This window comes from Glutamicibacter sp. BSL13, from assembly GCF_052928425.1.
The window spans coordinates 1-51636 of sequence record NZ_JAVGCZ010000018.1; the positions used below are offsets into that span (position 1 = coordinate 1).

General features: G+C 64.6%; 44 protein-coding genes, 3 tRNA genes and 1 pseudogene. 31 read left to right on the forward strand and 17 right to left on the reverse strand.

What is annotated here, in order from left to right; genetic code table 11:
* The 4 genes from RCJ92_RS05200 to RCJ92_RS05215 all read left to right on the forward strand — a co-directional run.
* The coding region (locus tag RCJ92_RS05200) for a DUF3566 domain-containing protein (protein ID WP_446753937.1) at window positions 1-482 on the forward strand (482 nt) is incomplete at its 5' end.
* A gap of 121 nt (window positions 483-603) precedes the next feature.
* Window positions 604-677: transfer RNA gene (locus RCJ92_RS05205), tRNA-Ile, on the forward strand.
* Window positions 678-707: 30 nt separating this feature from the next.
* Window positions 708-827 (forward strand): DLW-39 family protein, encoded by a 120-nt coding sequence (locus tag RCJ92_RS05210; RefSeq protein ID WP_212743898.1) that lies wholly within the window; start codon window positions 708-710, stop codon window positions 825-827.
* A 7-nt stretch (window positions 828-834) separates the two neighbouring features.
* A tRNA-Ala gene (locus tag RCJ92_RS05215) sits at window positions 835-910 on the forward strand.
* A gap of 81 nt (window positions 911-991) precedes the next feature.
* Here the strand turns inward: RCJ92_RS05215 and RCJ92_RS05220 are convergent.
* A complete protein-coding gene (locus RCJ92_RS05220) occupies window positions 992-2137 on the reverse strand; it encodes a glycosyltransferase family 4 protein (protein WP_343832198.1) in 1146 nt (381 codons plus the stop codon).
* A gap of 98 nt (window positions 2138-2235) precedes the next feature.
* Here RCJ92_RS05220 and RCJ92_RS05225 point away from each other — a divergent pair, with 98 nt between their 5' ends.
* Window positions 2236-3228 (forward strand): bile acid:sodium symporter family protein, encoded by a 993-nt coding sequence (locus RCJ92_RS05225; protein WP_446753938.1) that lies wholly within the window; start codon window positions 2236-2238, stop codon window positions 3226-3228.
* An 84-nt stretch (window positions 3229-3312) separates the two neighbouring features.
* The gene (locus RCJ92_RS05230) at window positions 3313-4200 is read left to right on the forward strand and encodes a DMT family transporter (RefSeq protein WP_343832194.1); all 888 of its coding nucleotides are present in this window, start codon (window positions 3313-3315) and stop codon (window positions 4198-4200) included.
* A gap of 60 nt (window positions 4201-4260) precedes the next feature.
* Here the strand turns inward: RCJ92_RS05230 and RCJ92_RS05235 are convergent, their stop codons facing one another.
* Window positions 4261-4467, reverse strand: a complete 207-nt coding sequence (locus tag RCJ92_RS05235; protein ID WP_054820821.1) for a hypothetical protein — start codon at window positions 4465-4467, stop codon at window positions 4261-4263.
* A 182-nt stretch (window positions 4468-4649) separates the two neighbouring features.
* On the opposite strand from RCJ92_RS05235, the gene RCJ92_RS05240 reads away from it, so the two are divergent.
* Both RCJ92_RS05240 and RCJ92_RS05245 read left to right on the forward strand, forming a co-directional pair.
* Window positions 4650-5195, forward strand: coding sequence for a peptidylprolyl isomerase (locus RCJ92_RS05240; RefSeq protein WP_446753939.1), 546 nt, complete (start codon window positions 4650-4652; stop codon window positions 5193-5195).
* A gap of 348 nt (window positions 5196-5543) precedes the next feature.
* On the forward strand, window positions 5544-6167 hold the full coding sequence (locus RCJ92_RS05245) for a rhomboid family intramembrane serine protease (RefSeq protein ID WP_391503117.1): 624 nt from the start codon (window positions 5544-5546) through the stop codon (window positions 6165-6167).
* 570 nt (window positions 6168-6737) lie between these two features.
* Here RCJ92_RS05245 and RCJ92_RS05250 read toward each other — a convergent pair.
* A complete protein-coding gene (locus tag RCJ92_RS05250) occupies window positions 6738-7349 on the reverse strand; it encodes a LysE/ArgO family amino acid transporter (protein WP_446753940.1) in 612 nt (203 codons plus the stop codon).
* Between the two features lie 71 nt (window positions 7350-7420).
* On the opposite strand from RCJ92_RS05250, the gene RCJ92_RS05255 reads away from it, so the two are divergent.
* Window positions 7421-8305, forward strand: a complete 885-nt coding sequence (locus RCJ92_RS05255; RefSeq protein WP_343832189.1) for an ArgP/LysG family DNA-binding transcriptional regulator — start codon at window positions 7421-7423, stop codon at window positions 8303-8305.
* Between the two features lie 37 nt (window positions 8306-8342).
* On the opposite strand, the gene RCJ92_RS05260 is transcribed toward RCJ92_RS05255, so the two are convergent.
* Entirely contained in the window at window positions 8343-8594 is a 252-nt protein-coding gene (locus RCJ92_RS05260) for a cell division protein CrgA (protein ID WP_446753958.1), read from the reverse strand.
* Window positions 8595-8801: 207 nt separating this feature from the next.
* Here RCJ92_RS05260 and RCJ92_RS05265 point away from each other — a divergent pair, with 207 nt between their 5' ends.
* Together RCJ92_RS05265 and RCJ92_RS05270 are read left to right on the forward strand one after the other, a co-directional pair.
* On the forward strand, window positions 8802-9566 hold the full coding sequence (locus RCJ92_RS05265) for a class E sortase (protein WP_446753941.1): 765 nt from the start codon (window positions 8802-8804) through the stop codon (window positions 9564-9566).
* Between the two features lie 173 nt (window positions 9567-9739).
* Entirely contained in the window at window positions 9740-10381 is a 642-nt protein-coding gene (locus RCJ92_RS05270; protein ID WP_343832185.1) for an anthranilate synthase component II, read from the forward strand.
* Between the two features lie 28 nt (window positions 10382-10409).
* Here RCJ92_RS05270 and pknB read toward each other — a convergent pair whose 3' ends face one another.
* The 7 genes from pknB to RCJ92_RS05305 are packed head-to-tail and all read right to left on the reverse strand — an operon-like array spanning window position 10410 to window position 19626.
* Complete coding sequence (gene pknB, locus RCJ92_RS05275) at window positions 10410-12260, reverse strand: Stk1 family PASTA domain-containing Ser/Thr kinase (RefSeq protein WP_446753942.1); 1851 nt, start codon at window positions 12258-12260, stop codon at window positions 10410-10412.
* Entirely contained in the window at window positions 12260-14080 is a 1821-nt protein-coding gene (locus tag RCJ92_RS05280; RefSeq protein WP_446753943.1) for a protein kinase domain-containing protein, read from the reverse strand. The genes pknB and RCJ92_RS05280 overlap by 1 nt, the downstream gene beginning before the upstream one ends.
* Entirely contained in the window at window positions 14077-15528 is a 1452-nt protein-coding gene (locus tag RCJ92_RS05285; RefSeq protein WP_346922434.1) for a penicillin-binding transpeptidase domain-containing protein, read from the reverse strand. Before RCJ92_RS05285 ends, RCJ92_RS05280 begins: the two co-directional genes overlap by 4 nt.
* The gene (locus RCJ92_RS05290; protein ID WP_054821388.1) at window positions 15528-16913 is read right to left on the reverse strand and encodes an FtsW/RodA/SpoVE family cell cycle protein; all 1386 of its coding nucleotides are present in this window, start codon (window positions 16911-16913) and stop codon (window positions 15528-15530) included. Before RCJ92_RS05290 ends, RCJ92_RS05285 begins: the two co-directional genes overlap by 1 nt.
* Complete coding sequence (locus RCJ92_RS05295; RefSeq protein ID WP_343832177.1) at window positions 16910-18307, reverse strand: PP2C family protein-serine/threonine phosphatase; 1398 nt, start codon at window positions 18305-18307, stop codon at window positions 16910-16912. The genes RCJ92_RS05290 and RCJ92_RS05295 overlap by 4 nt, the downstream gene beginning before the upstream one ends.
* 3 nt (window positions 18308-18310) lie before the next feature.
* Window positions 18311-18790, reverse strand: a complete 480-nt coding sequence (locus RCJ92_RS05300; RefSeq protein WP_446753944.1) for an FHA domain-containing protein FhaB/FipA — start codon at window positions 18788-18790, stop codon at window positions 18311-18313.
* Window positions 18787-19626, reverse strand: coding sequence for a DUF3662 and FHA domain-containing protein (locus tag RCJ92_RS05305; protein ID WP_360028959.1), 840 nt, complete (start codon window positions 19624-19626; stop codon window positions 18787-18789). The genes RCJ92_RS05300 and RCJ92_RS05305 overlap by 4 nt, the downstream gene beginning before the upstream one ends.
* Before the next feature lie 268 nt (window positions 19627-19894).
* Here RCJ92_RS05305 and RCJ92_RS05310 point away from each other — a divergent pair.
* The 7 genes from RCJ92_RS05310 to RCJ92_RS05340 all read left to right on the forward strand — a co-directional run bounded on the left by RCJ92_RS05310 (window position 19895) and on the right by RCJ92_RS05340 (window position 31158).
* A tRNA-Leu gene (locus RCJ92_RS05310) sits at window positions 19895-19978 on the forward strand.
* 1379 nt (window positions 19979-21357) lie between these two features.
* Window positions 21358-25380 (forward strand): DUF7927 domain-containing protein, encoded by a 4023-nt coding sequence (locus RCJ92_RS05315; protein ID WP_446753945.1) that lies wholly within the window; start codon window positions 21358-21360, stop codon window positions 25378-25380.
* Window positions 25381-25441: 61 nt separating this feature from the next.
* A complete protein-coding gene (locus RCJ92_RS05320; RefSeq protein WP_446753946.1) occupies window positions 25442-26893 on the forward strand; it encodes a SpaH/EbpB family LPXTG-anchored major pilin in 1452 nt (483 codons plus the stop codon).
* 106 nt (window positions 26894-26999) lie between these two features.
* Entirely contained in the window at window positions 27000-27977 is a 978-nt protein-coding gene (locus RCJ92_RS05325; protein WP_446753947.1) for a class C sortase, read from the forward strand.
* Complete coding sequence (locus RCJ92_RS05330) at window positions 27974-29530, forward strand: SpaH/EbpB family LPXTG-anchored major pilin (RefSeq protein WP_446753948.1); 1557 nt, start codon at window positions 27974-27976, stop codon at window positions 29528-29530. The genes RCJ92_RS05325 and RCJ92_RS05330 overlap by 4 nt, the downstream gene beginning before the upstream one ends.
* The gene (locus RCJ92_RS05335; RefSeq protein ID WP_446753949.1) at window positions 29527-30459 is read left to right on the forward strand and encodes a class C sortase; all 933 of its coding nucleotides are present in this window, start codon (window positions 29527-29529) and stop codon (window positions 30457-30459) included. Before RCJ92_RS05330 ends, RCJ92_RS05335 begins: the two co-directional genes overlap by 4 nt.
* A 195-nt stretch (window positions 30460-30654) precedes the next feature.
* Complete coding sequence (locus RCJ92_RS05340) at window positions 30655-31158, forward strand: metallophosphoesterase family protein (protein WP_446753950.1); 504 nt, start codon at window positions 30655-30657, stop codon at window positions 31156-31158.
* 47 nt (window positions 31159-31205) lie between these two features.
* Here the strand turns inward: RCJ92_RS05340 and RCJ92_RS05345 are convergent, their stop codons facing one another.
* Both RCJ92_RS05345 and RCJ92_RS05350 read right to left on the reverse strand, forming a co-directional pair.
* Window positions 31206-32273: an ABC transporter ATP-binding protein gene (locus RCJ92_RS05345; RefSeq protein WP_138173192.1), complete on the reverse strand. Its 1068-nt coding sequence runs from the start codon at window positions 32271-32273 to the stop codon at window positions 31206-31208.
* A gap of 114 nt (window positions 32274-32387) precedes the next feature.
* Entirely contained in the window at window positions 32388-33431 is a 1044-nt protein-coding gene (locus RCJ92_RS05350) for a LacI family DNA-binding transcriptional regulator (RefSeq protein WP_346922991.1), read from the reverse strand.
* Window positions 33432-33597: 166 nt separating this feature from the next.
* Between RCJ92_RS05350 and uriH the strand changes: the two genes are divergently transcribed.
* The 12 genes from uriH (at window position 33598) to RCJ92_RS05410 (ending at window position 43721) form a co-directional block, all read left to right on the forward strand.
* On the forward strand, window positions 33598-34593 hold the full coding sequence (gene uriH / locus RCJ92_RS05355) for a uridine-preferring nucleoside hydrolase UriH (protein ID WP_138173190.1): 996 nt from the start codon (window positions 33598-33600) through the stop codon (window positions 34591-34593).
* Window positions 34594-34604: 11 nt separating this feature from the next.
* Window positions 34605-36011 carry a uridine transporter UriT gene (uriT, locus tag RCJ92_RS05360; protein WP_360028990.1) on the forward strand — a complete coding sequence of 469 codons (1407 nt, stop codon included), beginning with the start codon at window positions 34605-34607 and terminating at the stop codon, window positions 36009-36011.
* Window positions 36008-36964 carry a ribokinase gene (locus RCJ92_RS05365; protein WP_446753951.1) on the forward strand — a complete coding sequence of 319 codons (957 nt, stop codon included), beginning with the start codon at window positions 36008-36010 and terminating at the stop codon, window positions 36962-36964. Before uriT ends, RCJ92_RS05365 begins: the two co-directional genes overlap by 4 nt.
* A 216-nt stretch (window positions 36965-37180) precedes the next feature.
* The gene (locus RCJ92_RS05370) at window positions 37181-37588 is read left to right on the forward strand and encodes a four-helix bundle copper-binding protein (protein WP_138173186.1); all 408 of its coding nucleotides are present in this window, start codon (window positions 37181-37183) and stop codon (window positions 37586-37588) included.
* Window positions 37589-37799: 211 nt separating this feature from the next.
* Complete coding sequence (locus RCJ92_RS05375; protein WP_446753952.1) at window positions 37800-38498, forward strand: dienelactone hydrolase family protein; 699 nt, start codon at window positions 37800-37802, stop codon at window positions 38496-38498.
* A gap of 91 nt (window positions 38499-38589) precedes the next feature.
* On the forward strand, window positions 38590-39021 hold the full coding sequence (locus RCJ92_RS05380) for a universal stress protein (RefSeq protein ID WP_138173182.1): 432 nt from the start codon (window positions 38590-38592) through the stop codon (window positions 39019-39021).
* A 62-nt stretch (window positions 39022-39083) separates the two neighbouring features.
* Complete coding sequence (locus tag RCJ92_RS05385; protein ID WP_346922646.1) at window positions 39084-39773, forward strand: LysR family transcriptional regulator substrate-binding protein; 690 nt, start codon at window positions 39084-39086, stop codon at window positions 39771-39773.
* A 67-nt stretch (window positions 39774-39840) separates the two neighbouring features.
* Complete coding sequence (locus tag RCJ92_RS05390; RefSeq protein WP_138173178.1) at window positions 39841-40629, forward strand: enoyl-CoA hydratase/isomerase family protein; 789 nt, start codon at window positions 39841-39843, stop codon at window positions 40627-40629.
* The gene (locus tag RCJ92_RS05395) at window positions 40626-41306 is read left to right on the forward strand and encodes an alpha/beta hydrolase (RefSeq protein WP_446753953.1); all 681 of its coding nucleotides are present in this window, start codon (window positions 40626-40628) and stop codon (window positions 41304-41306) included. The genes RCJ92_RS05390 and RCJ92_RS05395 overlap by 4 nt, the downstream gene beginning before the upstream one ends.
* Entirely contained in the window at window positions 41303-42205 is a 903-nt protein-coding gene (locus tag RCJ92_RS05400; protein WP_138173173.1) for a carbohydrate kinase family protein, read from the forward strand. The genes RCJ92_RS05395 and RCJ92_RS05400 overlap by 4 nt, the downstream gene beginning before the upstream one ends.
* Before the next feature lie 5 nt (window positions 42206-42210).
* A complete protein-coding gene (locus tag RCJ92_RS05405) occupies window positions 42211-42996 on the forward strand; it encodes a Cof-type HAD-IIB family hydrolase (protein ID WP_054821507.1) in 786 nt (261 codons plus the stop codon).
* Complete coding sequence (locus tag RCJ92_RS05410; RefSeq protein WP_446753954.1) at window positions 42993-43721, forward strand: glycerophosphodiester phosphodiesterase family protein; 729 nt, start codon at window positions 42993-42995, stop codon at window positions 43719-43721. Before RCJ92_RS05405 ends, RCJ92_RS05410 begins: the two co-directional genes overlap by 4 nt.
* Window positions 43722-43847: 126 nt before the next feature.
* Here the strand turns inward: RCJ92_RS05410 and RCJ92_RS05415 are convergent, their stop codons facing one another.
* Window positions 43848-44828, reverse strand: coding sequence for a hypothetical protein (locus RCJ92_RS05415; protein WP_446753955.1), 981 nt, complete (start codon window positions 44826-44828; stop codon window positions 43848-43850).
* Between the two features lie 89 nt (window positions 44829-44917).
* Here RCJ92_RS05415 and RCJ92_RS05420 point away from each other — a divergent pair, with 89 nt between their 5' ends.
* Window positions 44918-48115, forward strand: coding sequence for a beta-phosphoglucomutase family hydrolase (locus RCJ92_RS05420; RefSeq protein WP_446753956.1), 3198 nt, complete (start codon window positions 44918-44920; stop codon window positions 48113-48115).
* A gap of 10 nt (window positions 48116-48125) precedes the next feature.
* Here RCJ92_RS05420 and RCJ92_RS05425 read toward each other — a convergent pair whose 3' ends face one another.
* The 3 genes and pseudogenes from RCJ92_RS05425 to RCJ92_RS05435 form a co-directional block, all read right to left on the reverse strand.
* Window positions 48126-49532, reverse strand: coding sequence for a sugar porter family MFS transporter (locus RCJ92_RS05425; protein WP_446753959.1), 1407 nt, complete (start codon window positions 49530-49532; stop codon window positions 48126-48128).
* Between the two features lie 87 nt (window positions 49533-49619).
* A pseudogene (locus tag RCJ92_RS05430) lies at window positions 49620-50885 on the reverse strand (uracil-xanthine permease family protein); the annotation flags it as partial.
* Between the two features lie 34 nt (window positions 50886-50919).
* Window positions 50920-51636: TenA family protein (locus tag RCJ92_RS05435; RefSeq protein WP_446753957.1), on the reverse strand; the 717-nt coding region annotated here is incomplete at its 5' end.

The following is a 51636-nucleotide window of genomic DNA, read 5'->3' on the forward strand; positions in this document are numbered from 1 at the left end:
CCGCCGCCGGCCAGGCCCGCCCCGCAGGCGCCGCCCGCCCGGCAGCCGGTCGTCCCGCTCCGGCCAACGCCCGACCGGCCGGCAGCCAGGAGAAGCTGGTGCGTCCGGCTCCGAAGGCCAAGGTGCGCAAGGCCCGGCTGCTGGTGTCGAAGGTGGAGCCGTTCTCGGTGCTCAAGCTCGCCTTCCTGCTTTCGGTCGCCTTCGGCGTGGTCACCGTGGTGGCCGCGGTGGCGTTCTGGGCGGTGCTGGATCTGACCGGCACGTTCGACAGCTTCAACCAGCTGATGCGCGACGCGATCGGCGCCGACAGCGGCTTCGACCTGCGTGACGCGTTCTCGCTGGGCCAGGTCGCCTCCTACGCCACCATTCTCTCGGTGGTCAACGTGGTGGTCATTTCGGTGCTCTCGATGCTGGGCGCGGTCCTGTACAACATCGCTGCCTCGCTGGTCGGCGGCGTCGGAGTCACCCTGACCGACGACTAAACACGCACCGCAACGCGCTTTTCGAGCCCTGGAGGGATTTGTGATGGATGCCACCAGGGCTCGATTTGTGTCCGGGCCAAAACCCCGGTAATGTTTTATTTCGTTCCGAAGGGAATGGCAAGGGCGTATAGCTCAGGCGGTTAGAGCGCTTCGCTGATAACGAAGAGGTCCCAAGTTCAAGTCTTGGTACGCCCACGGAAACCTTGCCACTGGGAAAGAGGGAAAATGAAAAAGATCCTGATTCTCGGCTCGATTGCGGCCGCTGCAGCGGTTCTGATCAAGAAGGCCAAGGGTTCTTCGGAAACCAAGGAGACCTGGCAGCAGGTCACCGACAAGGTATCCTGATCCCTGCGGGGGTATGGCGCAATTGGTAGCGCATCTGCTTTGCAAGCAGAGGGTTAGGGGTTCGAGTCCCCTTACCTCCACCAGCACAGAGAATCCCATCCCACACCGGATGGGATTTTTGCTTTAACCACGCCAGGTTCCCGGCGCCTGCCAGGAGAAAACGCTCAGCGGCCCGTCAATGCGTGCTCTGCGGCGGCAACGTAGTGGCCGAGCAGCTGATCCCCGATGCGGCCCCAGGAGCGCTCCTGGACGCTTTCCAGCGCCGCCGCGGCAAACGCCGCGCGCTTGGCGTCATCATAGATCAAATCGGCCACCTGGGAACGCAGCTGCACCAGGTTCCCGGGCTGATACAGCCAGCCGTTGTGCGAGGAAGAGACCAGGTCCACCGGTCCCCCGCGTCCAACCGCCACCACCGGGACCGCACTGGCCATGGCCTCCTGGATGGTCTGGCAGAAGGTCTCCGACTGCCCCGGGTGCACGAACAGATCCAGGGAGGCCAACATCTCGGCCAGCTCGCTGCCGCGCAGGAAGCCGGGGAAAACGGCACCGGGCAACTGCTGCTGCAGGCCTTCACGCAACGGCCCGTCACCGACGATCACCAGCCGTGTGCCGGGAAGGCCAGCCAGTACCCGCAGGTCGCCGACCTGCTTCTCCGCTGCCAGGCGTCCCACGTAGCCGATGATCCGCTGCCCGCCGGGCGCCAGGCGCTGCCGCAGTTGCTCGTTTCTTCGCACCGGGGTGAATAGGGCGGTGTCCACGCCCCGGCGCCACAGCTTGACGCGTCCCACCCCCAGCTGCTGCAGCTGCGAACGGGAGAACGTGCTGGGGGCCAGGGTCAGGTCCGCCGCCAGGTGAATGGCCCGCACATGTTCCCACAACCGGGCCTCGAGCCAGGGCACGCGGTACGGACGGGCATAGGCCGGCACCTCGGTCTGATAGACCGCCACGGTGGGCAGGCCCAGCTCCCCCGCGGCCCGCAGTGCCCGCCAACCCAGCACGAAGGGACTGGCCAGGTGGACGACATCCGGGGCCGAGGCGTGGAACATGCGGCGCAACACCCCGACCGGGCCAGCGGCCAACCGGACACTGGGATAGCTGGCCAGGGACATGGAGGGCAGGGTGCGTACCGGAAAGCCGCAGTACTGCCCCGGAACTCCCCTCCCGCGACGCTGCCGCGCCTGGGAAGCGGCAGGGGCGATCACCTCGGCCTCGTGGCCGGTGGCCCGCAGATGCTCCAGGGTGCGCAGCACCGAATTGGTGACTCCGTTGGTGTGGGGCAGGAACGATTCGGCGACGATGCTAACCTTCACGCCACCCATCGTGGAAGGCGCATATGGCCGCTTCATGAACCGCTCGGCTCCCCCGGGTGAACTTCGCGTTCGTGCACCGCCGTGCCATGATATTGCACATGCCCACGCACGACCCATACACCGCTGATGCCGCGCAGGAAAACGAAACCCGCAGTGCACGCACCGCGGTACTGCTCTTTCCCGCCTTGATCCTGCTTGGCGGGCTGACCGGCATGCTGATGCCCGCAGCCTTCCAGCCGCTGTCCCCGTTGATTAATCCGCTGCTGATGGTGATCATGTTCGGCATGGGACTGACCCTGACCCTGCCGGACTTCGGGATGGTGCTGCGTCACCCGCTTCCGGTGCTGGGCGGGGTCTGCGCCCAGTTTGTCATCATGCCGCTGGTGGGTTGGGCCATCGCCGCGCTGCTGGGCCTGGATCCCGCGCTGGCCGCCGGCGTCATCCTGGTCGGCTGTGCCCCCGGCGGCACCGCCTCCAATGTCGTTACCTACCTGGCACGCGGGAATGTGGCACTGTCCGTGGCCATGACCAGTATCTCCACCCTGCTGGCACCACTGCTCACTCCCCTGCTCACGCTGTGGCTGGCCGGGCAGTACCTGCCGGTGGCTGCCGGGTCGATGGCCGGCACCGTAGTTCAAATTGTGCTGATTCCGGTCCTGCTGGGCCTGGTCATCCGGTTGCTGTTCAACCGGGCAGTGGAAGCCGTCCTCAAGGCCCTGCCCTGGGTTTCCGTACTGGCGATCGCGTTCGTGGTCACCATCATCGTTGCCGGCAGTGCCCAGACCATTTTGCAGGCCGGACTGCTGGTGCTGGTTGCAGTGATCCTGCACAACGCGGCAGGACTGCTGCTGGGTTATGGAGTCGGAGCCGCACTACGGTTGCCCGAGGGGTCCAAGCGCACCGTATCCATCGAAGTGGGAATGCAGAACTCGGGATTGGCCGCCGGATTGGCAACCCAGTACTTCTCCCCTGAAGCCGCTCTTCCAGGCGCGGTGTTCTCCGTCTGGCACAACCTCTCAGGAGCCCTCGTGGCCGCGTTCTGGCGACGCCGGCGCCAGAACGCGGAGGCAGCAGGCGCATCCAAGAACTAGCCGGCCACAGGCGATTACAGCGCCTTGCGGCAACATAGGACTCGCGAGGCGGCCAACAGCGGGGTGGAAATGTAGCCTTGGTTGGTGACCATCCTTCTTGTGATCGTAGGCGTCCTGGGAGTCTCCGCCTCCGGCCCGCTGATTGCGGCGTTTCCCGGTGTTCCCGTCTTGGCGATGGCCTTGTGGCGGAACTTCGGCGCCACCGCGGTGCTGGTGGCGCCGACACTGCACCGGGACCCGACCTCGTTTCGCCGCATGGGTCGACGCGAATGGGCCTTTTGTTCCATCGCCGGAGTCTGCTTGGCTTTGCACTTCGTCTGCTTCATGTACGCAGTGCGCATGACCTCGGTGGCGGCCGCAACGGCCTTGGTCTGCATCCAGGGTGTCTGGATTGTGGTGTTCCAACGGTTGCGGGGAGTTAGCTACACCCGCATGGTGTTCCTGGGAATTGCGCTGTCCATCACCGGCGTCGTGATCATCACCGGTTTTGATCTTGGGCACGGGCGTGAGGCCATTCTCGGTGACCTTCTGGCTATCCTCGGAGGAATGCTTGCAGGAGCATATACCCTAGCGGGATCGGTGGCGCGGCGGACAATGTCAACCGGTGCCTACGCATCGGTCTGCTATGCCGTGACCTCCCTGGTACTGCTGGCGATTTGCCTCCTGGCCGGGGAGCAGATCTGGGGTTTTGACGCCTGGGGATGGTTTGGCATCGTCGCACTCACCGTGTGTTCGCAGCTTCTGGGTCATACGGCCCTAAACCATTTGCTGAGCATCCTCGGTCCACTGACGGTCTCGACTCTCATTTTGCTCGAGATCCCCGGGGCGGCATTCATCGCGGCCCTGATGATCGGCCAGCTCGTGCCCGCCGGAACCATCCTGGGCCTGATCGTGATCCTCGGCGGCCTAGTTCTGGTGGTCCGCGGACAAGCCAAGCCCGAGCCACCCACTGTGCCCCTCGAATCACCGTAAAAGTAGCCAAGCACGTGCATTCCCTTAAAGGAATACACGTGCTTGGCTTGGTCTTTTTTGTTATTCGGATGCCAGCTTGCGAATGTCTTCGGTCTCGGCTTCCGTGGACTTTGCCACCGGAGACTGCGGCTCAGTCGAAGGGGCCGGCATTTGCCAGGGGTCTTCAATCGGCTTCGACGCCTTCCACACCGCTACTAACGCGGCGACGGCCGCGGCGAGCACACCGATCATCATGAACTTGCCGAACCCGAACTTCTTCTTTTCCATGTGAACTCCTTTAGCTAGGCCACGCGCCGGCCCAATGGAAGACCTTCGACTCATCCAGCCTATGCACTTTCTCCCTGACGCACCATGCGAGAATCGCCAGACCACGCCTTTACCGCGTTTTTCACTCAACGCGTACAGGTGTCTTTGGCAGTCGCCGGTCTCAACGTGGGAGAATAAGGAGCATGACCGCAATTGCAACGCATAAAGCCACAATCCACACCAATAAGGGCGACATCGTCGTCAACCTCTTTGGCAACCACGCCCCGAAGACCGTGAAGAACTTCCTGGGACTGTCCACCGGTGAGCAGGAATGGGTGCATCCCGAAACTGGCGACAAGAAGACCGATACCCCGCTGTACAACGGCACGATCTTCCACCGCATCATTTCTGACTTCATGATTCAGGGCGGCGATCCGCTGGGCCAGGGCTTTGGCGGCCCCGGCTACCAGTTTGATGACGAGATCAACCCTGAGCTGGACTTCAACGCGCCCTACAAGCTGGCCATGGCGAACGCCGGCATTCGTATGGGTCGTGGAACCAACGGATCCCAGTTCTTCATCACCACCGTTCCCACCACCTGGCTGCAGGGCAAGCACACCATCTTCGGTGAGGTTGTTGACGAGGACTCGCGCAAGATCGTCGACTCGCTGAACGCAGTGGCCACCGACGGGCGTGACAAGCCGCTTGAGGATGTCGTCATCGATTCGATCGATATCGAGACCCTCTAGGATCTTCGCGTCATTGACGCCGCGGGCTCCGGTCGCCATTGAAGTGGCGGTCGGAGCCCATACCTTTAACGTCCCCGCCGCTTCCCCAACACTAAATATCTGAGGAACACCCCCATGTCCTACGGGCAAGTCTCACCGGAATCAACGCAGGTACCGACGTGCTACCGGCATCCAGACCAGATCTCCTACGTGTCCTGCCATCGATGTGGGCGACCAGTATGCCCACGGTGCCAGGTCTCTGCCCCGGTGGGGGTGCAATGCATTGAGTGTGTCCGCAACGCCAACAGGGCCATACCCAGTGCGAAGACCGAGTTTGGTGGGACCGCCCGCTCGAGTGCAAAACCGGTGTTGACCTACACCCTGATCGGCGTGAATTTGCTGATGTATGTCCTGCAATGGGTCATCCCCAATTTCACGCAGCAAATTGTGCTCGTCGGCGCACTGGCTTACTGGGAGCCCTGGCGTGTACTGACCAGCGCTTTCGCCCACTCGCAGGGGTCTTTGCTGCATATCGCCATGAATATGTACGGCGTGTATATCTGCGGGGTGCTGCTGGAACCGCGTCTTGGACGCGTGCGCTTTGGCTGGCTCTATTTCCTCTCGGCCTTGGGTGGTTCTCTGGGCGTCTTGCTTCTCAGTGACCCGTACACTGCGACATTGGGTGCATCGGGAGCGCTCTCGGGTTTGTTCCTGGCCTTGTTTGTGGTTTTCCGTACCAACCGGACCGCGTTGCGCCAAATGGGCATTGTCCTACTGCTAAATGTCGTTATGGGCTTCGTGGTGCCCGGGATCTCCTGGCAAGGCCACCTAGGCGGAGCAGTGCTTGGCCTAGCTGCCGCAGCGTCCATCGTACTTATCCCCAAGGGATCCCAGCGGACGACCTTGCAATTTGTTCTGCTCGGTATTCTCAGCGTGGTGGTAACGGGCATGCTCTATCTGGCAGCGGTGGCCGTTCGTTTTCCACTGGCCTAGTTCGAACACTACTCCAGCGCCTTATCCACACTGCTTATCCACACTGTTAATAACTTACACACATGTAATTCCCGAGCCGAACCGGGTTGTTAGATACCGTGGATCCCCTTGTTGCCGGGGCTGGAGGGCCGACGTTCAACTATTTTACACAGGAATCTCCACACCTGTGGATAACTTTTAAACAGGGCCTGTAGATTCACGTTTTCCGAGCATGGGCGCATTCGGGGCGGCTGATTCGAATTTTTAAACGACTCAAGGCTGACATGTACTTATGTGGATTCCTGGTGACTCAAAGTGCTCGTATCCACAGCGGTAATCCACACTGTTAATAACTTACAGGCGTGTAATTCCTCTCCCTCCACCTCCCGGGATCCCTGGGTTTTCGCTTCTTTTGGGGGCGGCGCCGACGGACTTCTCCCCAGCTGTGGATAACTTTGTGAACAAGTTGTCGCGAAAGATTCCCACAGGTGCTGTGGATAGATGTGGAGAGCTGTTGATAACTGCGCGATCAAATCGCCCGCCTATTAGGCAAGGAGGATGTCGCCGGCGGCTCGGGGCGGGATTTTCCGCCTAGAACAGGGGGAGGATCAGGCGGATCGCAAAGTAGAGCATGAACAGGCAGATGAACCCGTCGAGCAATTGCCAAGCGCGTGGCTTGGCGAAGAAGCGCGCCAAATAACGCGAACCAACACCCAGGGCCGTGAACCAGACCAAGCTGGCGACGATGGCACCAGCACCAAACTGCCAACGGGCACCGGCAAATGAGTTGCCGATAGAACCTAAGAGCAGAACAGTATCAACGTAGACGTGAGGGTTGAGCCAGGTGAGGGCGAGGGTGGTCAGCGCCACTCTCCATGCCGAGGATTCGCTGGGGGAGTTCTTGGTAGCCATGCTCGTGGGAGAGAGCGCGCGGCGTAGCGCGAAGAGGGCATAGAGTGCCAGAAAAAGTGCTCCACCTATGCGTGCCGCACTCATGATCCATTCCGCGCGCTCTATCAGGGCACCCAGGCCGGCAATACCCGCAGAGATCAGGACAATGTCCGAGAGCATGCAGATGATGATCGCCACCCAAACGTGCTGACGAGTGATTCCCTGGCGCAGGATGAAGGCATTTTGGGCGCCGATCGCGACGATGAGCGACAGTCCGGTGCCGAAGCCCAACAGGGCAGGTGTAGCAAGCATGTAGCAACAGTAGAAAAACCTCATAACTGTTGTCGAACTTAAAAGTCTTAGGACACTTTAGAGTTGCTAATGTGAACTTCGATTTTGAGCAGCTGGAGACTCTCCTGGCGGTCATCGAGGCTGGCAGCTTCGATGGCGCCGCCATTGACCTGGGGATCAGCGCTTCGGCGGTGAGTCAGCGCATGAAGGCCCTGGAGAAACGGGCCGGGACCATTCTCGTGTTGCGTAGTAAGCCGGTGCGGCCCACGGAGCCCGGTGTCACGGTGCTGCGCTACGCGCGCCAGATCGTCTCCCTGGGCAGAGAGCTGAACACGCATCTGGGGGAAGGGGAGCATGCGGAAACGCCCCAACGGATCACCATTGGCGTCAATGCCGATTCCCTGGCAACTTGGTTCATCGACGTTCTGCGGGAACTGGGTCGGCGCGAGGACCTCATTTGTGATTTGCGCAGGGGAGATGAGCACCGTAACGCGGAACTGCTGAGGAAGGGCGAGGTCAGTGGGGTGGTGACGACCAGCGCCGATGCGGTGCAAGGATGCGCGGTGCAAAAGTTGGGAACCATGCGCTACTGGGCGGTGGCATCAACGGAATTCATTGCCCGCCGGGACGGGATGGCGCCACGTGACTGGCTGGCGGTGGCCCCGGTGGTGATCTTTGACCGCGACGATCCGCTGCAAGCCCAGCTGCGTGGGCGAGTGACCGGACAGTCAACGTGGGACGGAGTGGCGACGCACTATGTCCCGGACTCGTGGCGTTACGCTACGGCAATTGAGGCAGGTATGGGCTGGGGGATGCTGCCGGAACTGCAGCTGCGGCAGCTGCCTGAGCTGCACCGTCTTGACGATGCATGGAGCATTGAGGTGCCGCTGTACTGGCAACGGTGGTCCATGGGTTCGCGGGCACTGGACAGTTTCGGTCGGATTCTGATGTCCGCGGCACAGGCCGCCGGGCTTTAGGCTGTCTACGCTGCGGACCACAGCGGTGTTGCGGAAACTATTTCCAATTTGTGGTCATGAAGAAGCCGATCATGGCAATGCCAAAACCGATCACGATGTTCCAGCCACCAATGTTGGGGATGGGGAAGAGCGTCTGCGAAATGTAGTACACCATGACCCAGACCAGGCCAAGGAGCATCAGCCCGAACATTACCGGCTTGTACCAAACCGGATTCGGGCTCTCAGCGCTGCGCGCCGCGCGCTCCGCGGCGGCCTGGGGATTCTTCGTGCGACGCTTCGATTCCGGCAATGTATAGCTCCCTAGCTTCATCAGCTCATTGTATTAAACAGGACTCGCCACGGCGTTCCCGGTAGTCTTAGGAACGAAGTATCACCGACAAGACGATCCATACTTCGCGTAGCTTCCATACTAGCCGTTGCGCCGCTTCCCGCGGGGGCTAACTGGCTATGATGCGAACAACTTTGCTCCAAGTATCCCGTGCTAAGGACCGCCCCTTTGAACCGAACGCTTGCCCGGCCCGGACGCCGAACCGACCGCCGTCCCGTCAGCGTGGGTAATCGTCTGCTCGGGTTTTTCGGGGAACTGCTGATCACCCTCGGAATTGTGTTGATGCTCTTCGTTGTGTGGGAATTATGGTGGACGAATATTGACTCGGCCCACGCGCAGAAGCAGGCCACCGGTGAGCTGGTGCAAAGCCTGGGCGAAGTGAACATCCCCGAGACGGTGGATGAAAAGGACTACGGACCGGCCCCCGTTACGGAGATCGCCGATGCAGAGACCTTCGGAATCATGTATTTTCCGCAGTTTGGCCGAAATGGAACGCATCATCCGGTCACCAATGGAGTGGGCAGCGATGTGATCGACAGCGTGGGCATCGGCCACTATCCCACGACCCAGAAGCCGGGGGAGCAGGGCAACTTCGCGGTCGCGGCCCACCGCCAGACGCACGGACAGGTTTTCTGGGACATCGACAAGCTCGGAGAAGGCGACAAGGTCTACCTGCAGACCAAGCAGGGGTACTACACCTACACCTGGCGCAAAACCGAGATCGTCCCGCCCAGCGCCGGGGAAGTGCTGTTGCCGGTGCCCCACGGGTACGGAGCCGAACCGACCACCTCGATCCTGACCATGACCAGCTGCCATCCGCCGTTCACCACCCGTGAACGCATCATCGCCTACTCCGAACTGACCAGCTGGCGACCGCTGGAGGCGGGGCCTCCCGAGGAGATCCGGGACCTGGTCAAGGACGCCACGAGCTAGGGGTAGGAAATGTATTCATGGATTTTTCGTAATTTGCCCGGACCGCTGTGGTTTCGCGTCATCCAGGCACTGATTCTGATTGCCGCAGTCGTACTATTACTGATGGTGTATGTTTTCCCGTGGCTGAGCCAGTTCAGCCCCTTTACCGAGTCGACGATTGGTTTGAGGATACTGTGAGTGCGACAAAGATCCTGGTGATCGACAACTACGACAGCTTTGTCTACACCCTCGTCGGATACCTGCAGGAGCTGGGGGCGCAGACCACGGTCATCCGCAACGACGACCGGGACCTTTCCGGGGCCATTGCGCTGGCCCAGGAGCATGACGGGGTGCTCATCTCGCCTGGGCCGGGGGACCCGACCGGCGCCGGGGTCAGCATTGACCTGATCAAATGGTGCGGCGAGCACAACAAGCCGATGCTTGGGGTCTGCCTGGGGCATCAGGCCCTCGCCGAGGCCTACGGTGGCACGGTGACCCACGCCGAACAGCTGATGCACGGCAAGACCTCGCTGGTGCGTCATGCTGAGCATCCGGTCTTCGCGCAGGTGGCCAACCCGTTCACGGCAACCCGCTACCACTCACTGGCCGCGGTGCGCTCCACGATCCCGCAGGAACTGGAAATCATCTGCGAAACCGAGGACGGGGTAGTGATGGGTCTGGCGCACCGCACCGCGCCGCTTTGGGGGCTGCAGTACCACCCGGAATCGGTGCTGACCCAGGATGGCTACCTAATGCTGGGCAACTGGCTGCAGTTTGTGGGGCTCGAGGGAGCCGCTGCCAAAGCCGCCGGACTCAGCCCGCTCTTCTCCGCGTAGCCTCCCGCCCGGGGCGGGAGACAGGGAGCTAGTCCTCCTTGGCCGAGGGCGAAGGGCTCTCGCTGGGGGATTCGCTGGACTCATCCGATTCATCCGGCGACGGGCTGGAAGACGCGGCCGCCCGGGCGATGGTCAGCTGGATGGTGCTGCCCTGTTCCACATCCTCGTTCGGGCCGGAGGACTGCTCGAGCACGGTGTCGACGGCTTCGCTGCTCTGCTCATAGGTGTACTGCACCTTCAGGCCGAGGTCATCGGCCTCGAGCTTCGCCTTGGCGTCATCCAGGCTGGACCCGGTGACATCCGGGACGGTGACCTTGCCGGTGGACAGGATCAGGTCTACCTGCGAGCCGACCTTGACCTTGGAACCCATTTCCGGGCTGGTCTGCACCACCCAGTCGGTGGGGATGCTTGGATGGTTGGCCCTGGTGACTTCGCCGACTTCCAGCCCGGCTTCACGCAGTGCCTCGCGCGCGGCGACCTCGGTCTGGTTTGCCAGTGAATCGGGGATGGTGCGCTGTTCAGAGCCGTCGGAGATGTACAGGCGCACCAGGCTTTCCTTGGGCACCGAGGCACCGCTCTTCGGGTCGGTGCGCACCACCAGGTCCTCGTCGACGGCGTCGCTGTATTCGTGCTCCACCTGCACGTTCAGGTTCAGCGCGGTCAGCTGGGCGGTGGCTTCCTCCTCGGAGAGCTTTTCCACGTTCGGGATGCCCACCGGGGCGTTGCGCTCCTGGTCCAGCTGGATCATCCGGTAGACCATGAAGCCGGCGACGATGACCGCGATCGCGGCAATGATGGAGATCAGCCAGAACATGCCGCGGTTGGACTTGGGCCGCCGGGTCGCGTCGTGCAGCTGCTGGCGGCTGGCGAACACCGGGTGCTCGTCGGTGGGCGGACGGGTGGCGGACGCATCGTATGCGGCGGCCTCGGCGTCCATCGTCTGGGTCGGCTCCTGGTAGAGGGCGACCGTGGGCTGGGTGCTGGTGGCCAGCTGCGGGTCCTGGTAGGGGATGCCGTGCAACGCATCGTCCAGGGCCCGGGACAGGTCCGCGGCCGAGTCGAAACGGTCGTCGCGTTCCTTGGCCAGCGCCTTGAGCACCACGGCATCGTAGATCTGTGGAACGTCCGGGTTTGCCTCGCTGGGCGGCACCGGGTCCTCGCCGACGTGCTGGTACGCCACCGATACCGGGGAGTCCCCGGTGAAGGGTGGCTCGTGCACCAGCAGTTCGTAGAGCAGGCAGCCGGCGGAGTAGATGTCGGTGCGGTGGTCCACGATCTCCCCGCGTGCCTGCTCCGGGGAGAGGTACTGGGCGGTGCCCACCACCGCGGCGGTCTGGGTCATCGTGGCGGAGGAGTCGTTCGCGGCCCGGGCGATGCCGAAGTCCATGAGCTTGACGTGCCCGTCGTCGGTGACCATGACGTTGGCCGGCTTGATGTCCCGGTGCACCACGTGGTTCGCGTGCGAGTGCTCCAGCGCCTGGCAGACCCCGTGCATCACGTCCACGGCGAACTCGGGTTCGATCCGCTCTTCCTTCAGCATTTGGCGCAGCGTGCGCCCGGTGACGTACTCCATCACGATGTAGGGCAGCTCATCGGGCCGGGTGTCCCCGGCCGGGATGACCCCGGTGTCGTAGACGCCCACGATGTTCGGGTGGCTGAGCCCGGCCACCGCCTTGGCCTCACGCTCAAAGCGCACCACCACCATCGAATCGCGCGCCATGTCCGGGCGCAGCAGCTTGATGGCGACCTTCCGGGAAAGCAGCCGGTCCATGCCCAGGTACACGTCCGCCATCCCGCCGCGCCCGATCAGCGACTGCAGCTCATAGCGCCCAGCCACCAGGTCGGGCACGCCCGGCGGAAGCACTGACTGTTCGTTCATCAGTTATCTTCCGTGGCCGATGCGGTGGGCGAGGAGGAGGGGGCGGCGGCAGGGGAGGAGGTCTCGGCCGGTGCCGAGGAGGTGGCTTCGGTCGGCTCGGGGCTGGGCTCCGGGCCGGAGGAGATGACCAGGCTGACCTTGCTCCCCGGGGCCTGGCTGCTACCGGCGGCCGGGCTCTGGCTCAGCACGGTGCCGGCCCGCTCATCGCTGGCACGCTCGGTCACCGAGCCGACCGACAGGCCGGCCTGGTTCAGCTGCGACCTGGCGGCACTGGAGGACTGGCCGACCACGCCGGGCACCTCCACGGTTTCCGGGGCAATGGCGTAGGTGACCCGCACGGTCGAGCCCGCATTGACGGTGCCCATCGGGGAAATGTCGGTGACGTTGCCCGGATCCTCGTCCTGCATGGGCCGAGCCACCGCGTCCACCTTCAGGCCCAGGTCCCGCAGCTGCGCGGTGACCGCATCAATGTGCTGGCCGAGCAAGGCGTTGCTGACCTGCACGGTCTTCGGCGACTGCGCATCCTCGGAAGGGGAGCTGGCGGCGGTGGTGCTCTGCGTCGGCTCGGTGGTTTCCTCGCTCGGCTCGCTGCTGGTCTCGCTCGCGCTCACCGTGGGGGAGACGCTGGACTCATCATCGTCGCTGGCGCCGGTGAACATCGGCATCAGCCAGGCGCCCAGGGCGATCAGCACCGCCAGGACGATGACCACGATCAGCGGGACCAGCCACGGGGCGCGCTTCCTCTCCTCCTGGTCGTGGGCGTCCTCGTTGTCCGCCAGCCCATCGGAGTCGAAGTCCTGGTAGCTGGAAGAGGCCTGCAGCGACTGGGTGGCCGCCGGGGTGACCGGCAGGGCGCTGGTGGCCGGGGCTGCAGCCTGCACCGTGGTGTCCTGGGTGGGCACCGCCTGGGTCTTCTCATCGTCCAGGTTCATCGCCTGGGTGGCGGTGTCCTCGATCCCGGTGCGCAGCATGCCCGGCACCGCGAGCACCGCGGTGTGCGTGTCCTCGTGGCGCAGCGCCTCGGCGGCGTCGGCCAGGGCGTTGGCGTTCTTCGGGCGGTCGGCCGGGTCCTTGGCCAGCATGGACATGATCAGCTGGCGCACCGGGGCCGGAATGGATTCGGGCAGCGGCGGGGGAGTGTCGTTGACCTGGGCCAGTGCGATGGCGATCTGGGATTCGCCGGTGAAGGGCCGGCGTCCGGCCAGCAGCTCGTAGCCGATGACGCCCAGCGCGTAGATGTCCGAGCTGCCGGTGGCGGTCTGCCCGGTGGCCTGTTCCGGGGCCAGGTACTGGGCGGTGCCCATCACCTGGCCGGTGGCGGTCAGCGGGACCTGGTCGGCCAGTCGGGCGATGCCGAAGTCGGTGATCTTCACCTTGCCCGAGGGGGTGACCAGGATGTTGCCCGGCTTCACGTCACGGTGCACCAGCCCGTGCTCGTGCGCTGCGGCCAGGGCCCGGGCGGTTTGGGCGATCAGCGACAGCGTGCGGTCCACATCCAGCTTGCGGTCCCGTTCAATGATGGTTGACAGCGGCGGGCCGGGCACCAGTTCCATGACCAGGTAGGCTGAGCCCTCTTCCTCGCCGTAGTCGAAGACGCCGGCGATGCCCGGGTGGTTCAGCAGTGCGGTGTGCCGGGCCTCCACGCGGAAACGCGTGAGGAAGCCCTCGTTGCCGGTGTACTCCTCCTTGAGGATCTTGATGGCCACCAGCCGACCCAGCACCTGGTCGCGAGCCTTCCAGACTTCGCCCATGCCACCGATCGCGATGCGGTCGGTCAGCTTGTAGCGACCTCCCAATGTAGTACCGGTAACTGGTCTCACTGGTTGAACACCGCCTCTGTCATTTGCTTCATAAGGGAAACCGCCAACCGGTGGTTCTTGTCGTAGTCAATTCTTTCAAAGGCCACCGTGATGGCCACTTCGGGGTCATCGCCCGGGGCGAAGCCGGTCACCCAGGAGTTCACCGTGCGCCCCGGCTGGTCATCCGGCACATCTGCGGTGCCGGTCTTGACCCGCAGGTCCACGCCGGGCACGTTGGCCCGCATCGCCGTGCCGGACTGCACCGGTCCCTTCATCAGTTCGGCGACCTTGTTGGCCACCTCCTTGGTGGTGGCCGTGGAGAACTCCTTCGGCTTGGTCTCCTCCAGGACCCGCAGGTCCGGGGCGATGACCTTCTTGACCAGGTTCGGCTGCATGATCACCCCGTCGTTGGCGATGCCCATGGCGACCATGTTCATCTGCAGCGGGGTGGCCTGCACGTCACGCTGGCCGATGACCGACTGGGCCAGTTCGCCGGCGCTCATGTTGGGCTTGAACTGGCTTTCGGTCACCTTCAGCGGGATATTCAGCTGTTGGTTGAAGCCGAAGCGCTCGGCCACGTCCTCGAACGGTGCGGAACCCAGCTTCTCGCTCATCTGCGCGAACGGCGTGTTGCAGCTCTGCGCGGTGATGAAGCGCAGATCCGCCTGCGTCCGGTTGGCGCAGATGCCCTCGGCGAAGTTGCTGATCTTCGCGCCCTGGATGTTCACCTGCTGCGGGTTGGGGACCGGGGTGTCCATGTCGTACTTCCCGGACTCCAGCCCGGTGACCAGATCCAGGATCTTGAAGGTCGACCCGGGGCTGAACCGGTTGCCCAGCGCCGGGTTGACGTACGGGCTCAAACCCTTGACGCCGGTCAGCTTCTTCAGGTTCTCCGAGGCGGCCTTGGTGGAATGCACCGAGAGCTTGTTCGGGTCGTAGCTGGGCTTGGAGGCCATGGCCAACACGTCGCCGGTCTTCACATCGGTGACGATGATGGTGCCGCGCAGTCCGTCGGGCAGCATGTTGAACGCCTTGTGCTGCAGCTCGTCGTCGATGGTCAGCTCCACCGATGCGCCCTCGGTGGTCTTGCCGGTGAACAGCGCGGAGAGCCGGTCAAAGAGCAGGTCGGAGCTCTTGCCGGTCAGCCAGTCGTTCAGCTCGCTTTCCAGATGCGTGGACATGTTGGCCAACGAGTAGAAGCCGGTCAGGTGCGCGTACACCTCCGGGTCGTTGTAGACGCGCTGGTAGGTGAACTGCCCGTCCTCGGTTGGCACCGACTCCGCGATCGGCTTGCCGTCCACCAAGATCGCCCCACGGGGCATGTCGAATTCACGGTACAGCTCACGCTTGTTCAGGGCGTTGCCCGCCAGCTGGTCGGCGGCGAAGAACTGGATATAGCTCAGCGCCCCGAAACAGACCAGGAACATCACCATCAGGGCAACCCAAACGCGCCGAATGGCCTGATTCACTAGCTTTTCACCGCCTTCGGATCGCTGGCACCGGGGGTGGCCACTTCATCGGTCGGGCCCACATGCCCGGTCATTGGTCTGCGTGAGTTGTGGGAGATCAGCAGCAGCAGCGCCACAATGATCCAGTTCGCCAGCAGTGAGGATCCGCCGGCCGCCATGAACGGGGTGGCCAGACCGGTGAGCGGGATCAGCCGGGTGACCCCGCCAATGATCACGATGCACTGCAGGGCCAGGGTGAAGGACAGGCCGGTGGCCAGCAGCTTGCCGAAGCTGTCTCGCGATCCCAGTGCGGCGCGCAGCCCACGGGAGACCAGCAGCAGGTAGAGCATGATGATGGCGGCCACGCCGATCAGCCCCAGCTCCTCGCCGAAGGAGGCGATGATCATGTCCGAGTTGGCCAGCGGCACCCGGTAGGGCGAACCGTTGCCCAGCCCCGTGCCGATCAGCCCGCCGTCGGCCATGCCGAACAGGCCCTCGACGATCTGCATGCTGCCGCCGGTGGCGTAGTAGATGTCCGGGTTGAACGCGTCCAGCCAGGTGGTCAGCCGTCGGGTCACGTGGCTCATGGTGGTCGCGGCGAACACGCCGCCGACCGCCACCATCAGCAGGCCGATGACCACCCAGGAGATGCGGGCGGTGGCCACGTAGATCATCACGATGAACAGGCCGAAGAACAGGATCGAGGACCCCAGGTCGCGCTGGACCACCAGCACGCCGATGGACAGGATCCAGGCGACCACCATGGGCGCCATGTCCCGCATGCGCGGCAGCTGCATGGGACCGACCTTGCGCCCGGCCATCAGGATCAGGTCGCGGTTGGAGGAGAGGTAGCCGGCGAAGAAGATCGACAGGGTGATCTTGGCCAGCTCACCGGGCTGCAGGGAGAACCCGGCCACCCGGATCCAGATCCGCGCGCCGTTGATGGTCACCCCGAGCCCGGGAATCATCGGAAGCAGCAGCAGCACAATGGATGCCAGCAGGGCGATATAGGTAAAGCGGCGCAGGTTGCGGTGATCGCGCACCGCCCACATCACCACCGCGGCGATGAGCATGGCGATGCCCGTCCACAGCAGCTGGCGGAACGATTGTTCCGTGGACTTTGCCAGGTCCAAGCGGTAGATCATGGCCAGACCCAGCGAGTTCAGGGCGATCGTGATCGGAAGTATTACCGGATCAGAATATTTGGCGAAAAGCCGCAATAGGATGTGGACCAGCAGCGCCAGGCCGCTGAGGATCCCCATCTCCAACACGAAGCCGCTGCGGTCGGTTTCCTCGGTGGCGGTCCCGATCAGGTAGAAGGCGGCGAAGCCAACTCCCAGGGCGAGCACGAGCAGGAGGAGTTCGAAATTGCGCCGGGGAACCGGTGCTGTCTGCAATTCGCTCATTGCATGATCTCCTCACAGTAGGCGGGCACGGGTTCCTGGTCATTGTTCTGGTCGTCCTTGCCCGGGGCCTGCACCGGACATTTCTGCTTGGCGGTCACCAGCAGTTCGTGCACCATCGCCTGGGCGTGGTTCAGGTCCTGCGCGTAGAGCGAGGACTCGACCCGCTGACGCGAATAGGTGGGCAGGGCCTCGAGCGGGATATTGCTGACCGACTCCACCTCGGAGAGGGAGATCGGTCCCAATTCCTGGGGCACCCCGCGGTAGATGGCCACATTGCCGTCCTTGGGAGCCACGAAATACTGGGTTTGGGTCCACAGGTAGCCCCACGCGCCGACGATCACCACCAGCACGCTCATCAGGGTCAGCAGCGCCGGCAGGAACCAGCGTCGGCGCGGGCCGTGGCTCTCGAGCGGGTCGAGCATGTCGCCCGCTTCCGGTGAACGGTGGGTGAGCAGGGCCGCGGCGCGGCGCTCACCGGTGCTCTGGGTGACCACCGGGATCTGCCCGGTCTGGGTGGCCAGGTCGGCGGCGCCCACCAGTACGTGCGGGCGCTGGGAGATCTCATGGCGGATCAGCGAGGCGCTGGCCTCGATGTCACCCTCCACGGCGATCGTCAGCTGTCCGGTGTCCGGTTCCGGTTCCCCGGAGACCGCCTGGACCGGGGGCAGGTCAGGGGTTTCGACAATGTCGAACAGGACGATGGTGACGTTGTCCGGCGCCCCGTTGTGCAGGGTCGTGGCCACCAGGTCGGCCGCGATCTCCTCCAGGTCCGCGGTGGTGCGCATCGCCTGCTCAATGATTTCGTCGGGCACCACATCGGTCAGGCCGTCGGAGCACAGCAGCCAGCGTTCACCGACCGCGGCCGGCAGCTGCTGGATGTCCAGTTCGGGGGAGGCATCCGAATCGCCAAGGACGCGCAGCAGCACGTTCTTGTGCGGGTGCACCGATGCTTCCTCGGGGCGGATTCGGCCTTCCTCGACCAGGCGCTGCACGAACGTGTGGTCCCGGCTGATCTGCTCGAACACCCCGTCCTTCAGGCGGTAGGCGCGCGAGTCGCCGATGTGCGCCAGGTGCAGCGTTTCCTCGGAGAGCAGCAGCGAGGTCACGGTGGTGCCCATGCCCGAAAGCTTCGGGTTCGCGCCCACCAGTTCGTTCAGCACCAGGTTCGCCGCCTGGATCTCATCGGGCAGCGCGTTCTGCGGATCCGGGGTGTAGCGGCGGTCCAGGTGGATCAAATCCAGCACGGTGGATGCCGAAGCCACGTCGCCACCGACGTGCCCGCCCATGCCGTCGGCCAGCACCGCCAGGTACTCGCCAACGTAGGCCGAATCATCGTTCTTTGAACGCACTCGGCCTACGTCTGACAGGGCGGCAAACTTGAGCTTCAATGCCATAGGCTAGGCCTTCAACTCCAGCACAGTCTTGCCAATGCGGATCCGCTGGCCCAATTCCACGGGCTGCGGACGCGACAGCTGGTTCTCCCCGATAAAGGTGCCGTTGGTGGATCCCAGGTCCTCCAGGAACCAGCGCGAACCCTGCGGGAAGAGCCGGGCGTGGCGACCGGAGGCGTAGTCGTCTTCCAACACGACGGTTGCATCCTGGGCGCGCCCAAAGAGGATCGGCTGGCCGTCAAGCTTGATTTCGCGGCCGGAAAGTGGGCCTTCCACCACCTGCAGGGCGGTGGCCGTCTTGCGGGCGGTCGGTTCAGGTTCAGTCAGTGTCGGGTTCTTCTTGATCGCACGGGCGCTGGGCTGGCCGGTGCGGGCGCGGGTCCCGATGACCAGGTCACGGCGCATGGCGCCCACGACGCTGAGCACCAGAAGCCACAGCAGAACCAGGAAGCCCAGGCGGAACAGGGCGAGCAGCAGGTCGTTCATGCGCGTCCCTTCTGCCCCTGGGCGATGAGTCGGAAGACAACCTTGGTCTTGCCCAGGGAAATGACCGAGCCATCGCCCACCCGGGTCTCGCCGTTGACCTTGCGGCCGTCGACGAAGGTGCCGTTGGTGGACCCCAGATCGAGTACCACGTAGTCATCTCCTCTTTGTTCGACACGGAAATGTTGCCGGGAAACGCCCGGATCATCGATCGGGATGTCGGTGGAGGCTGAACGGCCCAGCACAATCGAATGATGGTGCAGGGCATAGCGCTGGCCATCAACCTCCAGCACGGCCTGTTTGGCCACCGGTGCCGGGGCGCGTGCCGGTTCGGGGCGGGCCGCGGCCCGCGGCTGGGCGGTGGTGCGTGGCTGCTCGGCCGCCGGGGTTGCCGGAGCCGGTGCTGCGGCCGGTGTGGGGGCGGGAGCTGGATTCTTTACCGATGCGGAGGCGGCGGCGCCTGCCGCGCCTTCCTTGATGGAGGCGTTGATCTCGACTTCGCCGCGGCGGCGGTCCTCTTCGGCCACGAAGTGAATGCGGATGTTGTCCCGCACCGAGTATCCCTGGCTCATCGCGTGCTCGGCGGTGACCTTGGCCATTTCGTTGACAACCGAGGAACCCCAGGCCTTGGCGGTCTGGTAGTCATCGTTGCTCAGGTGTACGACAAAGTCGTTGGGGGCAAGGCTGCGCCCCTCGCTGATGGCCAGGATGCCCCGGTCCATTTCATTGCGCAGGGCAGTAGTCAGTTCCACCGGTTTGATCTCCGCGCTGCTGTTGCCGCGAAAGAAGCTGGTGACGACCTTCTCTAGACCACGTTCGACGTTGTCGAGAAAGCTCATTTCGAGCGCTCCTTTCTTAGATTCACGCATGTCGCAGGGCAAGTGCTTGGTTCCTGCGACCCGTGTGGCGCGGAACGTCTCTGTCGATCTTACTGTTTTCGGCTGTGGAAATGCAGGATGCCAACTGCACGCAGTCCGACGATACGGCAACGATTTGGACACCTAAAGAGTTTCAATTGTGTCGCTAACCACATTTGCCCATTTCGATTAGGAGAATCGAATCGAGTGTGTATAAGATTATTTTCGTTGCTGCGAGAGTAGCGAACAAGCGCGAGTGGCGGAATTGGTAGACGCGCTGGCTTCAGGTGCCAGTGCCCGCAAGGGCGTGGGGGTTCAAGTCCCCCCTCGCGCACAGAGAGCAAAGAACCCCTGATCCGGGAAAGCAATCCAGGATCAGGGGTTCTTTCTTGTAAGCGATCAAAAAGAACGCCGAGCCTTCTTGGTAGGGCAGCGAAGGAGCTCAGGGCGGCCCTTTGCCCGGGCTGGCTGGTGCGACTTCCATGTCGGATGCCATTGCGATCGCTAGGTAGCCTAGCTGTGTGTGTGGCTCTACGAGAATATTTTTCAGGGTCGGTCCCGAGTCTCGAGCTAGCGCCAGACGGCAACCAGCCTGTGCGCGGGACACAAATAGTCTTTAAGCTGATTGGTCAGCACCTATTGTCTTTCGCCTGAACTGCGTCGTTGTACGAACTCCACGGGCCAGCTGCCAGTAACTGCGCTCTATCCATAGATGATGACAAGCGATCTCGGGTGATGTTCAGCTCAGCCCGGCACGAGAAATGCTCGGTCCGATTCGGGGTCAGTGCTGTTGTAGCAGCTTGCAGAACCCCAATCAGCGCTCTAGTGGCATAGCACTTTCCCCCAATTATGAGGAGCAGGAGAGCCCATAAGCCGCCATGCGTCGCGAGATGCACCCAGGCCATGTGATGACGCTCAACGGCTGAAGCTTGTCGCAAGATGTGCGGCTGGTATTCGTTCTCGTCGCGTTCGGTCAACAATCGCCAACCTGAGAAACAGACTCATTTCATTCCAGCGACAGAGAGTTGCGGATCGGTGAAAGAAAGTTGAGTTGAGTTAACGTCAAGTTTTTCAAAAAACTCGCTTGTGAAGTACCAGTTTTTTACAAACACATTTCTGCATATTGGCGATGAATCACGTATATTGGGCGGGAGAAGAGCTTAAGCACAGCTTTTCTTAAGGAACCAGTGCGTTTAAGGGCGACCTCATATCGAGCTAGTCAGTAGGAAGACGGTCGCCTTTCGCTTTGATTCTCAGACGAATTGATGGCCGCAGCCCGATTGAGGAGAATTCTTGCTGAGCATCTCGAGTGCCGTGTGGTCGCGCCGAGCTCTGAGGATGCTCAGTGCTGCGCTTTGCGCATTGCTGATAATGCAGCCCATCGCCCCCAGCCTCGCCTATGCAGAGACCTCGAGCATCGTGTCAGATGGCGAGAATTCTGAGGAATCTCTTAATGGCGCCACTGGTGCTCCGAATGAATCGTTGGAGCCAAAGGCGCCCGTCACTTCGGCTCCGTCCGAAGACAGCACGTCAGAAGCAGGAGAGGAACCTGACGCAGTCCCCACGGTTGAGGAGTCTGGCGCGGGGGATGAGCCTACAGTGGAGGAACCTGACGCAGTCCCCACGGGTGAGGAGTCTGGCGCGGGGGATGAGCCTACAACGGAGGAACCTGACGCGGAGAGCGAACCGGAAGCTGCCTTAGGAATGAGCCCGTTGGCTTTGAATGGCAACGTCTGCTCATTCGCTGACGAAGGGAGCAGCGGTGCCTATGCGCAGACGTTGTGCTGGCTCGACTTCGAAGGACTTTCGACAGAGTACGAGTACGTCGACGGCAGTGCTGCAATCGAGGGGTGTTCGGGCTTTATTGTCCATACCTGTCGTGCTAAAGCCAAGTTTCAAAGCGTTATGGGTGGGAGTCAAAAGCCACAAGAGGTCAGGGCCAGCGCAACTGGTTTGGGCGAAAATGCTGCGAACAGAAACGCGCTGGCAATCGTCAGGGACAACCCGGACAGCAGTTCCACCTTCCATAACGACGGAAATGGCGGTTTCTATGGGCCTGTGTCGGACCTCGATGTCGATGTCAATCTCGGCGACGGATACCGCCTCGTCGGCAAGCTTGACGTGAACTGGACCGGAAATTCGAATGCCGCGCGCATCGCCGCTGAGTCATTTCCGACGTATGACGGCGCGTTTCTTGGCAACAGAGGCTTCTATACCGGGGTTTCGGGCCAGCCCGTCCTTCGCTCTGTGGGACAGAGGGGTGGACAGTCGACGACTACTCTGAAAAATATTCAACTGCTGAACGCCGCAGGGAATGTGGAACGAGATTTCTCGATCGTCGTTGCCGACGCTGAGTCGACTGACGCGAGTGAGCGGATTGACTGGTCTACGACCGGCGAGGGTTTCCGATGGCTCCCAAACACGCCAAACCCCTCACCACCCGCTTCAAAGACGCAGGTCATGGGAAACGCGTGCACGAACTCCAGCACCAGCGGTTTGTCTCCGGCCTGGAACTCAACTACTCCTAGTCAGAATGCGCACTGTTCGGCGAATGTGAGCTCAAACAAAACCGGTACACCGATGCTTTCCACTGCGCCCCCCGCAAATCAAAGCACGCAATTCCAGGTGACACAGAGTATGACGACGAATGAACGACAGGGCGTCGCTTTCGGAGTGATCATGGCGCGTGCCGAGACCTCCGTCGAGGTAGTCGACCGCATCGTCGATGAGAACAACACGCCAGCCGGCGGGGCAAACTTCACGACCTCGGTGCAGCGCGCCGATGGTGCGACTGTCACCTCGGCGTCAACGGGCACGACGGTTGGTGAAAATGCGAAAAGCAGCGCACGCGTGCTGCCCATCAACGCGACCACCCCGACGCAGCTGCGCTACACAAGCAAAGCGACTGGCACACACGCTGGTTCTTACACGCCGACCTGGACCTGCAGGAAAAATGACCCTGTGCGGGGAGAGGAACGATGGCCGGGGAACGGCAGTCCGACGCCCCCGGGGAGTAACGACTCGTTCACGAGACTTACTGCGGGCCAATTTCTCAGTTGCAAGGTCACTTACACTCCGCCATACCTCGAACTGAGTAAGGCTGTCGACCCCGAAACGGCGCCAGATGCACCGAGCGCGTGGACGCTCGAAGCGACGGGAGATGGGGCTGAGCCCTCGTCGGTCAGTGGCGCCGCAGCTTCCGAGGAAGTGACGAAGCGACCTGTCGCAACAGGCACCTATGAGCTCACCGAATCAGGCCCCGACAGTCCTGAATGGGAGTACGGGTACTCCTGGACCAATTTTAGCTGCGAAGCGCTCAGCGGTTCTGCAGCATTACCCGCTTCGGATGTGAGGGTACCGCGAGACAGCGACGACAACGTCGCCGACGCTGTTAGTGTCAAGATCAGCCAAGGGCAGAACCTGCGCTGTACATACACGAACACGGCCAATGAACCACAGCTCCAGGTGTCGAAATCGGCGGATCCTTCTTCGGGCGAGACGCTCGATGCGGGACAGACCGTTACCTATACCCTGAATTTTGACAATTCAGACGGTTCTGCGGCGAAAGAAATTGATTATGTCGACCATTTGCGGGACGTGCTCGATGACGCCGAATACGTAGGTAACCTCCGGTATGGCCAGTCGGCGCCGACGGTGATTCCCCCCGGGCCGCAGCCGGGAGATATCGGGATCTCCGTCGAGGAGCAGGAGATCGAGCAACCGGGGAACAGCGACCCCGATTGGAAGAGCTGGAATCCTCGACTACACATCACCGGTGAAGTACCGGCGCGAACTGCATGGACGCTGCAGTTCGACGTGACGGTGAAGCCGAACGAAGCAAACCGCGCTCAGCGGCTTGAACAGGACCCTCCGTACGCCGGATACAGGTTGCGAAACTTCCTCACTCCCGCGTCTGATGATGATGGCAACCCGATCTCGGCTCCGAGTAGCTGCGAAGCGGCGGACGATGAGCAGTCTGGCTGCACCGAACATTCAGTCGATGCTTGGACCATCGAGAAAACGTCACAACCCCAAGATGGCGCAATGATCCACTCGGGCGGCAACATCTACTACCGCGTGAAGGTCACCAATTTCGGCGGCACCGACCTTACCGGTGTGCAGGTGCACGACAATATGACCCAGACTCTTTCGGCTGCGACGCTCGACTTCAGCGCACCACCTGCCGTGACAGTGCCCTGGGGCATCAGCTACTACGCTGCCGACGGCACGCACCTACATACCGCGCAGACGTGGAAAGGCGTCAACGGCAGTGGGCAACCTACTCTCACCTTTGTGCCCGACGGGGCAACTGTGAATGGCGAAACCTGCGATCTCAGTGCAGAATTCTTCGCCGACGAGCTTGATGAAGTCCCCTCCTCCGCAGCTGGATGCTGGAACTTCGCAACCCCCGAATTTGACGTGCCAGCCCAGTATGAGGGCCAAGAGGTTGCTTACGCGGTTGTGGGCTATGCAGTGAAGGGCGGCCAGGCTGCAGCAGCAGCGCCGCCTGGCAACAGCGACACAAATGCAGGCAGCACCGCATCCAAAGAGCCCACCCAACCCAACGCCACTTGGGTGAACACGGCATCAGCCGTGGCCCGAAATACCGGGAACGATCAGAATTCAGCACGTCCCGTTTTCTGCAGCGCATCGGATGACATTCCGCCAGGGTGGCAGGATACCGAGGACTACCTTACGAATTGGGCGCCCTGCAAGGTCTTCCACTCGCTTGGGGACAGTTACTTCCATATCTGGAAGAAGGACGCGACGAACGCGCCCGGTTACGAGACCAACAACAACCTCGCCGACGCATCCTTCGTGCTGGCCGATACGGAAGAGGAAGCCCGGCAGGGTTCAGCGTCGCGATGGTTGTGCCGCATCGACAACGCACCGCTCAACGAATATCCGAACCCGACGAGTGCTGCTGCACTGGACTGGACCCCCACCGGCGCCGAAATCGTGGGCTCACAGACCGGTAACGCGAACGCGGCGTGGGACTACGAGTCGACACAGAGCGGCGTGCACTGGTGGCTCAAGCAAAGCAACACCGCCCGCGAAACTTGGAATCTGCGTAATCCAGATGCGACCCCAAAAGAGATCCTGCCGGAATGCGGCGCCTTCTTCGCAGTCGAAGGTGATGTGCCACAAGAAGGACAGGCGGTCGGTAGCTGGCGTGCTCTAGATCTACGCGGTGGGGATACCTCAGACCTTAGTGATCCGGCCAGTGCACCCAAGTCTGACTGGCGAAACACGAGTGATTTCAACGTATCGGGTGATGAAAGCACCGGGCGTCACGGAACCTACTGGCTGGTTGAAACCCGGTCACCGGAAAAATTCGAGCTGTTGTCGCAGCCAATGCGGCTCTGGGTCGCCCCCTCGTCGCCCGCGCCGACCAACCTGACTCCGGGAAACCCCGAACTCTACGAGTACCAGGGGCGCCTGTCGCAGCCGGTGCTCGGCCAGACCGCGACACCACCGGCGTCAGGAGGCATGGGGGTTCCGGGGGACAGCAGCGTCGCTCTTCGCAAGCACTGTGTCAATCCATGGCAGCTGCCTGCAGACGAGCAGGTCTCCTGCGTCATGCCGACGGGATGGGCGATGCCAGTGTTCGACGTAAAACTCCCGGCACTACCACTTACGGGTGGTGACAAGCTCGGGCTGCTCATCGGGGGCGGCATTGCAGTGCTGCTCGCCGCCCTCGCGGGAGGTCTGTGGTGGCGCAAGCGCCGCGACTAGACTTCCGCTCTTTCACCGACCACTCCCAGCAGAACCACTTCAAATAAAGGGGAATCATCACATGAAGCACAACGCCAAGCGGGGCATCCTCGCAAGCGTGGGCGCGCTGGTCACAGCTGCGGCGCTCGCGCTTGGGGGATCCGTCGCCGCTACCGCAGACCCGGGCACGCCCGGCAACCCACCGGCCTCGACCGAGGTCACAATCCAAAAAACGGCGACACCACCTGGCGGTACGGTTGTCGGAACCGGCGAAGAGGCTGCTGGCCTTAACGGCATCGCGGGTTCCCAGTTCACACTGACCCTGATCCAGGGCACTGATGCCGGAGGGGATACGAGCACGCTGACCAACGAAGGTCAGCTTGCAGCGCAGGGCCGTTCCGTCAACGACAACGGAGATGTCGTTGGAGGCGAGCTCAGCTCAACCACCCACGTCTCGAATGTGACTGGCGGCGACGGCGTGGCCACGTTCACGCCCGCTGAGATCCCTGCGGGTCAGTACCTGGTTTCTGAGACACAGACGGCAGATGGAGTTACTGTCGCAGCGCCGTTCCTGCTCACCGTGCCGCTTACGGACCCCGAGGATCGAACACAGTGGCTCGATCACATTTACGTGTATCCGAAGGCGACCACCTTCAACGCGACGAAGACCGTCAACGAGGGTGGCTTCCGCAAGGCCGGTGACACGATCACGTGGTCGGTCGCGATTGACGCCCCGACGCTTTCGGCGGGACAGCTGAACAGCTACGTCATCACCGACCAACTCGCCGAAGACCTTGCACTAGAAGGCGCGCCCTCACTGAGTTTCGAGAATTCCGATACTACGTTGAGCACGCCCAATGACTGGAGCCACGAAGTTGGCGGGAACAATGAGCTCGCCATCACCTTCACGAGCGCTGGTCTCGCCAAGCTCGCCGCAGCAGGTACCAGCAGCGGTGGTGACACCGTCAACGTTCAGCTCTCCACAACCGTAGGTGAGGAAGCTGGCGCGCTGCCGACAACCATCACCAACACCGCGAACGTCGCGGTGAACGGTGATGAGGTCGATTCCACACCGGCCACCATCAATTTCGGCGAAATTGTCGTTGACAAGCAGGGTGACGACGGTCGTCTTGCCGGTGCCGCGTTCGATCTCTACGCCGTCAACCCATCGGATGACGGTGCGCAGCCGATCGCATCGGGAGTAACGACAGACTCGGGCGATCAGCTGACCTTTCCCGGGCTGCTGCGAAGCGACTTCGTTGGTGGCGGACTCATTGCGCAGGATAGCGATGAAGTGCGTTCCTTCTGGCTCGTGGAGACTCAGGCTCCCGATGGCTACCAGCTGCTTCCATCACCAATCGAGGTGAACCTGCTGGACGATCAAGAAGTCGTAACCATCGAGAACGCCTCTACCAGCGGTGGCTTTGAGCTGCCGCTCACGGGTGGCACAGGCACTGTGCTGCTCACTGTCTTCGGAGCACTCCTACTCGCGGCAGTGCTTTACGTTGCATACCGCCGACGTTCTGCTGAGTAACGCGGGGCAGAGCGCGCAGTTATCAGCCGAGTAGTGGACCTCCCTGCCGATGCAGGGAGGTCCACTTCCCCGAAGCGTTCTAGATAGAGGAAAGGAGGCGCCCGCGATGACTGACCCATTCGGAAACGACGCACCGCACGCCTCCGGAACCTCGTGCTCACCACCAGCAAGCGCACCCGCACGCAGATTCCGCACCGCCCGAAATTCGCGGAAGAAGCGTAGTTTCGCTATACCGATTCTGCTGCAGCTCATCGCTACGGTTGGGATCGCAGCCATCCTTTATCCAAGCGGTGCGAACTGGTTTGCGAAGCTGGGTTATGAGGATGAATTCTCGGCGTATGTCGAATCCATTGAAACCACCCCCGACGCAGAACTTGAAGCCAAGCTCACGGCGGCCCGGGAGTACAACGCAAACCTGCATGGCGCGGTGCTACAAGACCCGTACACGGATGGATCGAGCGACGCAGATCAAACGCTCGCCAATGATCCGGCTTATGAGGCTTATAAAGACATGCTTTCGCTTGCCGACAACAGCACCGCGCCCATGGGGCAGGTTGTCTTACCCGAAGCTGACATCAACCTTCCCTTGTACCCCGGAACGGAAGACGAGACTATCTCGAAAGGCGTCGGCCATTTGTATGGCTCCTCACTGCCGATCGGGGGACCGTCGACCCACTCGGTGCTCACAAGCCACTCAGGTCTGGTGAATGCGTCGCTTTTTACCCGCCTCGAAGATGCGAAGGTCGGCAACGTATTCAGCATCGCCGCCTTTGGTGAAACTCGTTACTACGAAGTGGATAACATCCAGACGATCTTGCCCCACGAAACTGAGAACCTCGGCATTGTCGAAGGGGAGGACCGAGTCACGCTGTTCACCTGCACTCCCACCGGCGTGAACAGTCATCGTCTACTTGTTCAGGGCATCCGTGTTGATAATCCGAAGTCTGTAGGGCACGGGATCACCGGTGAGATGCCCTCCGCGGGCTTCCCCTGGTGGGCGTTGATCTTCATCGCTGGATCCGCCGCAACCGCCTACCTACTTTTCGTCCCGCCGCGGCGTACAGCGACGGAGGACTTACGTTGATATTGAAGGATCCCACGACCACCGGCATCGGCTCGACACGAGCGGTGACCGCCTTATGCGCGCTCCTTGCTGCACTGCTGATCGGCACCATCCTGGCTCCAGCTCCCGCCGCGCAAGCCGCGCTGCCGAGTGGGCCATTCACAATCCAAGTGCACAAGTATGAACAACCCGAGCAGTTCGGTGACTCCGCACCAGGGGTTCAGCTCGATCCTGGGGCCTTACCTTCGACCGACCCGGTTGCAGGCGCTACCTTCACTGCAAAACGCGTGCCTGACATCGACCTCGCCACGGACAGGGGACAGCGCAACGCCGAAGGGCTTACTCCGAAGGAAGCAGCGCAACGCGTTGCTTTTGAACCGGTCGCACAAACCGCCACGACCGACGGCAGCGGGAACGCTACGCTTGGTGATTTGCCGATGGGTCTCTACCTAGTCGAAGAGAGCGTCGTGCCCCCGGGATACATCGGTGCCGCACCCTTCCTCGTGGCGTTGCCCCTCACGAATCCCGACACCAACAGCGGATGGCTCAGCACGGTGCATGTCTATCCAAAGAATGCTGCGGTCGGAGTGGCTCTCTCTCCATTAGACGAGGCGGCCGTGACCTTTGGCGACGTGGTGCGGTGGCAAGTTACTTCAGATATTCCAAGAGTGGAGGAGCTCGGAAGCTACTCCGTGCGTAACCTGCTCGCCGAAGGGACTCACTTGCACGGGAGCTTCGAAGAGATCGGGGTCCGCATGGCAGGAACGAAAGCAGACGCGTTGCAGGCTGGCATCGACTATCGCATTGCCGAGGCAACCGATGCAGGTCGGCGCTGGGGGTTCGATGTCGAGTTCACCCGAGCGGGTTTGCGTAAGCTCGAACACCATGCCGGCGACCGTCTGATCATTTTCTACGACACCCGTGTCGAGGGGAACGGCGAATTCACGAACGAGGCCATCCTGCGAAGCGCCGGGTTGCCAGATCGGGTGAGCGACACCGCGGGGACCAAGTGGGGCCCGCTTGAGATTCTCGTTCGTGAGCGAGGCAATGAAAAGAACCTGATTCCCGGAGCCAAATTTGAACTGTACCTTACACCGGAAGACGCACTAAGCGGCAGCAACCCGGTAGAGGTCAATGAGGCAACCGAGTGGACCACAGACGCTCAAGGCCGCATTGCCATCAACGGCTTACGGTTCTCCGGCTTCGTCAATGGACTCGAGCGCGACGCAATCGATCCACTTTTCCGCGAATACTACGTGAAGCTCACACAGGTCCCGAACGGTTGGCTCGGTACGTCGAATCCAATCGCATTGGTTGTTCTGTCGGCGACTAATGCTGAGGTCGCGATCGTGGAACTTTGGCAGGATGGCAACGGGGACAATGAAGGCGGAGACAACGAGAACTCTGACCAGGACGAACTCCCGAATACCGGTTCACAAATCGGAGGCGCGTTGCTTCTTGGAGCGCTTCTTCTTGCAGGAGGAATCGCCCTCGTGCGCCGGCGCCAGGGAATAAACAGCGAACAAGGAATCGAGACGGATGCCAGCGGTGGATCTGGAACCGAGGAATCGTGAGCAAATCTGGGCATCAGGTGGTAAAAGTTCGAACCGCTGATAACAAATCGTCACAGCCGAGGACAGCTCGGCGCAGTCGTCTGGCCATCAATGCCGTGTTGCAGGGACTAGCAATGATTGCGATCGGGATGCTCGTCTATGCTGATGCTGCCGACTGGATTTCACGCATTGGCCACAACTCCGAAATCACTGGATATGTCGAAAGTGTCGAACAGACACCGGGGGAAGAACGGCAGGCCTTACTCGATCTTGCGAACGCTTACAACGATACTCTTGAAATCGGTTCCCTGACCGATCCTTACATCACCCAAAACCCCAATGAAACTCAGCGAAGCGGCGTCTATCGGGCGTATGAAAAGCTGCTGCGGGTGAGCGGCAGTGATGCCATCGGCTCCCTGAGCTACCCCAGCCTCGATATTGGCCTGCCCGTTTACCATGGCACATCTGATGAGGTCATCTCGAAGGGCGTCGGTCATATGTATGGGACCTCAATGCCCGTCGGTGGGCCCTCGACGCATTCCGTGCTTACTGCACACTCCGGGCTACCGAGCTCAAAACTGTTCACGAACCTGCTCGATGCGCAGGTGGGGGACGAATTCTGGATCAGTGTGCTTGGCGAAGACCACTATTACCGGGTCGAAAGCACGCAAACGGTCCTGCCCGACGAGGTGGATTTCGAGATCATTGATGGCGAAGACCATGTGACCCTCTTTACCTGCGCGCCTATCGGGGTCAATAGCCATCGCTTCCTCGTCCATGCGGTGAGGATTGACGCCCCTGAATCCTCCGGCACGGTAATCAACGGCGATGGCAGGAAGCTTGGTTTTCCATGGTGGGCCGTGTGGTTTGTCGGCGGATCCGGTGTTTTTGCCTACGTGCTTTTTGCGCCTCCACGGAAGAAGAAGGTACGCCCGGCATCGGACCAATAGCGCACGGACGGATGCCGCGGTGACACCCGTGCTTCGCCGCCTGAGGTCTGGTCGCGTTCTGCCGGTAGGTTGCTTCGCCCCATCGATGAGCACGAGCTGTGTTCCCCTTCGAGGATTAGGCTCTGAACTGCGTCCCGATGAGCCGTTGGGCGCCGATGCTTGCCCCTGGCGTGCTGACGCCCGAAGATGAAAGGCATGGCCACACGACTTCTTCTGCTCGCCGACACCCACGTCCCCGCCCGGGCAAGGAAACTGCCCTCTGCGGTGCTTCAAGCCTCTGCAGCCGCCGATGCCGTGATTCATGCGGGGGACTGGATCGATCTGCCGACCTATGAACTGCTCTTTAACCGGGCCCGCCAGCTCCATGGGGTCTACGGGAACAATGACGGTCCGGATTTGCGGCAGCGGCTTCCGGAAGTCGCGCACTTCACGGTCGAGGAGCTGAAGTTCTCCCTCATCCACGAGACCGGGCCTGCCCGGCGCCGTGAGGAACGCGCGGACGCGGCGTTTGCCGGCAGCGACGTACTGGTGTTCGGGCACTCGCATATCCCCTGGGATACGGTTTCTCCCGGCGGGATGCGCCTACTCAATCCCGGTTCCCCCACGGATCGGCGCCGCCAGCCACACTGCACCATGATGAGCGTGGTGGTGACGGGGCGCCGCCTGGAGGTCGAATTGCACCGGGTGGAGCGCGACTAGGCCGGTCCTGGCCGCCGGACCCGGCGGCCAGGACCATCAGTGGGAAGTCAGGCCTGGGTCAGGCGCTGGCCCGAGGCGGTGTCGAACAGGTGGATGTGTCCGGGCTCCGGGACGATGTTGATCTTCTCGCCCCGCCGCGGCGGCTTGCGCCCATCCACCCGCATCACCACCGGGTGGTCCTTGCCCTCAAGGTGCACGCTGCCGTAAATGTAGGCGTCCGCGCCGAGTTCCTCCACCACGTCCACGTGCAGTTCGACACCCTCGCCCGGGGCTGCCCGGCGCAGATCCTCGGGACGGATGCCGAAGGTGGTGCCGCCGGAGGCTCCCGGGGCGGGGTAGGCCGTGTTGCCGAAGGCCACCTGGCCCCCGGTCTCGGTGAGCTCCAGCAGGTTCATGGACGGGGAGCCGATGAAACCGGCGACGAAGACGTTGTTGGGCCGGTCGTAGAGTTCACGCGGGGTTCCCACCTGCTGCAAGGTGCCTTCCTTCAAGACCGCCACGCGGTCTCCCATGGTCAGCGCCTCCACCTGGTCGTGGGTGACGTACACGGTGGTGACCCCGAGCCGGCGGGTCAGCGAGGAGATCTGGGTACGGGTCTGCACGCGCAGCTTCGCGTCCAGGTTCGACAGCGGCTCATCCATGAGGAACACCTGCGGTGAGCGCACAATCGCCCGACCCATGGCCACCCGCTGGCGCTGGCCGCCGGACAACGCCTTCGGCTTGCGGTCCAGGTACTGTTCCAGATCCAGCAGCTGCGCGGCCTCGCGCACCCGCCGGGCCCGTTCTTCCTTGTCCACCCCGGCGATCTTCAGGGCGAAGCCCATGTTCTCCGCCACGCTCATGTGCGGGTACAGCGCATAGTTCTGGAAGACCATGGCAATATCCCGGTCCTTGGGCGGAACGTTCGTGACGTCCCGGTCCCCGATGCGGATGGTCCCGCCGTCCACCTCCTCCAGCCCGGCCAGCATGCGCAGGGTGGTGGACTTGCCGCAGCCCGAGGGGCCGACCAGGACGAGGAATTCCCCGTCGGCGATTTCCAGGTCGATGCCGTCCACCGAGGGGACCAGTGCACCGGGATAGATACGCGTGGCTTTCTCAAAAGTCACAGATGCCATGACGACATTCCTTTCACGGGCAGGTACGTGCCCGACGATCCGTAGTGAAAGTGATATGGGTAACAGCATTCTTGCACACTTCTGCCCCGGGTTCCGGCCCGGTGTTGTTCGCCCCTAGGCTTGGGCAACGGTGGAGCCGCGCACCACCAGCTGTCCGGGCAGCACCAGATGCGAGGCATCCAGCGGTTCACCCTCGATGAGCCGGCGCAGCTGCCGGGCGGCCCCGCTGCCCAGCCCTTCGGCGTCCAGGTTGATGCTGGTCAATGGAGGATTGGTGGTGGAGGAGTAGGGAAGGTCATCGAACCCGGCCACGGCCAGCTCGTCGGGAAGCTGCAGCCCGGCCACCCGGGCCTCCTGCAGCACCCCGTAGGCGTGGGTGTCGGTGGCGCAGCCGATCGCGGTGATCCCCTGCGCCTGCCACTGCGGCCACGCGGCGGCGAAACCGGCGGCCGCCTCTCCCACGTCGATGGTGGTGGCGATCACCGCCCCCTCGGGCAGCTGCATTCCGTGTTCGTGCACGGCATGGGTGAAGGCCTGCTGGCGCTGGCGCAGGGTGGCGGTCCCGGTGTTCGCATCCAGGTACGCGACCTTGCGGTGCCCGAGTCCGGCGAAGTGTTCGACCATGTCCCGGGCCCCCTGGGCGACATCCAGGTTGACGGCCGGCACCTGCGGCGGGGCGTCGGGGGCGTCGATGGCCACCACCGGGATGGGTGAACCCAGTTCGCTCAGGAACTGCCGGTTTGGCGCATCGATGAGCAGACCCGCCGGACGCAGGCCCAGCAGCCGGCGCACCTCCGGGACGCTGGGGGACTGGCCGGGATCGGTGACCGAAAGCAGCAGCTGGTAGTCCGAACCCAGGACCTTGCGCACCCCGGCGATCAGCCGGGCGAAGAAGGGGTTGGAGATGTCCGGAGCGACCATGATGACGGTGGAGCTCACACCCCGGGCCAGGGAGCTGCCGATCCCGTCCACCACGTACCCCAGATCGCTGATGGCCTGGCGCACCTTTTGCACGTTGCGCTCGGAAACCCGTCCGCTGGCCTTGCCGTTGGCCACCAGGGAGACGGTGGCGGTGGAGACCCCGGCCGCGCGGGCCACCATGGCCGCGGTGACGCGGCGTGGCGGCCGTTCGCCGGTGCTGGGGTCCTTGGGATTCATGTCACTATCCTATCCGCTGCGCCCCGTGGGGCAGGTGGACGCGGGAACCCCAAACCCGAAGCCAAGTTAAGCGTTTGACGTAAAGCGCTTAACGGAGCAGAATCTTCCCAGAACCAAGCTCTGTACCGGCCCCAGCGGCCGGTTCCCCAATGATGTGGAGGACCTGATGGCCGTGACGAACCCCGATGCGCCGCGCAAGATCATCCTGGACTGCGACCCCGGGCATGACGACGCGGTGGCACTGCTGCTGGCCCACGGCAACCCGCGGATCGACCTGCTGGCCGTCACCACCGTGGTGGGCAACCAGACCCTGGAAAAGGTCACCGCCAACGCGCTGGCCGTGGGAACCATCGCCGGAATCACCGGTGTTCCCTTCGCCGCCGGTTGCGCCCGGCCGCTGGTGCGCACCATTGAAAACGCCCCCGACATCCACGGGGATTCGGGGATGGATGGACCGCTGCAGCCGGAACCGGCCATTGAACTGGATCGGCGCCACGCCGTGGACCTGATCATCGAGACGATCATGAGCCACGAACCGGGGGAAATCACCCTGGTGCCCACCGGCGGGCTGACCAATATTGCGCTTGCCGCCCGCAAGGAACCACGCATCGTCGAGCGCGTGCGTGAAGTGGTGCTCATGGGCGGGGGCTGCCATGTCGGCAACTGGTCGGCCGTGGCCGAGTTCAACATCAAGATCGACCCCGAGGCCGCGCACATCGTCTTCAACGAATCCTGGCCGGTGGTGATGGTGGGTCTGGACCTGACGCACCAGGCGCTGGCGACCGACGAGGTCATCGAACGGATCGAAGCGGTGGGCACCGCCCCGGCCCGCTTCGTGCGCGAACTGATGGACTTCTTCAAGGCCGCCTACAAGGACGCCCAGGGCTTTGACGCCCCACCGGTGCATGACCCCTGCGCAGTTGCCTACGTCATCGACCCCACCGTGGTCTCCACCGTCAAGGTGCCGGTGGACATCGAACTGTCCGGCGCACTGACCCTGGGCATGACCGTCGCCGACTTCCGCGCCCCGGCCCCCGCCGACTGCAACACCTCGGTGGCAATGGAGCTGGACCACGAACGCTTCTGGGACCTGGTGATCCAGGCGCTGCACAACATCGGTGAAGTCCAGCTGCCCACCGCACAGAACGCCGGTGCCCGGTGAGCGCCCCAGCGATGCCGGGAACCGACCGGCGCAATGCCGCGGGGTTGATGATCGCCCTGCTCACCGCCTGCGTGGCCTTCCAGCTCAACGCCTCCATGCTGTCCCCGGCCCTGGTCACCATGGGCGAGGAACTGAACGCCGACCAGGCCTCCATCGGGCTGAGCCAGACCTGGTTCTTCACCACGGCGGCACTGTTCTCCCTCTTCCTGCCGCGCTTCAGCGATGTGGTGGGGCGCAAGCGGGTGCTGGTGGGCATGATGCTGGCCACCGCCGTCGGTTCGATGATCGCGGCGCTGGCCCCCAACATCGGGTGGCTGTTCGTCGGGCGCATCATCCAGGGTGTCTCCGGGCCCACCGTGCCGCTGTGCCTGCTGATGCTGCGCAGCGCGGTGAGCGACCCGAAACGCTACGGCACCCTCATGGGATTGATCCTGGCCGTGAACGGCGGGGTGGCCGGGGTGGACTCCTTCCTCGGCGGCTACCTGGCTGAGAACTTCGGGTTCCGCTCGATCTTCTGGTTCATGGTCGTGCTCGCCCTGCTGGCCACCGTCGCGGTGGCGATGCTGTGCACCGAAAGCAAGCCGCAGGCGGGGACCGGCATGGACTGGCGCGGAGTCATCTACATTGTGATCGCCGTGGGTGCGCTGCTCACGGCCCTGAACGAGGCGGCCACGCTCATTGGCGCCTTCAGCACCGACACGCTGCTGATTTCACTGGCGCTGCTGGCGCTCGCCGGACTGTGCTTTGCCGCGTTCTGGCGCACCGAACAGCGGGTCGCCGAGCCGATGGTGCAGATCCGCCATCTGCGCCTGCGTTCCACCTGGGCGCCGTTGTTGACCACCCTGCTGACGATGACCGGTATTTTCGCCGTCATCAACGGGATCATCCCGGCCTTCGTCCAGGCCGCCGAGCCCGGCTTCGGCATCGGGGCCACCCAGACCGCGCTGCTGATCCTGACCCCGTACGCCCTGCTGGGCTGGGTGTTCGGCCCCATCAGCGGACGGCTGGCCCCGGTCCTTGGCTACACCACGGTGCTGCGCGCCGGAATGATCGGCTCCATCCTGTCCCTGGTGCTGATCCTGGTCCTTGGCCTGAACTCCCTGCCGTGGATGATCGCCGGCAGCGCGTTGTTGGGCATCTGCTATGCCGGTACGGTGAACATCATGCTCAACGGACTGGGCGTGGTCCTCTCACCCCCGGGCAACCCGGGCTTCCTGCCGGGGATGAACGCCGGGGCGTTTAACCTCGGTGCCGGGGTCAGCTTCCTGCTGCTGCCGGCCGTGCAGGTGGCCGCGGCGCCGCTGGGCATACACGGGTCCTACCTGGCCGTGCTGGTCACCGGCCTGGTCATTACCGTGCTGGCCCTGGCCACGTCGTTGTTGATTCCCAAGCCCGTCGATGCGGAGGTCGAGGCATGAACGCCACACCAGGACGAGAAATTATCGTAGTCGGATCGCTGAACGCCGATTTGGGGATCTACACCCAACGCCACCCCCAGCCGGGGGAAACCCTGCACGGGCACGGCTTCAACGTCGGGCCGGGCGGCAAGAGCGCCAACCAGGCCGTGGCCGCCGCAAAACTGGGGGGCCGGGTGGCCCTGATCGGAGCCGTGGGCAACGACGCGAACGGTGCGATGCTGCTGGATTCCTGCCGGGCCGCCGGAGTTGACGTCTCCAGCGTCTACCGCCGGGGACAGGTGGAGACCGGGGTCGCGGTGATCACGGTGGATGCCAGCGGTGAGAACACCATTGTCATTTCCGCCGGCGCGAACGGCACCCTGGACCGTGAGGATGTGGAGCAGGAGGAGCAGCGCTTTGCCCAGGCCGGCGTGGTCTGCCTGTGCCTGGAGGTTGACCCCGATACGGTGCTGGCCGCCGCGCAGGCCGGCCAGCGGCATGGCGCCACCGTGCTGCTGAACCTTTCCCCCTACGCGGAGGTGGAACCGGCGCTGGTCCAGGCCACCGACGTGCTGCTGGTCAACGTGCATGAGGCTTCCCAGTTCCTGGGCGGGCAGCCGCTGCCCGATGCCCAGGCGCCCCTCGCGGCCTGGTCTGCGGTGACCGATCTGCTTAGCACGCGGGGGATCAGGAATGCGGTCATCACCCTGGGCAGTGAAGGATCGGTGGTGCTCCAGGCCGGGATCGAGGCGGTGCGCATCGCTCCGACCAAGGTCAAGGCGATTGACACCACTGGTGCCGGGGATGCGTTTACCGGGGCGCTGGCCGCACGGCTGGCCGCCGGGGATCCGCTGCACAGCGCGGCGGCCTACGCTTCGCGCAGCGCCGCGCTGGCCACCACCGCCAAGGGAACCCAGGCCGCCTACCCGGATGCGGGCCGCCTGGAAAGCAGCTTCGGCACCTCCCAGGTCTAAGGCCACTTCGGCGTCATTCTGCAACGCCTTGGAAGCTCGCTGACTTGACTGTATTCCCAGACTGGAATGTGATGTTGGAGCGTAGTCATGGGAGAGATTGTCACGTCGCCTTGGTAAACGCTCAATCGGGTGTACTGCTCCTGTGCTTATCCCTAGTGTCGTGAGCAAGGTGAGCCGGAGCCGCCGGCGCACCGTGCTTGTGGAAAGGGGAACATCATGACGCACGTAAGCTCGATGCTCGAGACCTACCCGAAGGACCTGGCCGGGGTGGATCGCGAAAAGTTGGCCGCCTGCATTGCCGCCTGTTTTGAATGCGCCCAGGTCTGCACGGCCTGCGCCGACGCCTGCCTGGCCGAGGACATGGTGGCAGAGCTTCGCACCTGTATCCGCACCGACCTGGATTGTGCCGACATCTGTGCCGCCACCGGCGCGGTGCTGACCCGGCAGACCGGGGCGAACCCGACCCTGCTGCGCTCCATCCTCGAAGCCTGCCAGGCCGCCTGCGAGGTGTGCGCGGAGGAATGCGAACGCCACGCCGAGATGCACGAGCACTGCCGCATCTGCGCCGAGGCCTGCCGCCGCTGCGCCCTGGCCTGCGCCGACCTGCTGGCATCCATGGCCTAGGCCAAGCGCCCCCGGCGTCGGCGCTGCCGCCGGCGCCCCGCTCAACGCCGTCGAGCCCCCGCCCCGTGGCGGTGCCCGGCGGCGTTGTCTCATTCCGGGGGCCGAATACGTGCGGAAACCGCTGGATTTTGTGATACCGATTAATGCCAAAGGCTCCGGCGATTACATAGACTGTTATCAAAGTTCAAGTCACCCCGACTAAGGATGTGTCATGGCTGTCAAAACTCCCCATCAGAACGTCACCTTCGACTCGGTCGACGGCGAGGCCCACGGATACCTGGCGGTGCCCGAATCCGGGCGCGGACCCGGGGTGATTGTGATCCAGGAATGGTGGGGCCTGACCGACCACATCCGCGACGTGGCAGACCGACTGGCCGCCGAGGGGTTCGTCGCCCTGGCCCCGGACCTCTTTGGCGGCTGGATCACCCATGACGGGGATGAAGCGGCCAAGATGATGAGCGAGCTGCCCGAGGCCGAAGGCGCCCGGCTGCTGGCCGGAGCCGTGGACTACCTGCTGGGACGCGAGGAGGTCACCTCCACCAGGGTCGGTGCGATCGGCTTCTGCATGGGTGGCGGCTTCGTGCTGAACCTGGCCGCCCAGCAGGGGGAGAAGATTTCCGCCGCCGTCCCGTTCTACGGGGTGGGCCAGGCGGTGCCGGATGACTACACGGGCGTCGAGGCCGCCATCCAGGGCCACTACGCCATCCATGACGGGTTCTACCCCGTCGAGGACGCCCGGGCCCAGGAAGAGCAGATCCGCCGCGAATCCGGGGCGGAGGTCACCTTCTACTACTACGACGCGGACCACGCCTTCCACAATGACCAGAACCCGGCGGGCAACTACAAGCCCGAATACGCCCGGCAGGCCTGGCAGCGCTCGGTCGAATTCCTCAAGAAGCACGCCGGCTAAGGACTTTCACGTGGCACGCATCACATAGAGTGGTGTGCACAAGCGCGTGCTACGCACAGAACTGGAACATCAACCCAAGGAGAAACGCATTATGTCTGAAACCATCATCGTGGGCGTTGACGGCTCGGAAACCGCACTGAAGGCCGCGCGCCGCGCCGCCGACCTGAGCGCCAAGCTCGGTGCCGAACTGGTCGTGGTGACCGCCCACGCCTCGGACAACACCGAGGTCGTCTCCATCGGCTCGGACACCTGGATCCTGGATGACGCCGAGCAGGCCCGCAAGCTGGCCGAGCGTGTGGCCCGCGACGTGCGCGACGCCCAGCCCGAGGCCAACGTCTCCGCCGCCGCCGGACACGGCAAGCCTGCCGAGGTGCTGATCTCCGAGGCCAACTCCCGCAACGCCTCGATGATCGTGGTCGGCAACGTCGGCATGCGCGGCCTGGGCCGCGTGCTGGGTTCGGTCGCCTCCTCGGTCGCCCATTCGGCACCGTGCGATGTGCTGGTTGTGAAGACCGACAAGTAGGACACTGCGCACCGCGGATGCGTGGCCACCGGGATCCGGCGGCCACGCATTAGTCTTTAAGCGTGCAACAGCTACGCATTACCTACGCCGCCGGGGTGGTTCCGGGCAAATGGATTGACCGTTTCGCCCAGCGCTACCCGCAGATCGAGCTCAGCGCCCGGCGCCACGACGCCGGGCCGATCCTGGAGGAACTGTCCGCCGGGCGCGCCGATGTGGTGTTCGTGCGCTACGCGCCCGGGCAGTCGCCGAAGGACGAGACCCGCCACGTGATCCCGCTCTACCAGGAGCTGGAGGTGGTGTGCGCCGCCCGTGAGCACGACGTGGAGTACTACGACGAGAGCATTCCGGCCGCCGAGGTGGAAAAGTTTGCGCTGCTGGACCTGGCGGACTACCCGCCCGAGCGCGGCGGGGTGGAGATGGCGCTGGAGGTGGTGGCCAGTGGCGCGTTCGTGGCCCGCATGCCGATGAGCCTGGCCCGGCTGCACGCCCGCAAGGATGTCATCCACCGCGTGATCGAGGACGGGCAACCCACCCAGATCGGCATCAGCTGGCCGGTGGACGCGGCGAACCTTGAGATCGTGGAGGAATTCATCGGGGTGGTGCGCGGGCGCAGCGCCACCAGTTCCCGGCAGGCCTCGGTGCGCCAGAAGCAGCAGCACCAGGCCCGCACCGAACGCAAGGCCGGGCGCAAGCCCGCGGCGGGCGGCAAGCCGTCCCCGGGACGCCACCCCAAACCCCGCAAGCGCCGCTAGCCCCGCCCCGGTGCGCCGCCCGCTAAAAGTCTAGTGGGGCAGGGGTTGGGCATGAGAAGGTGGGGTCATGGAGCAATTTGAGACACTGAGCCTACGCACCCAGGGCAGCGCCCTGATCGTCACCATCAACCGCCCCGCGTCGATGAACGCACTGGCCCTGGAGGTCGTGGAGGACCTGGAGAAGCTGGTCACGCACCTGGCGGGCACCGGGTTCGAGCACCGCGGCGTGGTGCTGACCGGGGCCGGGGAGAAGTCCTTCGTGGCCGGGGCGAACATCGTGCAGATGAAGGACATGGACGCCGACGCCGCCGACGCCTATGGCCGGCGCATGCACCGGGTCACCGAGGCGCTGGAGGCCCTGCAGGTCCCGGTCATCGCCGCGGTCAACGGCTTCGCCCTGGGCGGGGGCTGCGAACTGGCGCTGGCCTGCGACTTCATCTACGCCGCGGAGAACGCCAGCTTCGGCCAGCCGGAGGTCAACCTGGGCCTGGTGCCCGGGTTCGGCGGGTCGGTGCGCCTGCCGCGGCGGGTGGGCGTGGCCATGGCCCGCGAACTGATCTTCACCGGCCGGCGCATCAAGGCCGCCGAGGCGCTGCGCATTGGACTGGCCAACCGGGTGGTGCCGGCCGCGGAGCTGATCGACACGGCGGTGGCCACCATCGAGGAAATCGCCGCCGTCTCCCCGATGGCGGTGGCCAACGTGAAGGGGGCGATCAACCAGATCGCCGACACCGACGTGCACGCCGGACTGGACCTGGAGGCCGCCAGCTTCCGCAAGGCCTTCACCACCGAGGATTCGGTGGAGGGCCGGGCGGCGTTCGTGGAGAAGAGGAAAGCGCAATTCCCGGGCAAGTGATCCGCTACGGCACGCACCCGGACCAGTACCTGGAGGCGCACCTGCCCGCGGCGGCCACCGGGTCCGGGGCCGTGCTGATCATCCACGGCGGCTACTGGCGCACCGGCTACGACGCCGGCCTGGGCCGGCCCCTGGCCGCGGACCTGGCCCGGCGCGGGGTGGCGGCCTACAACCTGGAATACCGCCGTGGGCCGGGCAGCGCCCGGCAGATGGTGCAGGACGCGCGCACCGCGCTGGGGCTGATTCCCGCCGACGGGCCGCTGAGCGTCATCGGGCATTCGGCCGGCGCCCAGCTGGGTTGTGTGCTGGCCGCCGCCGAGCCGCGCATCACCCAGGTGATCAGCCAGGCCGGGCTGCTGGATCTGCAATTGGCCCAACGGCTGCGGCTCAGTGACGACGCGGTGCCCCTGATGCTGGGCGACACCCCGTTGGCCGAGGTCAACCCCGTGGCGCTGTGGCCGATGCGGGCGCGTGTCATAATCTTTCATGGGAGCCAGGACGAGGATGTTCCGCTGCAGGTGGCCGAGCAGGCCGCCGCACAGGCCCGCGCCCGCGGCCAGGAGCACCGCACCGAAATTTTCGGCGGGGACCACTACACGTGGATTGACCCGGCCAGCGACCAGTGGCGGGCCTGCGTCGCAGAACTGGCACCCTGGCACTTTGGAGGAAGCACATGAACCCGACGGTGATCGGTGAGGCGCTGGTCGATGTCCTGGCCCCCGGGATTTCCCCGCCCCAGGAGTTCGTGGGCGGCAGCCCGCTGAACGTGGCCGTCTCGCTGGCCCGGCTGGGCTACCCCGGCACCCTGGTTTCCCGGTGGGGGCAGGACGAGAAGGGGCGCACCATCGAGCAGCACCTGGCCGAGAACCAGGTGAAGTTCCTGGGTGGCGCCGATGACAAGCCCACCGTGATCGCCCATGGCGTGCTGGACCCGGCCGGGGGAGCGACGTTCGCCTTCAACGCGTTCTGGCAGATGCCCACCCTGGTCACCGAACTGGATCCGGGCAGCCAGCTGGTGCACACCGGCTCGATCGCCACCCTGTTCAGCCCCGCGGAGCTGCTGCCGCTGATCACCCGCGCCCGGCAGCACGCGACCATCAGCTACGACCCGAACCTGCGCCCCTCGCTGGTCTCCAACCACGCCCAAACGGTGGCCGAGGTGGAGCAGTTCGTCGCCGCCGCGGACGTGGTGCGGGTTTCGGGCATCGACCTGCGCTGGCTCTACCCGATGCGCTCGGTCAAGCAGACCGCCCGCGCCTGGCTGGAGCTGGGACCTGCCATGGTGGTCTCCACCGCCGGTTCGGCCGGGTCCTTCGGGGTGGTGCGCGCCGGAACCGTGGAACAGCAGTCCAGGCTGGTGGAGGTCACCGACACCGTGGGCGCCGGGGACTCGTTCACCGCGGCGCTGCTGTGCTGGTTCGCCGACCACGGGCTGATCGGCGCCGGGCAGCGTGAGCGGCTGGCCGCGGTGAGCCTGCAGGAGCTGCAGGCCGCCCTGGACTTCGCCTCGAAGGCCGCGGCCGTCACCGTCACCCGGGCCGGGGCGAACCCGCCCTACCGCCGGGAGCTGGCGTGATCAAGATGATCGCCTCCGACCTGGATGGCACGATCGTCTCGGGAACCGGGCAGATCTCGGCCCGCACCCGGGACGCGTTCCTGGCCGCCCGGGCCGCCGGGATCCACATCGTCTTTGTGACCGGACGGCCCTACCGCTGGCTGACCCCGATCGTGGACGCCTTTGGCGGGCTGGGAACGGTGATCTGCTCCAACGGGGCGGTGCTGTACGACCTGGAAAACGACCAGGTGCTGTGGGCACAGACCATCGACATCGCCACCGCCCGCCAGGCCCAGCAGATCATCCTGCACCATGAACCCCAGGCCAGCTTCGCCGCCGAAACCACCAAGGGCCTGCACCTGGGCCACGGGTTCGCCCAGGCCGGGCGCACCCTGGGCTCCCTGGCGGAACTGGACCTGCACAGCCAGGAGCTGGACACGGAGGGGATCGTGAAGTTCCTGGCGCGCTCGCCGGGGCTGCCGGTCGAGGAGTTCTACCAGGCCGTGTACCCGGATTTGTCCCAGCTGCTGTGGCTGACCCATTCGGCCACCGACGTCTCGCTGCTGGAGATGGCGCACCTGGAGATCCACAAGGCGCACACGCTGGATGAGTACGCCCGCAAACTGGACATCAAGCCCGAGGAGATCATGGCGTTCGGGGACATGCCCAATGACATTGAAATGCTGCAGTTCGTGGGGCATGGGTATGCGATGGCCGATGGCCACCGCGAGACGCTGGCCGCCACACGGCTGACCGCCCCGCCGTTTTCCCAGGACGGGGTGGCCCAGGTGATCGAACGGCTGCTGAAGTGAAGTACGGTTTCAGCCACCGCGGGTACCGCCGCGGCGCCGAGGAGAACACGCTGGCCGCGTTTCAGCGCGCCTATGCGGCCGGGATCCGCCATTTCGAAACCGACGTGCGCGCCACCAGCGACCAGGCCGTCTATGCCTTCCACGATGAAACCCTGGAGCGCATCACCGCCGGGACCGGCCGGTTCAACGACCTGAGCGCCGAGCAGGTCGGCGCGCTGCGGGCCGGAACCGAGCCGCTGGCCACCCTGGAAGAGCTCATCAACGCCTTCCCCGATGTCATGTTCAACATCGATGTGAAGGACGTGGCGGTCATTGCGCCGCTGGCCAAGGTCATTGAGCGCACCGCTAGCCATGACCGGGTGGCGCTGGCCTCCTTCGACACCGCCCGCACCCGGGCCACCGCCCACCTGCTCTCCCGCCCGGTGCGCACCAGCCCGGGCACCCGGGAAATGACCCGCATCTGGCTCTGGGCCCACCTGATCGGGCGGGTTCCGGCGAAATACCCCAAGGAGTTCTGGGCCGTCCAGGTCCCCCGGCGCCACGGCATGATCCCGGTGACCACCGGGCGCTTCATCCGCGCGGTGCGTCGTTCGGGCATGCAGGTGCATGTCTGGGTGGTCAATGACGAGCCGAGCATGCGGCGGCTGCTGGATCAGGGGGTGGATGCACTGGTCAGCGATGAGGCGCAGCTGCTCAGCCGGGTGCTGCAGGACTACCCCGGGTAGCGCTGCCGCCAGCTGAATTATCCGGCAAACCGCAGCCTCGCGCGCATGCCTCAGCTTCGATCGCCAAGCTCATCCCCGGCAGCCCCGTGGCTGGGGACTCTGTGCGGGTGAACGCGCCCGGGACCGCTACCCGGAGATCTGCAGGGTCTGCAGGATCTGCGGGGCAAAGTGCTCGATCTCCGTCGGTTCGGCCTCCACCAGCAGCCGCAGCCAGGCCTCATGCTGGGCCAGCGGGGCGATCAGGCAGGCCGGGTCGATCAGCGCGTAGAGCTCGTCCGGGGTGCCGTAGGCGGAGAACTCCTCCAGGTAGGCGAACAGCGCCCGCATGATGCGCTCGTCCTGGATGTCGCAATCCCACTGCTGCTGCATCGCCGCCAGCGGCTGGGCCAGGGAGGAGAACGGGTGGGCCCAGTGCCCGGCCCCCAGGTTCAGGATCCGCCCGTGCAGCCCCACCTCCGGGGGAATGACCACCTGGTCCAGGCCGAAGGCGCCGTGTTCCACGCTCAGGGGAACCGGGGCCTGGGCCAGCACCTGGCAGGCTTCGGCCAGGGCCGGGGTGCCGGCATACAGTTCGTCGGCCTGTTCACCGGTGATCGCCAGCGGGTGCCCGTTTTCCAGGGACACGTGCAGCATCAGGGCCTGGTCGAACTGCTCGGGCAGGAACTGCGGATCCACCACCGGCATCCCGGCGTCAAAGAACGTCTGTTCCTGGCCCATCAGCCCCACCTGCAGCGAGGCCAGCGAACGCAGGGCAAATTCCCAGCTTTCCACGGTTTCGCCCAGGGCCTGCACCGTGTGCCCGAAGTCGGGGCTGAGCAGGTAGCCGGCGGTGCGGTCGATGGCCAGGGGCATGACCACCCGTTCGGGCAGCAGCTGCCCGGCCGCCACGGTGATCGCCGCCTCGGCCGTGAGGCCCGGGGCGGTGGCGGTGAAGATCAAATCGGCGGCGTCGGTGCGCACCAGGGCGCTGATCTGCTGCAGGGTGGCGGGCCAGAAGTCCACGTCCCCCTCACGTTGGATGCCATAGGCCTCGCACGCGGCATCGATCCAGGCGGCGGTGTCCTCACGCCATTCATTGCTGTTCCACACGTCTATCCAGTGAGCCACGTATTCCATCGTAGTATGTCGCCGCAAGCCCCCGATGTTGCTACCGTGGGGCTGACGGCCAGTTTGTCCTCCACCAAAGGATTTTGCCTGTGAACTCTTCGCGTCCGATGTACCGACACCGTGACTTCAAAGCCGTGCTCTTCGACCTGGACGGGGTGCTGACCCCCACCGCCCAGGTGCACCGCGAGGCCTGGCAGGAGCTGTTTGACCGGTTCCTCTCGGCCCGCCACCCCGAGGCGGCGCCCTACACCCTGGATGATTACTTCACGCTGGTTGACGGGCGCCCGCGCTACGACGGGGTGCAGGCGGTGCTGGATTCGCGCGGCATCAGCCTGCCGCACGGCACCGGGCGGGACCTGCCCGGGTTTGAGACCGTGTGCGCGCTGGGGAACCTGAAGAACGACGTGTTCATCGACATCCTGGAACGGGAGGGCATCGCCCCCTACCAGGGGTCCTTGGACTTCTTGAACCAGGTGCTGGATGCCGGGCTGGACGTGGCGGTGGTCTCCTCCTCGCGCAACGCCCGCACCGTGCTGAACGCCGCCGAGCTGGCGGACTTCTTCCCCACCGTCGTCTCGGGCACCGAGGCGACGCTGCGCCAGCTGCCGGGCAAGCCGGCGCCGGACACGTTCCTGGCCGCCGCCCGGGACCTGGGCTGGCGCCCGGAGGAGTGCGTGGTCATCGAGGACGCGGTCTCCGGGGTGCAGGCCGCGGTGGCCGGCGGCTTCCGGGTGATCGGGGTGGCCCGGGAAAACAACGCCGCCTCGCTGGCCGAGGCCGGCGCGGACTTTGTGGTCACCGACCTGTCCGAGGTGATGACCGACGAATCCGGGGATGCGCTGAGCTACGACCCGTGGTCCATCACCCTGGATGAGGCGCGCGACGACGAGGGTGCCCAGAACACCGTGTTCTCCCTGGGCAACGGCTTTTTGGGGGCCAAGGCCCCGATGCTGGGCGTGGGGGACCAGGTGGGGGGCAGCTTCATCAACGGGCTGCACGAGACCTGGCAGATCCGCTACGCGGAGAACGCCTACGGGCTGGCCTCCACTGGGCAGACGATGATCGCGGCCCCGGACTTCCGCACCATGCGCGTGTACATCAACGACGAGGCGCTGGAGGTGGGCCGCACCGAGATGGTGCGCGATGACCTGCGCCTGGACTTCCGGGACGGCACCCTGGTCTCCACCACGCTGTGGCGCACCGCCGAGGGCCACCGGGTGGCGGTCACCAGCCGCGCCATGGTCTCCTTCACCGACCGGCACCTGGCGGTGGTGGACGTGAACGTGCGCCTGCTCGACGCGCCGGGGCACGTGGTGGTGCAGTCCTCGGTGATCGGCATCCCGCCCACCACCCTGGTGCCCACCCCGGCGGACCTGGATGCCGGGGAACCCTCCCCGCTGGATCCGCGCAAGTCCGAATCCACCGGGCAGAACCCGCTGCAGCCGGCCGGGCACTATGAGCGTGACGGGCGGGCGGGGCTGTCCTACATTGTGCGCGGTTCGGGGATGAGCGTGGCCACGGTCGCCGAACACCGGGCCAGCCTCACCGGCGGCTCGCAATCCAGGATCCACACCACCACCGATGTCAGCGCGGAGCGTTCGGACCATGTGGCCAGCGCCTCGCTGCAGCCCGGGCAGGGTCTGCGGCTGAGCAAGTTCGTGGCCTACCACTCCTCGCGGCGGCACACCGCCCGGGAAATGCTGGCCCGCTCGCACCGCGCCCTGGGCCACCTGGTGCCGCGCGGCGCCGATGACCACTTCCGCGGCCAGCGCACCTACATGGGCGAGTTCTGGCAGCGCAGCGACGTGCGGGTGGACAGCGACGACAAGACGCTGCAGCGCAAGATCCGCTGGAACATCTTCCAGCTGGCCCAGGCCTCGGCCCGCGCCGACGGGCTGGGGATCTCGGCCAAGGGCACCAGCGGCAACGGCTACTCCGGGCACTACTTCTGGGACACCGAGATCTATGTGCTGCCGTTCTTGACCTACACGAACCCGCAGTGGGCGCGCAACGCGCTGCGGGCGCGGGTCTCGATGCTGCCGGCGGCGACCCGCCGCGCGCAGATCATGAACGAGGACGGGATCCTGTTCCCGTGGCGCACCATCAATGGTGAGGAGGCCAGCGCCTACTACCCGGCCGGCACCGCCCAGTACCACATCAACGCTGACATCGCCTACGCGCTGAACCGCTATATGAACGCGACCGGGGACGTGGAGTTCCTGCGTTCGGGCGGCGCGGAGATCCTGGTGGGCACCGCCCGGATGTGGTCCTCGCTCGGGTTCTGGCGCACCACCGGAAGCCGGCAGAGCTTCCACATCCACGGGGTGACCGGACCGGATGAGTACACCGCGATCGTGAACGACAACGTCTACACGAACGTGATGGCGCGCTTTAACCTGCGCTGCGCCGCGGACATGCTCGACACCCTGGCCAACCGCTTCCCGCGCTTCCACGCCGAACTCACCGAGCGCCTGCAGATCCGCGAGGGGGAGGCCGAGAACTGGCGCAAGGCCGCGCACTGCTTCCACATCCCGTTCTCCGAACGGGTGGGCATCCACCCGCAGGACGAGCACTTCTTGAACCGGGAGATCTGGGATGTGTCCAACACCGACCCGGCGAAGCTGCCGCTGCTGCTGCACTACCACCCGCTGGTGATCTACCGTTTCCAGGTGATCAAGCAGGCGGACACGGTGCTGGCCCTGTGGCTGCGCTCCAGTGACTTCACCGATGCGGAGAAGCTGGCGGACTTCAACTACTACGACCCGCTGACCACCGGGGACTCCTCGCTCTCCGCGGCCGTGCAGTCCATCGTGGCCGCGGAGGTCGGCTACCGGGACCTGGCCTACGAGTACTTCCAGGCGGCGCTGAACGTGGACCTGGAGAACTCGCACCGCAACACCGCCGACGGGGTGCACGTGGCCTCCACCGGCGGGGTGTGGGCGACGCTGATCTACGGATTCGCCGGCATGCGCGATGACGGGGACGTGCTCAGCTTCGACCCCCGGCTGCCGGCCAGCTGGTCCACGCTCTCCTTCCGGCTGGCGTGGCGCGGCTCGATGATCACGGTGCGGCTGAACAGCGATTCCATGCGGCTGAGCATGGAGGGCGGGGCCACCTTGTACTTCGCGGTGCGCGGGAAGAACTACTCGCTCTCGGCCTCCGAGCCGGTGGAGATCGAACTGGACGCCCACGGCCAGGTCCGCGAGGGCAAGCCCAGCATGGAGCACGTGGTGGCGCTGCACAGCGAGGACTCCGCCGACGTCATGCAGCCCCCGCGCGGGTTCTGACCCGCGCGGGCTAGAGCGTCATCTCCTCCAGCTTGCGTCCCTTGGTCTCCTTGACCATGAACAGCACGAACAGGAAGGAGAGCAGCGCGAAGCTGGCGTAGATGCCGTAGGCCAGCTGCAGCCCGGCCTCGGCCAGGGACGGGAACGTGGTGGAGACCAGGAAGTTGGTCAGCCACTGCGCGGCCGCCGCCACGCCCAGGGCCAGGGTGCGGATGGAGTTGGGGAACATTTCCCCCAGCAGCACCCACACCGCCGGGCCCCAGCTGGCGCCGAAGCCGATCACGAACAGGTTCGCGCTGATCAAGGCGATGGTGCCCCAGGCCCCGGGCAGGCTCAGCGCCCCGTCAACGGTCACGGCCTGGGAGAACGCGAGCGTCATGGCCCCCAGGGACAGGGTCATGATCCCGGAGCCGAGCAGCAGCAGCAGCTTGCGCCCCAGCACGTCGATCAGCGAGATCGCGATGATGGTCGCCACGATGTTGGTCACCGAGGTGATCAGCGAGATGGTGAAGGAGTCCGATTCGGCGAAGCCCACCGACTTCCACAGGGTGGTGGAGTAGTAGAAGATCACGTTGATGCCCACCAGCTGCTGGAACATCGAAAGCAGGATGCCGATCCACACCACCGGGTGGAAGCCGAAGCGCCCGATCAGATCGGAGAAGGTCTGGTGGCGCTCCAGGTGCACGGTGGCGCGGATCTCCTCGATCTTCTGCTCGGTCATGGCGCCCGGCTCCATGCCCACATCCCGGGAGAGGACCTGGGCGGCCTCCACGTAGCGTCCGCGTTCGACCAGGTAGCGCGGGGACTCGGGCAGCCGGGAGGCCAGCACCCCGTAGACCACCGCGGGCACCAGCAGCGACAGGTACATCCAGCGCCAGGCCTCCAGGCCGAACCAGCCCACCGCGTCGGCCGAACCCATCACGTACACCAGCAGCGCGCTGACCAGGAAGGCGATGAAGATGCCCACCACGATGCTCATCTGCTGCAGCGAGCCCAGCCGGCCGCGATGCGCGGCCGGGGAGATCTCGGCGATGTAGGCCGGGGCGATCACCGAGGCGAAGCCCACGCCCAGCCCGCCCACGATCCGCCAGATGATCAAATCCACCGGGCCGAAGCAGAACCCGGCGCCCAGGGCGGAGGCGCCCAGCAGGACGGCGGCGATGATCATGGTGCGCACCCGGCCCATCCGCTCGGCCACCACCCCGGCCACCCAGGCGCCGATCGCGGCGCCGATCAGGGCGCAGGAGACGGTGAAGCCGATGGTGACCGCGTTCAGCCCGAACTGTTCCTGCACCGCATCCACGGTGCCGTTGACGATGGAGCTGTCATAGCCAAAGAGCAGCCCGCCCAGGGCCGCGCCCAGCGCGATCCCGATCAGGCGGGCCGATATCTTGCCATCCGTTGTGTGTGAGCTCATGAGCCGATCGTAGCGCGTGGACGGTGCCAACCGTAGGCTTTCGCGTCCGCTGGTTTCCGGCAACCGCTGTTCGCCTGCGGCCGGGGCCGGGGCGTGGGCCGGATCGCTGCCGCGCCAGCGCGCCACCAGGGACATCAGGTGGTAGACCACCAGGGTGGCGATGGTGCCCAGCGCGATCCCGCCCAGCTGGAACTGGCCGAAGCTGATCTCGGAGGTGACCGCGATGGCGATGATCAGGCCCACCCCGGCGGTCATCAGGTTGATCGGGTTGCCGAAGTCCACCCGGTGCTCGATCCACAGCCGGGCCCCGATGATGCCGATCATGCCGTAGAGCACGATCCCGGCCCCGCCGATGACCCCGGCCGGGATGGTGCCGATCAGCGCCCCGAACTTGGGCAGGAACGCCAGCGCCATGGCGGCGATCGCCGCCACCCAGTAGGCGGCGGTGGAGTAGACGCGGGAGGCGGCCATCACCCCGATGTTCTCCGCATAGGTGGTGGTCGCCGAGCCGCCGCCCAGCCCGGCCAGCACCGAGGCGGCGCCGTCGGCCATCAGCGCCCGGCCGTTGAAGCGGGACAGGTCCCGCCCGGTCATCAGCCCCACGGTGCGCACGTGGCCGATGTTCTCGGCGATCAGCACGAACACGGCCGGCAGGAACATCAGCGCGGTGTCCAGGTGGAAGCTGGGGGTGTTGAATTCGGGCAGCCCGAACCAGGGGGCGTCGGCCACCGGGGCGAAGTCCACCTGCCCCTGGGCCAGGGCCACCAGGTAGCCGAGCACCAGACCCACCAGGATCGAGAGCCTGCCCAGCAGCCCCTTGAACACGACGGTGGCCAGCACCACGGCCAGCACCGTGGCGAAGGTGGTCAGCGGAACCTGCTTCATCGGCTCCAGGGTCGCCCCGGCCAGGTTCAGGCCGATCAGCGCCACGATGGTGCCCATCACCACCGGCGGCATCAGCGCGTGGATCCAGCCGGTGCCGGTCTTCTGCACCACCAGCCCGACCACGAACAGCAGCGCGCCGGTCATCACGATCCCGCCCAGGGCCGCGGACATGTCATGGCTGGACATGGTGGCCATCACCGGGGCGATCAGCGCGAAGGAGGAACCCAGGTAGCTGGGCACCTTGTTCGCGGTGATCAGCAGGAACAGGATGGTGGCCACCCCGGTGAACAGCAAGGTGGTGGTGACCGGGAAGCCGGTCAGCGTGGGCACCAGGATGGAGGAGCCGAACATCGCCAGGATGTGCTGGGTGCCGATGGAAATGGTCTGCGGCCAGTGCAGCCGCTCATCCGGGGCGACCACCTCACCGGGGGTGATGGACTTTCCGTCGCCGTGGATCGACCATTTCATGCGTGTTCCTCCTGATTATGGGCCGGGAAGTATCTTACGCTTCGGCCCCCGATTGCGCGAAAAACGCCAGCTCGTGGCGGCTGGAGGTCTCAAAGGCCCGCCACATTGCCTGCCGGGTGCGTTCATCGGCCCGCCGGTAGGCGGCACGCACCATCCCGATCGCCGCCGCGGTGGCCGCATCGAACTCGGCGGAGGAGTAGGTGGCCAGCCACTGCCGGTAGGGGTGTTGCCCGTGCCCGGCCGCCGCCAGCCGGGACCCGACGTCCTGGTAGATCCAGTAGCAGGGCAGGATCGCGGCGATCAGCACCGGGTAGTGGTGCCCGGCCGCCGCCAGGTGGTTCACGTAGTTCGCGGTGGTCTCGCTGCCGTGCGCCGCGGTGTCCAGCGCGAATTCGCGGTGCAGCGCCATTTCCTCCTCGAACGTCGCCGAGGCGGCGGCCGCCCAGAAGCGCTGGGCGGCCGCGTCCGGGGCGATGATGCTGGCCTGGGCCAGCACCTGGGCGTAGCCGCGCAGGTACAGGGCGTCCTGGTTGATGTAGTAGTCGAAGTTCGCCCGCGGCAGGGTGCCCGCCCGCAGCTGGCGGATGAAGTCCAGCTCATCGATCCCCTCCCGGATCCCGGCGATGTCCTGCCACCACTGCTGCATCGGGTCCTGCGCCGGCGCCAGCCCCTGCCCGGACCACAGCCCGGCCAGGTGGTGCACCGGCCCGTGCCCGGCCCCCACTGACAGCTGCCCGGAAGCGGCGATCGC

Excerpts from the sequence above, each read along its gene's own strand:
- RCJ92_RS05210 (WP_212743898.1), top strand. The coding sequence starts at position 708 with ATGAAAAAGATCCTGATTCTCGGCTCGATTGCGGCCGCTGCAGCGGTT.
- RCJ92_RS05225 (WP_446753938.1), top strand. The coding sequence starts at position 2,236 with ATGCCCACGCACGACCCATACACCGCTGATGCCGCGCAGGAAAACGAA.
- RCJ92_RS05235 (WP_054820821.1), bottom strand. The coding sequence starts at position 4,467 with ATGGAAAAGAAGAAGTTCGGGTTCGGCAAGTTCATGATGATCGGTGTG.
- RCJ92_RS05240 (WP_446753939.1), top strand. The coding sequence starts at position 4,650 with ATGACCGCAATTGCAACGCATAAAGCCACAATCCACACCAATAAGGGC.
- RCJ92_RS05250 (WP_446753940.1), bottom strand. The coding sequence starts at position 7,349 with ATGCTTGCTACACCTGCCCTGTTGGGCTTCGGCACCGGACTGTCGCTC.
- pknB (WP_446753942.1), bottom strand. The coding sequence starts at position 12,260 with ATGAACGAACAGTCAGTGCTTCCGCCGGGCGTGCCCGACCTGGTGGCT.
- RCJ92_RS05290 (WP_054821388.1), bottom strand. The coding sequence starts at position 16,913 with ATGAGCGAATTGCAGACAGCACCGGTTCCCCGGCGCAATTTCGAACTC.
- RCJ92_RS05295 (WP_343832177.1), bottom strand. The coding sequence starts at position 18,307 with ATGGCATTGAAGCTCAAGTTTGCCGCCCTGTCAGACGTAGGCCGAGTG.
- RCJ92_RS05300 (WP_446753944.1), bottom strand. The coding sequence starts at position 18,790 with ATGAACGACCTGCTGCTCGCCCTGTTCCGCCTGGGCTTCCTGGTTCTG.
- RCJ92_RS05305 (WP_360028959.1), bottom strand. The coding sequence starts at position 19,626 with ATGAGCTTTCTCGACAACGTCGAACGTGGTCTAGAGAAGGTCGTCACC.
- RCJ92_RS05320 (WP_446753946.1), top strand. The coding sequence starts at position 25,442 with ATGAAGCACAACGCCAAGCGGGGCATCCTCGCAAGCGTGGGCGCGCTG.
- RCJ92_RS05325 (WP_446753947.1), top strand. The coding sequence starts at position 27,000 with ATGACTGACCCATTCGGAAACGACGCACCGCACGCCTCCGGAACCTCG.
- RCJ92_RS05340 (WP_446753950.1), top strand. The coding sequence starts at position 30,655 with ATGGCCACACGACTTCTTCTGCTCGCCGACACCCACGTCCCCGCCCGG.
- RCJ92_RS05345 (WP_138173192.1), bottom strand. The coding sequence starts at position 32,273 with ATGGCATCTGTGACTTTTGAGAAAGCCACGCGTATCTATCCCGGTGCA.
- RCJ92_RS05350 (WP_346922991.1), bottom strand. The coding sequence starts at position 33,431 with ATGAATCCCAAGGACCCCAGCACCGGCGAACGGCCGCCACGCCGCGTC.
- uriH (WP_138173190.1), top strand. The coding sequence starts at position 33,598 with ATGGCCGTGACGAACCCCGATGCGCCGCGCAAGATCATCCTGGACTGC.
- uriT (WP_360028990.1), top strand. The coding sequence starts at position 34,605 with ATGCCGGGAACCGACCGGCGCAATGCCGCGGGGTTGATGATCGCCCTG.
- RCJ92_RS05365 (WP_446753951.1), top strand. The coding sequence starts at position 36,008 with ATGAACGCCACACCAGGACGAGAAATTATCGTAGTCGGATCGCTGAAC.
- RCJ92_RS05370 (WP_138173186.1), top strand. The coding sequence starts at position 37,181 with ATGACGCACGTAAGCTCGATGCTCGAGACCTACCCGAAGGACCTGGCC.
- RCJ92_RS05375 (WP_446753952.1), top strand. The coding sequence starts at position 37,800 with ATGGCTGTCAAAACTCCCCATCAGAACGTCACCTTCGACTCGGTCGAC.
- RCJ92_RS05380 (WP_138173182.1), top strand. The coding sequence starts at position 38,590 with ATGTCTGAAACCATCATCGTGGGCGTTGACGGCTCGGAAACCGCACTG.
- RCJ92_RS05390 (WP_138173178.1), top strand. The coding sequence starts at position 39,841 with ATGGAGCAATTTGAGACACTGAGCCTACGCACCCAGGGCAGCGCCCTG.
- RCJ92_RS05400 (WP_138173173.1), top strand. The coding sequence starts at position 41,303 with ATGAACCCGACGGTGATCGGTGAGGCGCTGGTCGATGTCCTGGCCCCC.
- RCJ92_RS05405 (WP_054821507.1), top strand. The coding sequence starts at position 42,211 with ATGATCGCCTCCGACCTGGATGGCACGATCGTCTCGGGAACCGGGCAG.
- RCJ92_RS05425 (WP_446753959.1), bottom strand. The coding sequence starts at position 49,532 with ATGAGCTCACACACAACGGATGGCAAGATATCGGCCCGCCTGATCGGG.